General features: G+C 67.2%; 55 protein-coding genes, 1 pseudogene and 1 riboswitch (1 of these 57 only partly in view). Of the genes and pseudogenes, 37 read left to right on the forward strand and 19 right to left on the reverse strand.

The features are described 5' to 3' along the window. Window positions 1-592: pseudogene (locus PY310_RS12755) on the reverse strand (HNH endonuclease signature motif containing protein); the annotation flags it as partial. Between the two features lie 294 nt (window positions 593-886). Here PY310_RS12755 and PY310_RS12760 point away from each other — a divergent pair. After that, on the forward strand, window positions 887-1,636 hold the full coding sequence (locus PY310_RS12760) for an HNH endonuclease family protein (RefSeq protein ID WP_275214784.1): 750 nt from the start codon (window positions 887-889) through the stop codon (window positions 1,634-1,636). A 36-nt stretch (window positions 1,637-1,672) separates the two neighbouring features. On the opposite strand, the gene PY310_RS12765 is transcribed toward PY310_RS12760, so the two are convergent. After that, complete coding sequence (locus PY310_RS12765; protein WP_275214942.1) at window positions 1,673-5,161, reverse strand: DEAD/DEAH box helicase; 3,489 nt, start codon at window positions 5,159-5,161, stop codon at window positions 1,673-1,675. Between the two features lie 195 nt (window positions 5,162-5,356). Between PY310_RS12765 and PY310_RS12770 the strand changes: the two genes are divergently transcribed. From PY310_RS12770 to PY310_RS12785, 4 genes are all read left to right on the forward strand, one after another. Continuing rightward, on the forward strand, window positions 5,357-6,208 hold the full coding sequence (locus PY310_RS12770) for a DMP19 family protein (protein ID WP_275214785.1): 852 nt from the start codon (window positions 5,357-5,359) through the stop codon (window positions 6,206-6,208). A 449-nt stretch (window positions 6,209-6,657) separates the two neighbouring features. After that, window positions 6,658-7,350 carry a protein tyrosine phosphatase gene (locus PY310_RS12775; protein ID WP_275214786.1) on the forward strand — a complete coding sequence of 231 codons (693 nt, stop codon included), beginning with the start codon at window positions 6,658-6,660 and terminating at the stop codon, window positions 7,348-7,350. A 73-nt stretch (window positions 7,351-7,423) separates the two neighbouring features. Continuing rightward, window positions 7,424-8,017 (forward strand): RNA polymerase sigma factor, encoded by a 594-nt coding sequence (locus tag PY310_RS12780; RefSeq protein ID WP_414004242.1) that lies wholly within the window; start codon window positions 7,424-7,426, stop codon window positions 8,015-8,017. Then, on the forward strand, window positions 8,010-8,756 hold the full coding sequence (locus PY310_RS12785; RefSeq protein ID WP_275214788.1) for a hypothetical protein: 747 nt from the start codon (window positions 8,010-8,012) through the stop codon (window positions 8,754-8,756). The genes PY310_RS12780 and PY310_RS12785 overlap by 8 nt, the downstream gene beginning before the upstream one ends. Before the next feature lie 70 nt (window positions 8,757-8,826). Here PY310_RS12785 and PY310_RS12790 read toward each other — a convergent pair whose 3' ends face one another. Beyond that, window positions 8,827-9,375, reverse strand: a complete 549-nt coding sequence (locus PY310_RS12790) for a COG4315 family predicted lipoprotein (protein WP_275214789.1) — start codon at window positions 9,373-9,375, stop codon at window positions 8,827-8,829. 245 nt (window positions 9,376-9,620) lie between these two features. Here PY310_RS12790 and PY310_RS12795 point away from each other — a divergent pair, with 245 nt between their 5' ends. Both PY310_RS12795 and PY310_RS12800 read left to right on the forward strand, forming a co-directional pair. After that, window positions 9,621-10,121, forward strand: coding sequence for a sigma-70 family RNA polymerase sigma factor (locus PY310_RS12795; protein WP_275214790.1), 501 nt, complete (start codon window positions 9,621-9,623; stop codon window positions 10,119-10,121). Beyond that, window positions 10,118-10,783, forward strand: coding sequence for an anti-sigma factor family protein (locus tag PY310_RS12800; RefSeq protein WP_275214791.1), 666 nt, complete (start codon window positions 10,118-10,120; stop codon window positions 10,781-10,783). The genes PY310_RS12795 and PY310_RS12800 overlap by 4 nt, the downstream gene beginning before the upstream one ends. Window positions 10,784-10,828: 45 nt before the next feature. On the opposite strand, the gene PY310_RS12805 is transcribed toward PY310_RS12800, so the two are convergent. Then, a complete protein-coding gene (locus tag PY310_RS12805) occupies window positions 10,829-11,728 on the reverse strand; it encodes a DUF1206 domain-containing protein (protein ID WP_275214792.1) in 900 nt (299 codons plus the stop codon). A 132-nt stretch (window positions 11,729-11,860) separates the two neighbouring features. On the opposite strand from PY310_RS12805, the gene PY310_RS12810 reads away from it, so the two are divergent. Both PY310_RS12810 and PY310_RS12815 read left to right on the forward strand, forming a co-directional pair. Then, window positions 11,861-13,453 (forward strand): hypothetical protein, encoded by a 1,593-nt coding sequence (locus tag PY310_RS12810; RefSeq protein WP_275214793.1) that lies wholly within the window; start codon window positions 11,861-11,863, stop codon window positions 13,451-13,453. A gap of 43 nt (window positions 13,454-13,496) precedes the next feature. After that, on the forward strand, window positions 13,497-13,943 hold the full coding sequence (locus tag PY310_RS12815; RefSeq protein ID WP_275214795.1) for a hypothetical protein: 447 nt from the start codon (window positions 13,497-13,499) through the stop codon (window positions 13,941-13,943). 78 nt (window positions 13,944-14,021) lie between these two features. On the opposite strand, the gene trmB is transcribed toward PY310_RS12815, so the two are convergent. Then, window positions 14,022-14,945: a tRNA (guanosine(46)-N7)-methyltransferase TrmB gene (gene trmB, locus PY310_RS12820; protein ID WP_275214796.1), complete on the reverse strand. Its 924-nt coding sequence runs from the start codon at window positions 14,943-14,945 to the stop codon at window positions 14,022-14,024. Between the two features lie 77 nt (window positions 14,946-15,022). On the opposite strand from trmB, the gene PY310_RS12825 reads away from it, so the two are divergent. From PY310_RS12825 to PY310_RS12870, 10 genes are all read left to right on the forward strand, one after another. Beyond that, the gene (locus tag PY310_RS12825) at window positions 15,023-16,321 is read left to right on the forward strand and encodes an MFS transporter (protein ID WP_419095483.1); all 1,299 of its coding nucleotides are present in this window, start codon (window positions 15,023-15,025) and stop codon (window positions 16,319-16,321) included. Between the two features lie 177 nt (window positions 16,322-16,498). Beyond that, a complete protein-coding gene (locus PY310_RS12830) occupies window positions 16,499-17,695 on the forward strand; it encodes a substrate-binding domain-containing protein (RefSeq protein ID WP_275214798.1) in 1,197 nt (398 codons plus the stop codon). Between the two features lie 92 nt (window positions 17,696-17,787). Continuing rightward, entirely contained in the window at window positions 17,788-18,558 is a 771-nt protein-coding gene (locus tag PY310_RS12835; protein WP_275214799.1) for an ABC transporter ATP-binding protein, read from the forward strand. Continuing rightward, window positions 18,555-19,316, forward strand: a complete 762-nt coding sequence (locus PY310_RS12840; protein ID WP_275214800.1) for an ABC transporter ATP-binding protein — start codon at window positions 18,555-18,557, stop codon at window positions 19,314-19,316. Before PY310_RS12835 ends, PY310_RS12840 begins: the two co-directional genes overlap by 4 nt. Then, the gene (locus tag PY310_RS12845) at window positions 19,313-20,188 is read left to right on the forward strand and encodes a branched-chain amino acid ABC transporter permease (RefSeq protein ID WP_275214801.1); all 876 of its coding nucleotides are present in this window, start codon (window positions 19,313-19,315) and stop codon (window positions 20,186-20,188) included. Before PY310_RS12840 ends, PY310_RS12845 begins: the two co-directional genes overlap by 4 nt. Beyond that, a complete protein-coding gene (locus PY310_RS12850; protein WP_275214802.1) occupies window positions 20,185-21,378 on the forward strand; it encodes a branched-chain amino acid ABC transporter permease in 1,194 nt (397 codons plus the stop codon). The genes PY310_RS12845 and PY310_RS12850 overlap by 4 nt, the downstream gene beginning before the upstream one ends. Then, on the forward strand, window positions 21,375-22,973 hold the full coding sequence (locus PY310_RS12855; protein WP_275214803.1) for a class I adenylate-forming enzyme family protein: 1,599 nt from the start codon (window positions 21,375-21,377) through the stop codon (window positions 22,971-22,973). Before PY310_RS12850 ends, PY310_RS12855 begins: the two co-directional genes overlap by 4 nt. Then, window positions 22,970-23,623 (forward strand): TetR/AcrR family transcriptional regulator, encoded by a 654-nt coding sequence (locus PY310_RS12860; protein WP_275214804.1) that lies wholly within the window; start codon window positions 22,970-22,972, stop codon window positions 23,621-23,623. The genes PY310_RS12855 and PY310_RS12860 overlap by 4 nt, the downstream gene beginning before the upstream one ends. After that, window positions 23,620-24,525 (forward strand): alpha/beta hydrolase, encoded by a 906-nt coding sequence (locus PY310_RS12865; protein WP_275214805.1) that lies wholly within the window; start codon window positions 23,620-23,622, stop codon window positions 24,523-24,525. Before PY310_RS12860 ends, PY310_RS12865 begins: the two co-directional genes overlap by 4 nt. Before the next feature lie 3 nt (window positions 24,526-24,528). Further along, window positions 24,529-25,932, forward strand: coding sequence for an MFS transporter (locus PY310_RS12870; protein ID WP_275214806.1), 1,404 nt, complete (start codon window positions 24,529-24,531; stop codon window positions 25,930-25,932). On the opposite strand, the gene PY310_RS12875 is transcribed toward PY310_RS12870, so the two are convergent. After that, window positions 25,933-26,655, reverse strand: coding sequence for a class I SAM-dependent methyltransferase (locus PY310_RS12875; RefSeq protein WP_275214807.1), 723 nt, complete (start codon window positions 26,653-26,655; stop codon window positions 25,933-25,935). A gap of 436 nt (window positions 26,656-27,091) precedes the next feature. Between PY310_RS12875 and PY310_RS12880 the strand changes: the two genes are divergently transcribed. Beyond that, window positions 27,092-29,035, forward strand: coding sequence for a DEAD/DEAH box helicase (locus tag PY310_RS12880; protein WP_275214809.1), 1,944 nt, complete (start codon window positions 27,092-27,094; stop codon window positions 29,033-29,035). A 104-nt stretch (window positions 29,036-29,139) separates the two neighbouring features. Here PY310_RS12880 and PY310_RS12885 read toward each other — a convergent pair whose 3' ends face one another. The 6 genes from PY310_RS12885 to PY310_RS12910 all read right to left on the reverse strand — a co-directional run bounded on the left by PY310_RS12885 (window position 29,140) and on the right by PY310_RS12910 (window position 33,217). Further along, window positions 29,140-29,790, reverse strand: a complete 651-nt coding sequence (locus PY310_RS12885; RefSeq protein ID WP_275214810.1) for an MBL fold metallo-hydrolase — start codon at window positions 29,788-29,790, stop codon at window positions 29,140-29,142. A gap of 10 nt (window positions 29,791-29,800) precedes the next feature. Then, complete coding sequence (locus tag PY310_RS12890; RefSeq protein ID WP_275214811.1) at window positions 29,801-30,796, reverse strand: aldo/keto reductase; 996 nt, start codon at window positions 30,794-30,796, stop codon at window positions 29,801-29,803. Window positions 30,797-30,961: 165 nt separating this feature from the next. Next, window positions 30,962-31,588, reverse strand: a complete 627-nt coding sequence (locus PY310_RS12895) for a nucleoside/nucleotide kinase family protein (RefSeq protein WP_275214812.1) — start codon at window positions 31,586-31,588, stop codon at window positions 30,962-30,964. Between the two features lie 43 nt (window positions 31,589-31,631). After that, the gene (locus PY310_RS12900) at window positions 31,632-32,027 is read right to left on the reverse strand and encodes a DMT family transporter (RefSeq protein WP_275214814.1); all 396 of its coding nucleotides are present in this window, start codon (window positions 32,025-32,027) and stop codon (window positions 31,632-31,634) included. After that, the gene (locus tag PY310_RS12905; RefSeq protein WP_275214815.1) at window positions 32,027-32,350 is read right to left on the reverse strand and encodes a DMT family transporter; all 324 of its coding nucleotides are present in this window, start codon (window positions 32,348-32,350) and stop codon (window positions 32,027-32,029) included. The genes PY310_RS12900 and PY310_RS12905 overlap by 1 nt, the downstream gene beginning before the upstream one ends. A 9-nt stretch (window positions 32,351-32,359) precedes the next feature. After that, a riboswitch (guanidine-III (ykkC-III) riboswitch) is annotated at window positions 32,360-32,425 on the reverse strand. A gap of 117 nt (window positions 32,426-32,542) precedes the next feature. Further along, entirely contained in the window at window positions 32,543-33,217 is a 675-nt protein-coding gene (locus PY310_RS12910; RefSeq protein ID WP_275214816.1) for a HutD/Ves family protein, read from the reverse strand. A gap of 67 nt (window positions 33,218-33,284) precedes the next feature. On the opposite strand from PY310_RS12910, the gene PY310_RS12915 reads away from it, so the two are divergent. From PY310_RS12915 to PY310_RS12930, 4 genes are all read left to right on the forward strand, one after another. Further along, a complete protein-coding gene (locus tag PY310_RS12915) occupies window positions 33,285-34,169 on the forward strand; it encodes an aminoglycoside phosphotransferase family protein (protein ID WP_275214817.1) in 885 nt (294 codons plus the stop codon). A gap of 45 nt (window positions 34,170-34,214) precedes the next feature. Beyond that, entirely contained in the window at window positions 34,215-34,814 is a 600-nt protein-coding gene (locus PY310_RS12920) for a phosphoribosylanthranilate isomerase (protein WP_275214818.1), read from the forward strand. A 95-nt stretch (window positions 34,815-34,909) separates the two neighbouring features. After that, a complete protein-coding gene (locus PY310_RS12925) occupies window positions 34,910-35,311 on the forward strand; it encodes a YccF domain-containing protein (protein ID WP_275214820.1) in 402 nt (133 codons plus the stop codon). A 312-nt stretch (window positions 35,312-35,623) separates the two neighbouring features. Continuing rightward, window positions 35,624-36,589 (forward strand): cupredoxin domain-containing protein, encoded by a 966-nt coding sequence (locus tag PY310_RS12930; protein WP_275214821.1) that lies wholly within the window; start codon window positions 35,624-35,626, stop codon window positions 36,587-36,589. Window positions 36,590-36,670: 81 nt separating this feature from the next. On the opposite strand, the gene PY310_RS12935 is transcribed toward PY310_RS12930, so the two are convergent. Then, window positions 36,671-37,546 (reverse strand): DUF4031 domain-containing protein, encoded by an 876-nt coding sequence (locus PY310_RS12935; RefSeq protein ID WP_275214822.1) that lies wholly within the window; start codon window positions 37,544-37,546, stop codon window positions 36,671-36,673. Between the two features lie 113 nt (window positions 37,547-37,659). Further along, a complete protein-coding gene (locus PY310_RS12940; RefSeq protein ID WP_275214824.1) occupies window positions 37,660-38,361 on the reverse strand; it encodes an SMI1/KNR4 family protein in 702 nt (233 codons plus the stop codon). Between the two features lie 262 nt (window positions 38,362-38,623). Between PY310_RS12940 and PY310_RS12945 the strand changes: the two genes are divergently transcribed. From PY310_RS12945 to PY310_RS12975, 7 genes are all read left to right on the forward strand, one after another. Next, complete coding sequence (locus tag PY310_RS12945; RefSeq protein ID WP_275214944.1) at window positions 38,624-40,174, forward strand: FAD-dependent oxidoreductase; 1,551 nt, start codon at window positions 38,624-38,626, stop codon at window positions 40,172-40,174. Between the two features lie 35 nt (window positions 40,175-40,209). Beyond that, window positions 40,210-40,620, forward strand: a complete 411-nt coding sequence (locus PY310_RS12950) for a TOBE domain-containing protein (RefSeq protein ID WP_275214826.1) — start codon at window positions 40,210-40,212, stop codon at window positions 40,618-40,620. Next, window positions 40,617-41,426 (forward strand): molybdate ABC transporter substrate-binding protein, encoded by an 810-nt coding sequence (gene modA, locus PY310_RS12955; RefSeq protein ID WP_275214828.1) that lies wholly within the window; start codon window positions 40,617-40,619, stop codon window positions 41,424-41,426. The genes PY310_RS12950 and modA overlap by 4 nt, the downstream gene beginning before the upstream one ends. Further along, on the forward strand, window positions 41,423-42,289 hold the full coding sequence (locus tag PY310_RS12960) for an ABC transporter permease (protein ID WP_275214829.1): 867 nt from the start codon (window positions 41,423-41,425) through the stop codon (window positions 42,287-42,289). Before modA ends, PY310_RS12960 begins: the two co-directional genes overlap by 4 nt. Then, window positions 42,286-43,350, forward strand: coding sequence for a sulfate/molybdate ABC transporter ATP-binding protein (locus PY310_RS12965; RefSeq protein ID WP_275214830.1), 1,065 nt, complete (start codon window positions 42,286-42,288; stop codon window positions 43,348-43,350). The genes PY310_RS12960 and PY310_RS12965 overlap by 4 nt, the downstream gene beginning before the upstream one ends. A 150-nt stretch (window positions 43,351-43,500) precedes the next feature. Then, a complete protein-coding gene (locus tag PY310_RS12970) occupies window positions 43,501-44,190 on the forward strand; it encodes a hypothetical protein (RefSeq protein ID WP_275214831.1) in 690 nt (229 codons plus the stop codon). An 80-nt stretch (window positions 44,191-44,270) separates the two neighbouring features. Next, a complete protein-coding gene (locus PY310_RS12975) occupies window positions 44,271-44,696 on the forward strand; it encodes a ChaB family protein (RefSeq protein ID WP_275214832.1) in 426 nt (141 codons plus the stop codon). 63 nt (window positions 44,697-44,759) lie between these two features. Here the strand turns inward: PY310_RS12975 and PY310_RS12980 are convergent, their stop codons facing one another. Then, window positions 44,760-45,101, reverse strand: coding sequence for a YciI family protein (locus tag PY310_RS12980; protein ID WP_275214833.1), 342 nt, complete (start codon window positions 45,099-45,101; stop codon window positions 44,760-44,762). 232 nt (window positions 45,102-45,333) lie between these two features. Between PY310_RS12980 and clpB the strand changes: the two genes are divergently transcribed. Beyond that, window positions 45,334-47,991 (forward strand): ATP-dependent chaperone ClpB, encoded by a 2,658-nt coding sequence (clpB, locus tag PY310_RS12985; protein WP_275214834.1) that lies wholly within the window; start codon window positions 45,334-45,336, stop codon window positions 47,989-47,991. A 68-nt stretch (window positions 47,992-48,059) separates the two neighbouring features. Here clpB and PY310_RS12990 read toward each other — a convergent pair whose 3' ends face one another. Then, window positions 48,060-48,779 (reverse strand): SDR family NAD(P)-dependent oxidoreductase, encoded by a 720-nt coding sequence (locus PY310_RS12990; RefSeq protein WP_275214835.1) that lies wholly within the window; start codon window positions 48,777-48,779, stop codon window positions 48,060-48,062. Window positions 48,780-48,955: 176 nt separating this feature from the next. Here PY310_RS12990 and PY310_RS12995 point away from each other — a divergent pair, with 176 nt between their 5' ends. After that, window positions 48,956-50,029 carry a DNA polymerase IV gene (locus tag PY310_RS12995; RefSeq protein ID WP_472925634.1) on the forward strand — a complete coding sequence of 358 codons (1,074 nt, stop codon included), beginning with the start codon at window positions 48,956-48,958 and terminating at the stop codon, window positions 50,027-50,029. Between the two features lie 25 nt (window positions 50,030-50,054). Here PY310_RS12995 and PY310_RS13000 read toward each other — a convergent pair whose 3' ends face one another. Further along, the gene (locus PY310_RS13000; protein WP_275214837.1) at window positions 50,055-50,546 is read right to left on the reverse strand and encodes an Lrp/AsnC family transcriptional regulator; all 492 of its coding nucleotides are present in this window, start codon (window positions 50,544-50,546) and stop codon (window positions 50,055-50,057) included. A gap of 140 nt (window positions 50,547-50,686) precedes the next feature. Between PY310_RS13000 and PY310_RS13005 the strand changes: the two genes are divergently transcribed. Beyond that, window positions 50,687-51,934 (forward strand): NAD(P)/FAD-dependent oxidoreductase, encoded by a 1,248-nt coding sequence (locus PY310_RS13005; protein ID WP_275214839.1) that lies wholly within the window; start codon window positions 50,687-50,689, stop codon window positions 51,932-51,934. 42 nt (window positions 51,935-51,976) lie between these two features. Here the strand turns inward: PY310_RS13005 and PY310_RS13010 are convergent, their stop codons facing one another. Continuing rightward, window positions 51,977-52,810 carry a hypothetical protein gene (locus PY310_RS13010; protein WP_275214840.1) on the reverse strand — a complete coding sequence of 278 codons (834 nt, stop codon included), beginning with the start codon at window positions 52,808-52,810 and terminating at the stop codon, window positions 51,977-51,979. A 33-nt stretch (window positions 52,811-52,843) separates the two neighbouring features. On the opposite strand from PY310_RS13010, the gene PY310_RS13015 reads away from it, so the two are divergent. After that, on the forward strand, window positions 52,844-52,912 hold the full coding sequence (locus PY310_RS13015) for a muconolactone Delta-isomerase family protein (protein WP_275214946.1): 69 nt from the start codon (window positions 52,844-52,846) through the stop codon (window positions 52,910-52,912). Between the two features lie 39 nt (window positions 52,913-52,951). Here PY310_RS13015 and PY310_RS13020 read toward each other — a convergent pair whose 3' ends face one another. Further along, window positions 52,952-53,641 (reverse strand): septum formation family protein, encoded by a 690-nt coding sequence (locus PY310_RS13020; RefSeq protein WP_275214841.1) that lies wholly within the window; start codon window positions 53,639-53,641, stop codon window positions 52,952-52,954. Window positions 53,642-53,910: 269 nt separating this feature from the next. Between PY310_RS13020 and PY310_RS13025 the strand changes: the two genes are divergently transcribed. Then, a complete protein-coding gene (locus tag PY310_RS13025) occupies window positions 53,911-54,144 on the forward strand; it encodes a DUF3073 domain-containing protein (RefSeq protein WP_190991276.1) in 234 nt (77 codons plus the stop codon). A 233-nt stretch (window positions 54,145-54,377) separates the two neighbouring features. Then, window positions 54,378-55,077, forward strand: partial view of a VOC family protein gene (locus PY310_RS13030; protein ID WP_275214842.1) — the 5' portion only. Its footprint extends 80 nt past the window's final position; 700 of the gene's 780 nt are visible here — the first part of the coding sequence; the start codon lies at window positions 54,378-54,380; the stop codon falls past the right edge of the window.

Here is a 55,077-nt window from a genome sequence, read left to right on the forward strand (position 1 = left end):
GGTTGGGTGCGGCGGGATCCAGGAAGTGGGCTTCCAGGGCGGCGGCGCCGGCGTGATCGAGGTTGAGGGTTTCGTCCGCCATGACCCGGGCGTGCTGCCAGGACATGGTTCCTGCCTGCAGGGCGGCCAGGGTCAGGGGCAGGGTGGTGGTGAGCCGGTGGGAGGTGGAGAGAAGTGATGCGGCGTTTGGTTCGCTGACGGTCAGGACGCAGGCGAGTTCGGCGATCGCGGCCATTTCGTGGGCGGTATTCTCCTGCGGGGACGCGGCAGGGGGTGTGAGTGCCGTGGTCCCGTCGAGGTATTCGGTGGTGGTGAAAACTTTCAAAGCGGCCGTGCTTGCTTCGAGCCGGGAGATGACGGCCAGGCGGTCCAGGGAGCCGTCCACACCCCGGCGCAGCGGATCCGGCCCGGCGGGGTCCTCACGCTGGCGACGGCGGAGTTCGGCCAGCACGGCAACGGCAGCCACTACCTCATCAAACGCCGCGTCCGACGACACCGCGTCAGCCGACGCCGCGTCGATTGGCACGGCTGCTGCTGGGCCGGCGTCCGCCGACACCGCCTCTGGCCGATCGTCCGCTGCTGTGCTTTCCATACCTCCATCATGTCGAGGGGGTACGACATTTAAGGCTGTCAGCGTGATCGCTCGAAAAAGAATTTTGAGGTATTTCAGCAGCGGAGTTCCCGCATCGCCGCGGTCGTCGCATCGCCGCGGTCGTCGCATCGTCGCGGTCCTCGCCTGCCGCGCAGCCTGACCGATTGTGTGACCGACTCCACCAACAGGCCTGACAGCTCAGGACGGCGTGCACTAGTAGCCTGTTCACCTCCGCCGCACGCCGGCCTCCCCCGCACGGCTGCCCTCTCCCGCACGCCTGCCTCCGCCGCACTCTTGAAGGACATACCGATCAACCGTTCCGCCGCCACCAAGGCATTGACCCTGTTCACCAGTCTGCTTCTCGTAGGCGCCCTCGCCGGTTGTGACGCCGCAGCCCAAGCCGCAGGGCAGGCAGCAACCTCGATGGCCGAAGGGGTCAGAGGAGCGCCGTCGGCCAACTCCGGCGAATCCCTGAGCCCGGCCGAAGCAGCGACGGCCCGTGCACAACTGGAATCGATCCCCGTGAAGGGGCGTGCGCCCAAGACCGGCTACAGCCGCGAGGAATTCGGCCCGGCCTGGGCCGACGTGGACCGCAACGGCTGCGACACCCGGAACGATATCCTCGCCAGGGATCTCGAAGGCGAGACGTTCAAGCCCGGCACCCAGGACTGCGTGGTTGCCACCGGCGTGCTCAGGGACAAGTACACCGGCACAACCATCAACTTTGTCCGCGGCAACGCCACCAGCACGGCCATCCAGATTGATCACCTCGTAGCACTCAGCGATGCCTGGCAGAAGGGCGCACAACAGCTCAGTGCCGAACAGCGAAGGCAACTGGCGAACGATCCCTTGAACCTGATGGCTGCCGACGGCCCCACGAACAGCGCCAAGGGTGACAAGGACGCGGCCACCTGGCTCCCGCTCAACAAGGCGTTCCGCTGCGAATATGTGGTCCGTCAGACCGCCGTCAAGGTCAAGTACCAGCTGTGGACCACTCAGGCCGAGCACGATGCGATCGCAGGGATTCTGACTTCCTGCAGCTAGAGCCGTGGGGGAGGGGCCCGGGACGAGAAGGACAGATCAGTCCTTGAACAGTCCCGCCAGGTCTTCGGCGGTGATGGCGCCGCCGGAGAGGGCATCGCCTTCCATGACGTCCGCGAACAGCTGGGATTTCCGCGCCTTCAGGGCCATCACTTTTTCCTCGATGGTGTCCTTGGCGACCAGCCGGTAGACCATGACATTGCGCGCCTGCCCGATCCGGTGGGTCCGGTCCACGGCCTGCGCCTCGGACGCGGGGTTCCACCAGGGGTCCAGCAGGAAGACGTAGTCGGCCTCGGTCAGGTTCAGCCCAAAGCCGCCGGCCTTGAGCGAAATGAGGAACACGGGCGCACTGCCGTTCTTGAATTCATTGACGACGTCGGTACGGTTCCGGGTGCCGCCGTCGAGATAGCAGAACTCGATCTTCTCCTCCACAAGCCGCTCGCGGACCTTCCCGAGGAAACCCGTGAACTGGCTGAAGATCAGGGCGCGGTGACCTTCGGCCACCAGGTCCTCCAACTGCTCAAACAGCACGTCCAGCTTCGAGGACCGGACGGCGGTCAGCGACGGATCCACCAGCGACGCGTCCAGGCTGAGCTGCCGCAGCAGGGTGAGCGACTGGAAGATGGTGAAGCGGTTCTTGTTGACGTCCTCGATCAGTCCCAGGATCTTCTGCCGTTCCCGCTGCAGGTGCGTCTGGTAGACCTTCTGGTGGCGCGGATTCAGCACCACCTCCAGGATCTGCTCCTGCTTGGGCGGCAGGTCCTTGATGACCTGGTCTTTGGTGCGGCGCATCATGAGCGGACGGACCCGACGGCGGAGCTTTTCCAGCTGCCCCTTGTCGCCGTTCTTTTCCACCGGCTTTTGGTAGTACTCGGCAAACCGCTTGGGGCTCGAGAACAGGCCCGGCGCCACGATGGACGTCAGCGCCCAGAACTCCATGAGGTTGTTTTCCAGCGGCGTGCCGGTGATGGCCAGCTTGAAGGCTGCCGGCAGCTTGCGGGCGCACTGGTAGGCCTTGGACTGGTGGTTCTTGACGAACTGCGCCTCATCCAAAACCAGCCCGGCCCAGGTCCGGGTGGCGTAGGACTCGTAGTCGATCCGAAACAGGGCGTAGGAGGTGATGACGATGTCCGCGCCGCCCAGTTCCACGGCGACGTCCTGGCCGTTCTTGGCGAAGGTTTCACTGACGGTGCGGACTTTCAGGCCCGGCGCGAACCGCGCGGCCTCCGCCGCCCAGTTGCCCACCACACTGGTGGGTGCCACCACCAAAAAGGGAGTCCCGCCGTCGCGCGCTGCTGTTTGGGCGGTGGGTTCCGCGGCCGAAGAATCGGCCGCCGTTCGTCCCGCAACCTGAGCAACCTGCGCAGCCTGCTCCTTCGCCGCGCACATCAGCGCGAGGGCCTGCACGGTTTTGCCCAGGCCCATGTCGTCCGCGAGGACCCCGCCCAGGCTGTGCTTGTAAAGGAAGCTCAGCCAGTTGAAACCCTCAAGCTGATAGGGCCGCAGTTCGGCATTCAGTGAGGCAGGCAGCGGCAGCCCCTCGATCCCGCCCTCAAGCAGGCCGCCCACGGCGGAGCGCCACGCGGCAGCCTGTTCGTCCACGATGCCCAGCTGGGCCAGCTCGTCCCACAGCCCGGCCTGGAAGCGGCTGATCTGCAGCGGCGCGTCCTTGTTGTCCTGCAGCGAGCGGGCTTCCTCGATGAGGGCCCGCAGCTGGTGCAGTTCCGGCAGGTCCAGCGAGAAGTAGGCGCCGCTGGGCAGGAGCATCTTGGTCTGGCCGGCCGCAAGGGCGGAGAACACGGCGGCGAACGAGACGGGCTGGCCTTCCAGGGAAATCTGGATGCCAAGATCGAACCAGTCGCGCTGTTCGGTGGCCTTGGTGGAGATGGAAACCACCGGGGCTTCCTCGGCCTCACGGTAGTCCGCGATTTCGCCCGCGGTGTCCACCGAAACATCCGGTGCCTGCCGCAGCATGGGCAGGACGTCCTCGGTGAACGCGAGGGTGTCCAGGCCGCTCAGTTCCGCCGAAGCGGAGAGCCGCGGCGTGCCCCAACCACCGGTGGCCGATTCGCCTAGCGCCGGGACAACGTCCCACGGCTGGCCGATGCCCTCAAGGATGCGTGCTTCCGCGGTGTCGTCGCGGTAGCCGTGGTCGCCGGGGTGCCGCCAAAGGGGCTGGGCGGTGACCAGGGTCCCGGACTTGTAGTGCCATTCCCAATGCAGCCGCACGCGGTGGTCCGCCCCGTAGTTGGCCAGCAGCGAGAGCGTGGGGACAGCCAGGGCGGGCAGTTCCACCGAGTCATCCTTGGCGGTCACCCGTGCGGTCTGCTTGAGTTTCGGGTAGAAACCGGTGAGGAAGCGGGTTTCATCCTTCGCGGGAATATGCAGGGTGCTGCCCGCGGTCACGAACGCCAGGAGCTCCTCGCTCAGCCCGCTTTCCAGCGGGGCAACCGTGATCACACTGTCCGCAGACACACCCGGCAGCGCGTCCCCGCCGGTGGTCAGGAAGATGCCGTGCGCGGGGCGGCCGATGGTGCCCACCGACGCCGGATCAACGTCTTCCCCCTCCACGGTGATGGTGGGCGCGAGCTCCAGACCGCCGTCGTCGGCCGTTTTGTCTGCTGACTGCCCCGACGCAGTTTCCGTGGCAGATTCGTTGCCGTAACGGCTCAAATTAAGCCCGACGGCGGCGGGAGACTCCGCGAGCCGCACCGGCTCAGTGCCGCGGCTGTGGACGAGGGCGAGGCCGATCTTTTTGGCGTCAGCGAGCAGGCTCCACATGTTCTTGCCCGCGAAGGTGTTCAGGCCCAGCCAGAGCGCGGAGGAGTTGTGGACGCGGTTGGCGGCGGCGGTGTGGGCGGCGAGGAAGGCCTGCATCCACTCGATGTGCGCCTCGTTGCATTCGCGCCGGAAGTTCAGGTAGCTCAGGGTGTTCCAGGAGACGTCGCCCCGGATCCACTTGCCCTTGGCGCCCATGATCACGGGCCGGGCCTTGAGCTGGCGCACGCTGCGGAGCGGATCGCGGCGGCCTGTGTAGGAGAAGTGCGGGGCCGGTTCCTCGACCTCAAACTGGAGGGCCAGCGGGATGCCGTTACTCGACTGGGTGATCCCGGGCTGCGAAATGAGCGGGCTGAGGGCCTGCTCCCAGTCGGCCAGCTCCAGGCTGGCGGGCTGCCGGGACAGCCGGGAAACCTCGGCCGGGGCAAGTAGCTGGACGCGGATGGCGGGGTTGTCCTCGGCAGCGAAGAGCAGCGCCGCCACGTGCTTGCAGTCCTTGCGGACGGGGCAGCTGCAGACCCCGACAGTGCAGCTCCAGCCGCCCGTTTTCCGGACCAGCTTGGCCGTGGTGGAGTAAGGCACGTCCGCGCCGCCCCTGACCTTGCCCAGCATGAGCCCGGTGGTGGCATCGAACGAGATACCGGAGACGCGGCTTCCCATGGCATACGCCAGGCCGGCCGCGAGGGAACGGTCGGTGATGGCGGGAGTCTGTATTGCCAGTGCCGCACTCTCGTCCGGTTGGGATGGCATGGTGCGCGCTACTTTCAGTGGCCACGGCAGGGCCGTGTCCGATTCGATGGTTATCTGATTCATCTTAGTTCGCCCGGCGGGGGCCTGAAACTTCGTCTGACGTTCACTTCCGCCTCAACCGCCCGCTGTCCAAGCCCCCGTAGCGTGAAAGTGTCCCGAGCTTCATCGAAGCTTTCAGCAGCAGTGAGGAATCCCATGACCATGAGCCAGAACCCTGTCGTCCTGACCAAGGCCAGCATCGAAGCCGGCAGTGAGGAGGTTGTCGATGCCAACGTTCACGTGGTGAATGCCATGTACGGCAGCCTGCTGGACTCCCGCGAGATCGCCCCCGCGGCACTTCGCAGCTACTACGTGGACTTCTATGTCACGCAGTCGCTGGAGGGCGGCTTTGCCCAGTACGTGTTCACTGCCGACCGCGACGAGGTGGATCCGCTGATCCGCGAGGGCCTGGAGAGCATGGGCGCAACGGCGCACCTGGAGCTCTTCAACCGGACCGTTGGTGTCTTTGATGCCCTGTCCGAGGAAGACGAGGAGCGCTACCTCGACGGCGACCTGGACGCCGAGGAAGAATCCAACGATGCCGTGCGCACCATGGAAGAACTCGACGGTGAGTTTGAGGAACTGTTCGAAACCGAGAACATCACCGCCCTCAACGCCGCCTGGCTGCTGGGCCAGGAAAGCCTGCTTGTGCTGGATGACGAGGAACTCAGCGCCTACATCGAACGCCAGGTTGCGCTCCTGCCCGATCTCGAAGAGCGCCGGGCGCGGGCCGAGGACGAGGCGCTGGACAACGCCCCGGACTTTGAAATCATCATCCGGGAACTGTGCGACGTCGCCGGGTACGAACTCGAAAAGATCACCTTGGGCGACCCCAACTACCTCCACAACGGCGAGAAGACGCTGGCCTGGCACTTCAGCACCGACCACGGCGACTTCCTCATGGTCGAGGAAGAGGACGAGGCCTTCATGATCAACCCGGAGACCCAGGAGATCGTGGCCGCCGTCGAGTTCGAGGAAGTGGACGACGACGAGATGATCGAGGCGTAGCGCGCCTCACCTTTAGAGTGGCTCAGCTGGAGCGCGCCGCGCCCCAGCTCGCCGGGCCTGGCGGGGCCGCCGGTGCTGGCGCAGCACGGCGTGCCAGAAGAGTGCGGGGCCGCCGGGACGTTCCGGCGGCCCCGCTGCTTTCCGGCGCGGGCTGTGCAATGAGACGTATCCCTTCCGCATCTGGATTTCCACCCCCTCCGTGGCCGATGCCGACGTCGTTCTTTACGCCCGTACTGCGCGCGAGCTCCACCCAGTAGGCCACGTCCCGGCCGGTCTCCCGCAGCAGCAGTTGTTGGTTGTGATCCACCATGGTCTGCCAGGTCCTCCGCACGGTGCCAAAAGAAATTTCGGACAGGCCGTAACTTTCCCGGCCCGGCCGGCGATGTAAGGCGTGATGGGTTCCCCACGGAGCCGGATCTGAAATGTTCTCTAGTTTTTGGAGTGTCTCTATGTCGCTGTTCACTGTTCTCGCCACCAGCAAAGTTGCAGCCGGAGTTCTCGCTGCAGGCACCTTGGCCGTCGGCGGGACCGGCGTAGCCGCTGTCTCCGGCGTCCTCCCGGCCGACGCGCAGCAGACCGCGCACGAACTGCTGGGCGCCCCGGCCCCGAAGCTGGCAGGCGAAGCAGCCGCCGACGCCGCCGGTTCCGCAAAAGCCAATTCTGCAGTAACGTCCGCCGACGCCACCGCCAAGGGTTCCGCTGACACCTCAGCCAAGGTGACGGTTTCTGACCACGACGCCGCCGCCAAGGCAAATGTCGCTGCCGCTGCCGGCACGGCCGTGGACGCCGCCGGTGCCGCGGCCATCGGCCTTTGCACCGCCTTCACGAACGGCGGACTCAACGCGTCCTCCGAAGGTTTCTCCTCGCTGGCCATCGCGGCCAAGGGCGAAGCAAACGTCGAAGCTTTCTGCGCCGACGTGGCCGCCAAAGGCACTGCCGCCACTGAGGCCAAGGCTGCTGTAACGGGCTCTGCGGCTGTCCAGGCAGAGCGCCCCGAAGTGCCGGCAGTCCCCGCCATCCCGGCGGTACCCGGCATCGACGGCGCCCCGGCCGTGCCCGCCGTCCCTGCCGTTCCGGCAGTTCCTGCAGTGCCCGCCGTCGCCGGTCATCACGTAGACGTTCCGGCCGTTTCGGGCCGCTAGGACCCTCGCGGCTAGGCTGGACTGCGGGAAAACGGCCCCTTAGGGGTCCCCCGCGGTCCAGCACGCCGGGACGATGCAGCAGCCCGGGACGAAGGAGCCACTGGTGCCAGGTACTTTGGCCGAAGAAGACATCGACATATTTGAAGACACAGCCGGCGCTGATCCGGCCGTGCTCTTCGGCGTTGTCTACCGGACCTTTGCCGGCGCAGTCCTGGGTTACCTGAGGGCCCGCGGCGTCGACGATCCCGAAGCGGTCACCCAGGACGTCTTCCTGGCGTTCTTCCCCAAAATCGGCGAACTGACCGGCGGCCTGCAGGGCGCCAAGTCGTTGGTGTTCTCTATCGCCCACGCCCGGATGGTGGACTACTACCGCCGCGTTGAGCGCAGGCCGGCCTTCACCCCGTATGACCCCCTGCAGGACGCGCGCAGCACGCCTTCAGCAGAGGACCTCGCCCTCGGGCACGCCGGCGGCGCAGCGGGCATGCTCGAAGGCCTGGCCGACGACCACCGTGAAGTGCTGGCACTGAGGGTGGTGGCTGACCTGTCCATCGAACAGGTGGCAGGCATCATGGGCAAGTCCCAGGGCGCCATCAAACAGCTCCAACGCCGGGCGCTGCAAAACCTCAAGGACCGGACCCTCAGAAGAAACCAGGCAGATCATGAGTGACATTGCAGGCTCCAGCAGCGAGGGGACCGTCGACCAGCTGCTCCATGACGCCGGGTTCGACGGCGACGCTGCCCTCCGTTCCGCCCTGCAGGACCTCCGCGGCCTGGCCGCCGGGGAACAGCCGGAAGCCTCCGCCGCCGTGGCCGCGTTGATGGTCCCTGCGCCCACACGCCATCTCGCGGCCGTCCCGGCTCCGGCCACCGAACCGGCTCCAGCCCCTGAACCGGCTCCAGCCGCCGACGAACTGGCCGCCCGCCGTCGCGCCAAGCGCCGGATCACCCTAACCACACTGTCAGTGGCCGTTTCACTGGCAGCCGGCGGCGCGGTGGCCGTCGCTTCCGACCACGGCTTCCGCGATTCCATCGGCCATGCGAATCAGGCGGTCACTTCTTTCGTGGCCACGATGGCTGGCGGCAACGAAGCTGCCCCGCCCGCCCCGCTGCCTGCCCGGCCGGTCACCCCGTCCACTGTGCCCGCCGCCCCCGCTACCCCTTCCACCCCTGCCGTCACCCAGCCGGTTCCGGTGGCTCCGCATGCGAACTCCGGCCACACCCCGCCACCTTCGCCCGGCCAGCCGTCCCCGGCGAAGGACGCGCCGCTCCCGGGCCTGCCCGTCCCGCAGAATCTCACGCCAGGCCTCCCGAAGGTCCCGGACCGGCTGCCGGTCGGGGAGGGACAGCCCCCAGCCCTGCCCCTGCCGCCGACCCCTCCAGTCCATGTGCCCGGCGTCCAGCCCTAGCTACGGGTAGCCGCCTCTCCTTGGCAGCCCGCGCCGTCAGCCGCCCGTTCCTCAGCAACGCGGCGCTTCCTCAGTAACCCGGTGCCGCCGTCCTGATCATTTCGCCGGCCGGGTCTGCCAGGTACCAGACACCGCCAACGCCCTGGCCCATGACGTCACCCGGCTCCTTGTCCTTCGCGTAGTAGTACAGCGGCAGTCCATTCAAGGTCAGCTGCTTTGCACCTTCCGGCGTCGTGATGGTTCCCAGCACTCCGGTGACCCCGTCAGCGGAGGGTTTGGCTGCGACGGTGAGCGCTCGTGGCCACGATGCCAGGCATGCGCCGGTGCAGGCGCTGGTGCCCGAATCCTTGGTGTCTTTGGCGAAGAAGTAGAGACTCATGCCCTTCGCGTCCACCACAATCCTGCCGGCGCTTGATGCCGCGGTCATGAGGTCGACGGCGGGTGCTTTGGTTGCAGCGGTGGGCGCCGCGGACGTGGCGGCGGGTCCGGTCACTGCCGGAGCGGCGGAGGACCCGCCGGGGGCAGCCGTTGTGGTGCTGGTTCCCGGGCTGCCGGCGCATCCTGCCAGTCCGGCCATGAGGGCCATGGCCGCAAGGCTGGTGGCCAGATGCTTTTTCATGGAATGCTCCCTCGAACTGATGGCCCGGCGTCGGATCGCCGGACGCTAACCGGTATGACGCCCCACGGTAAAGAATGGTTCAAAGCGGTGGCCGCCTGGTCCGCCGCCGTGCGGGCCCTAGCCGCGGGTGAACCGTTTGCCCGTGGCGGACGTCGTATCAGCGGAACCAACGGAGCCCGGCCGGGACCCGGGCGGGCGACGCTGAGGGGCGGGCGCCGCTGAGGCAGGGACGGGAGGAGGCAGGCATGCCGCTGGACGAGGATGTGGTGGCCGCGATTTACCGCGAACACGGCCCCGCCCTGCGCCGGTTTGTGCTGAGTGCCTCCCGGGACCCGCAGGTTGCCGAAGACGTGGTCCAGGAGACGGTGCTGCGCGTGTGGCAGCAGGCGCCGGACATCACGGGCAGCCTGCGCAGCTACCTGTTCCGGACGGCGCGCAACATCATGATTGACAACTACCGGAAAGCACAGCGCAGGCCTGCCGAGGTGGCTGAACGCGAAATCGCGGATCCCGCCGAGGCCGTTGAGCGGGTGGATGAACTGCTCAACCGGGTGCTCATGGAGGAGGCCCTGCTCCGGCTCAGCAGCGAACACCGGGACGTCCTGGTGGCGCTCCACTACCGCCGTTTCACAGTCAACGAGGCCGCCCTGCAACTGAATATTCCCAGCGGAACGGTGAAGTCGCGGGCGTACTACGCGGTCCGGGCATTACGGACCATCCTGGATGAGATGGGGGTGGAACGGTGAACGCCGAGGAATTGCACCACTTGCTGGGCGCCTACGTGCTTGGGGGGCTTGATTCCGCAGACGCGCAACGCTTCGAAGCCCATCTCCGGGGGTGTGCGCAGTGCAGCGCGGACCTCGCTGAACTGGAAAGCCTGCCGGCCCTGCTGGACGCGCTTCCGGTGCCGGACGCGGTGGCACTCACCGGTCCGTCCCGCGGCGCCGCCGCGGCAGACCCGGCCACCTCCGTGCCCAAGGCGGTCCTCGGTGAACTGGCCGCCCGGCGTCGTAAATCACGACGCCGGTGGGCAGCGCTGGTGGGCGCCGTCGCCGCCGCGTGCCTCGCATTGGGCGTGGCCGCAGGCCCACTCCTGAACCGGCCGCCGCAGCCGGACGCCAGCTACTCCGTCCAGGCCGATAACGGCCTGCGTTTCAGCGTTGACCTGGCCCGGAAGAACTGGGGTACCGAGCTGGCGGTTAACGGCAGCAGCATGCCGCTGACCGGAACGTACTCACTGTGGGTGCGGGACCGCGCCGGCGGGGAGGACCGCGCCTGCGCCTGGACCGCCACACCGAGCGGGCGGGTCAAGGTCACCGGCGCCACCCCGGTGCAGCTGGCCAGCATCGCCACCGTGGAGCTGCGGGACGATGATGCGAAGACCGTCGCCGTGATCACCGTCCCCTGAGTCCCGCCGCACCGGCCGTTCCCCAAGGCCGGAGTGGACGTCAGATTATCGCGACATCTTGGCCAGCTTGGCCCGGACCACCATGTACACGCCGTAGCAAATCAGGCCGGCACCCACGGCGGCGAGCAGATACACACCGAAGGGCTGGTCCCGGAGTGCTTTCAGGCCGCCGTCCAGGCCCGTGGAGTTCTCCGGATGGGCACTCAGGGTGGCGATCACGATCAGCAGGCCCGTCAGCAGCAGCACCGCGCCTTTGGCAACGTAGCCGGCAACGCCCAGGACCGTGACCGCCGTGCGTGCCTGCGGTGAGGAAGGCATGACCAGGTGTTTTTCGAAGGATTTCTTGATTCCCCTGATGGCATACACGGCCCCGGTGATGGCGATGCCTGCACCCACCAGGACCAACAGGGCCACGCCGCCGGGGGCCTTCATGACGGTCAGGGTGAGGTCGCTCGCCTTTTGCCGGTTGTCGTTTCCGGAGCCTGTTCCCATGGCGAAGGCAGCGAGCGTCAGGGCAAAACCGGCGAACACCAGGCACTGCGCTGCTGCCTTGCCCTTTTCCGCCGCTTTCTTCTTGGTCGGAAGCCGGTTGTAATCGAAGATCGCATCGCTGGCCTGCCAGATCGCCAGTGCGGCGCACGCGGCGAAGCTTGCCCAGAGAAGGAAGGGGCCGGCAGGCTGGCTGGCGAGCTCGGCCACAGCACCGCTGAAGTCCGCGTTCCCTGCTCCGCCCATGGCCAGGCGGATGGCGATAGCGCCGATCAGAAAGTGCAGGACGCCGCTCGCGGCAAACCCCGCCCGTGCCAGCAACTCCAAAGCACGCGAGTTGGTGACGTCCTCCGCCGCGTCTGCGGCCTGCTTTAATTCTCTTTTGATGACGGTTCCTTTGGCCGGCGCCAGGGAGGCGCAAATTGTGTGCCCCCCACACAATCCCCATCGTGCCATGCAACGACTGCCATCAACAGTCCCGCCATCCGCCGCGCCCATGGGGAGTGATCCCCATCGCGGGGCACTGGCCGCCGTGCAACCATATGTTCAGCGATATACCCACACGTATCACTTCCCGGGGGAGAAACCATGACCTTTTACGGCGCGGACGTCAGTCAGCTGCGTGAGCTGGCGAAGGCCGTCGACAAGGCGGCCACCCTGTTGAGCAGCCGGGCCAGCTCCCTGCAGGGTCAGATTCAGTCCGCGCCATGGAAGGGCCGTGACGGTGAGATGTTCCGGCAGGATTGGGCGTCAAGCCACCGCCCTGCCCTGGAACGCGTAGCGTCCAGCCTGCGCCATAACTCCAAGCTGCTGTTGCAGCACGCGAACGAGCAGGAACAAGCGTCTGATGCGGCCGGCGCCGGGAGCAGCGGCACTGGCGGGGGAAGCGTTCTGGACAAACTCAAGGGTTGGGGCGGCCGCGCTCAGACATGGCTCGAGGAGCAGATACAGAAGGCTGCCGAGGCGAAGGCCCACCAGCAGGAGCTCGAACGTGGACTCAACGAGGCGGCCAAGGACAGCCCGGAAGAGCAGGCGAAGTGGTGGGCGGGGCTGTCCGAGGCGGACCGGCAGTACCTGATCGAAGGCGAAGGTGAGCACGGCCCCCTTGCCGCTGAGCTGATGAAGATGGACGGCGGCATCCCGGAAGCTGCCCAGGCCCAGGCCACTGACCATCTCCAGCAACTTGCCCTGGCGGACACCGCAATCTACACCGAGGCCGGCAAAGCCTCCATTGACGGCCGGGTGGCCTGGTTCCACGCCGGCGCCGAAGTGGGCACCGTGGTGGTCGAAAACGCTGACGGTTCAGCCACGCTCAAGGTCTACGGAAACATCGGCCTGGGCGTCAATGACCACACCGGATCGGGAAACATCACCCTTAACGGGGAAACCTCCCGCGAGTTCAAGTTCGGCAGTGCTGAGGAGGCCATGGCCGCCCGGAACCAGCTGTACCGTGAGCTTCCGCCGGACAGCGCCGGCAAGATCAAGGACGTGGCCACCAACGCGCCGGTCTACCTCGCAGCAACCATCCAGGAGGCTGCGCAGGACAACGGTACGTCCAGCTGGGACGACAAGGTCAAGGGAACGTTCTCTCTTGAGGCCAAGGGTGACGCCGGCGCCGCGTCCGGCTCCGCAAAGCTGGATCTCGCTTACGAGCGGAACCTGACGGACGGCACCGCGAAGGCCAGCGGCGAAGTGTCCGCCCAGGGCAAGCTGGACCTGGACGGCCAACTGTTCACGGCCTCCGGCAAGGGTGGCCTGGAAGTCAGCCTGGACAAGGACAGCAACATCGATTCGATCGCGGTATCAATGGAGGGCAACGTAGCGCAGGGAGTCAGCGCGGGACCTGACATTGAGGGCGCCAAGCTCGAGTCCAACGTGACCGTTGGTTCGCAGAGCACCGTCAAGATCGATGTGGACTACACGCCGGACAATGCCGCCGTGATCGACAGCTACATGCGCAACGTGGCGCTGGGTGACAACCAGGCGGCAGCCGCTGACGCGGCCAAACTGTACGAGGCAGGTTCCGCCACCGTCCAGGTGAACAACGTGGTGACGGTGTCCAACGAGGCCGGCGTGGACTTCAAGGCGGGCGAGGTGGAGCTGAAGACGGAGAACAAGGCAACCACCAACGTGTCCACGTACTATAAGGTCGCGAACGACACCAAGCTCGAGCGGCTCTGACCTGGCCGTGCCTGATCCCAAGACTTACCGCCAAGGAGCAACCATGTCAGTGCACATCGAATCCCCGTTGGGCTTTACCGCGGACTTTCCCGAGCACACCCAGGTCCTCGAGGATTCCGCCGCCGGACCCAACACCGAGCAGTACGGCCTGCTCGGCGGCGTCCTCGTCACCGTGATCAAGGACGATAACTCCGTCACGGATGCGCCCGCTGCCAACGGCTGGGCACACCTGATGTCGGACTTCTACCGGGATGAACACGCCGGTGTTGTATTGACTGAAGGTGAGCTGAACCTTCCCGGAAAAGCGGCGTATGCCGTCCTGGTGGGCTACTCGGATTCTGCCGGAGCGGCGAGGGTGGCCGCGACGGTCGGGGTGTGGGAAAACAACCGGTTCATCGGCGTTGTGGTGATCTGGCCGTATGTCAACCCGGAAATCGAACCGCGCGTGGACATGCTCAAGGAGATCGTCGCCTCAATCAGCGTGGCCTGACCCAACTAGGTAGCAGTAAGTGTCGTTTTGAGCGCTCAAAACGACAGATAGCGCTACCTACATTCTGGGTTGGCGGGTTCAGCGGCGCCGGTAGCAGAGGTCGAAGATCAACCGGCCGGCCTCATGGGCTTTGGCTTCGAAGCTGGTCCGGATGCGGCCCTCGAAGCGGGGAGCCCAGCCTCCGGTCTCATCCACGCCCTCGTTGGGGCCGGTGTGTTCGGTACTGACCGGGGCCCTGCCCTCCCGGACCGGCGCGCCGCCCACCAAGGACTCGACGCCGGACTGCCACACCTGGGTGAGGGGGCTTTCGGGCCCGTGGCGCTCGCCGGTGTGCAGGTTTTCAAAGTCCGCGGAGTCCGCCAGGACGTCGCGGACGTGCACGGCGTAGTTGGACCAGTCGGTCGCGATCCGCCACAGGCCGCCCGGCGTGAGCGCCCGCGCCGCAAGCGCTGCGAACTCCGGCTGGATGAGGCGCCGCTTGTGGTGCCGTGACTTGTGCCAAGGGTCGGGGAAAAACACCCAGAGCTCGCTGACGGAGCCTGCCGGCAGCATGGTGGCCAGTACCTCGGGCGCGTTGGCCTCCACCACCCGGACATTGCTTAGCCCTCTGCTGTTGATCTTGATGATGGTGTTGGCCAGGCCCGGCGTGTAGACCTCCACGGCGAGGAAATCCGTGTCCGGGTTCTGTTCGGCGGCATGGCAGATGGCATCGCCCAGCCCGGAGCCGATCTCCACAATCAGCGGCGCCTTCCGGCCGAATTCCGCCTCGGCGTCGAACGTGTAGTCCGGGTGGACCGAGGTGTTCGCAATGTGCCGGGGCACGTTCACAGCCCAGCGGTCTGAATGCTCTTCCCAGGCTGTCTGGCGGCGGCCCTGCAGGCGGGTTCCGCGGCGCACGAAGCTGACGGGCCTGCCGCCGTACGTGCCGAACGACGCCTGGGTTCCGGGGGTCACCGGCCGCGGGACATGCGGAGGCTGGGGGGTTTCTGGGGATTCGCTCATCCTCTTCAGGATACCCGCGCCGTGCGGTCGGCCCCTGGCGCTTAACCTGCCGGAGCGCAGGAACAGGCAGTGGCACAATGGGTGCCGTGACCCGAGCTGACAACGTTGACGTACCCGGACTCCTTGTCGACGCCGAGATCGATGATGTCCCGCCGGCGCCCCCCACCGCCCTCCCGGGCGGCCCCCGCAGCCGCCGCGCCCTGGCCTACCTGGGCCTTTGCCTGGTGCTCATCGGCCTGAACCTCCGGACGGTTTTCTCGAGTTTCGCGGCGGTACTTCCGGAAATAACGTCCGACGCCGGCCTGCCGGGCTGGGCGGTGGTGGTGCTCACCACAGTGCCGGTCACCCTCCTGGGCGTTTTCGCGCCGCTTGCCCCGGTTTTGGCGCGCCGGTTCGGCGCGGAACGGGTGCTGCTGGGTGCAATGGCGGTGCTCACGGCAGGGCTGTTGCTGCGGCCCGCGGACCTTGGCGGGCTGGTGCCTGGCGCCGGTCATCTGCCCACGCTGCTGCTGGGGACCGCGTCCTGCGGTGCGGCCATCGCCCTGTGCAACGTCCTGCTCCCCGGGTTGGTGAAACGCGATTTCCCGCACCGGCTGGGCCTCATGGGCGGCCTGTACACCACTGCGATCTGTGCCTCGGCTGCCCTCGGCGCCGGCTTTACGTACCCGGTGTTCACGGCAACGGGGGAGTGGACGGCGGGGCTCTGGTTCTGGGCGCTGCCCGCCGCCGTCGTTCTTCTACTGTTCCTTCCGGTGGCGCTCCGGCAGCACCCCGTCCGGCACCAGGCCGCCGGGGACGGTGTCAACGTGTGGCGTTCGGCGGTGGCCTGGCAGGTGACCATCTTTATGGTGCTGCAGGCCATGATGTCCTTCAGCGTGTTCGCGTGGCTGGCTCCGATCCTGCGGGAACGGGGCGTGGACGGCGGCACCGCCGGCCTGATGGTGTCCGCCTCGATCCTGATGCAAATGCTGGGCTCGCTGTTCGCCCCTGCCCTCGCGGCACGGTTCAAAGACCAACGCGCCATCAACGTGGTGGTGGCCCTTATGACCGGCGGCGGCTTCGCGCTGAGCATCTTCGGGCCGCTGGATCTCATTTGGGTGTGGGCCGGGCTGCTGGGGCTGGGGCAGGGGAGCCTGACCGCGGTGGCCCTGACCATGATCATGCTGCGGACCCGCGACGGGCACACCGCCGCGCACCTGTCCGGGATGATGCAGGGCGTGGGCTACGGGGTGGGTTCCACCGGCACGCTGATGGTGGGCCAGCTGCACCAGGCCACCGGATCCTTCACGGCCGCCGGACTGCTCTTCCTGCTGGTGGGCCTGCTGGCCGCAGTGTTCGGCTACCGTGCCGGACGGAGCAGGTACATCGGCGCCTAGCCGTTCCTCGACCCGCACCATCTTCGTTGCCGGAACGTTGCAAAGCCGGGCCGGAAATCCATTGACAGGCCATGAGCCGCGCCTTAGATTTGCCGTAACGTGAATCACCTTTCAGGTTCACTCCGGATTTCGCTCGCACCACGTTCAGATTTTGCGGTATTCAACGAAAGGCATCCCGTGAAGGATACAAAGAAGTTCCTGCTCGCCGCCGTTATGGCCACGGGCCTGGCCCTCACTTCCTGCGCCCCCACACCCGGCACCAGCGCCCCTGCAGGCTCCGGCAAGGCCGAGGCCCAGCCGGTGGACGTGGGGATCATCTACTCCAAAACCGGCCCCCTCGCCGCCTACGGCGAAACCTACTACCAGGGCCTGCAGGCGGGAATCGACTACGCAACCGGCGGCACCGGTGAAGTCAACGGCGCCCAGATCAACCTGACCTACGCGGACGACGGCGGCGATCCGGACAAAGCGGTCACGGCAGCCAAGGATTTGATCGGCAAGGGCTACAAGATCATCGGCGGCACGGTGGTCTCCGGCATCGCGCTGAAGCTGGCCGAACAGGCCGCGCAGAACAATGTCCTCTACATCTCCGGCCCCGCAGCCACCGACGCCATTCAGGGCATCAACAAATACACCTTCCGTTCGGGACGCCAGAGCCTCCAGGACGTAGCAACTGCAGGTTCCTTCCTCGATGCCAATGCCAAGAAGGTGGTGGTTTTCGCGCAGGACAACGCCTTCGGCCAGGGCAACGTCGCGGCCGTCAAAGCCGTCCTCGGCGCCAAGGGCGCCACGGTTGACGCTGTCCTGGTTCCTGAAGGGCAGGAACTGACCCCCTTCGCCCGCCAGCTCATCGACGCCAAACCGGACATGATCTTTGTGGCCTGGGCGGGGGCAACCTCCGGCACCATGTGGCAGACCCTCAGCCAGCAGGGCGCCTTCGATGTGGCTCCGGTGGTAACCGGACTCGGCGACGCTTCAACGTTCGGCGCGTACGGCGAGGCGACCTCCAAGATCAGCTTCCTGAGCCATTACTTCCCCGGCGCTTCCGGCACGGAGGTGGAAAAGAAGATGATCGCCGCCGTCGAAAAGGCCGGCCACAAGGCGGATCTCTTCACCCCGGACGGCTTCGTCGCCGGTCAGATGATTGTCCAGGCCATCAAGGAGGGCGGTGCGGATTCCACTGAGCTGATGGTCAAGGCGCTGGAAGGCTTCACCTTCGACGGCCCCAAGGGCAAGGAAACCGTCAGGGCCACGGACCACGTTCTTGAACAGAACATGTACCAGGCCAAGCTGGTGCAGAAGGCCGGCGTCTGGACCCCCGAGCTCGTCGCCGTGGTTCCCGCAGACGACGTGACACCGCCGGAAAAGCAGTAGCGCCGCCCGACTGCCGCCGGCGCGGTGCAGCTCACAACCCGCGCTGCTCAGGAAAGCCCGCCGCTCCGGCGGACACAACGAAGGGTCCAACCATGGATGCCCCAGCCTTAGCCCTGCCTGCCCTCGCGGTGGACAGCCTCGGCCTGCAGATCGGCGGTGCCCGCATCCTCCAGGATGTGAGCTTCGCCGTAGGCGCCGGCGAAATGATCGGCGTGATCGGCCCCAACGGCGCCGGCAAAACCACCCTGTTCAACCTGATCTCGGGGGTGCTGCGGCCTACCCAGGGCAGCATCAGCCTCAACGGCAGGGAGATCACGGCGGCGCCTATCCACCGCAGGGCAAAGGCAGGGCTGGGGCGGACCTTCCAGACCTCCAACCTGTTTCCCCGGCTCAGCGTCCTGGAGAACGTCCGCCTCGCCGCGCAGGCCAAGATGGGCGGCAGCTTCAACCTCCTGCGCTTTCCCTCCGCGTCGGACGAAGCCACCCGGATCGCCCGCGGCACCATCAGCGAAGTGGGGCTAACCGGCCAGCTCACGACGGCGGCGGGGGACCTTTCGCACGGCGAGAAACGCAAGGTGGAAATCGCCGTGCTCCTCGCGACAAATCCTGCCGTGGTCCTTCTCGACGAGCCGATGGCGGGCGTCGCCTCGGGCGATGTCCCGTCGCTGAGCGCGATCATCCGCAGCATGCACCGCGACCGCGGCTGCACCGTGATGATGGTGGAGCACCACATGGATGTGGTCCTGGGCCTGGTGGACCGGGTGGCCGTGATGCACCACGGCAGCCTCCTTGCCCTGGACAGCCCCGACGCCGTGATGGCCGATCCCACCGTTCAAAGTGCCTACCTTGGAGAACCCGTATGACCGCCCCCATCCTCCGGATCCAGGGACTCAACGCCCACATCGCGGGCCAGCAGGTGGTGGAGGATGTGTCCTTCACGGTTCCGGCCACCGGCATCACGGCCCTCCTGGGCCGCAACGGAGTCGGAAAAACCAGCACCATCAAAGCCATCATCGGCCTGATCGACCGCAGCGGCCTGGTGGAACTCGACGGCGTCCGGCTGGAGAAGGAGCCAACCTACAAAATCATCCGCAGCGGCGTGGGCTACGTCCCGGAGGACCGCGAAGTGTTCTCCAAGCTGACGGTCGCCGAGAACCTCCGGCTGGCCGAACGCGACGCCGCGCCGCGGCGGCAGCTCGTGGAGGACCTCTTCCCGGACCTGCTGGCCCGCTCCGGCCAGATGGCCGGCACGCTGTCCGGCGGCCAGCAGCAGATGGTGTCGCTGGCCAGGGCCCTGCTGAACACCAACAAAATCCTCCTTGTGGATGAACCCACCAAGGGTTTGGCCCCGAAGATCGTTGCCGAAGTGGCCGAAACCCTCGCCGAGGCGGCCAAGACCGTCCCCATCCTGCTGGTGGAACAGAACCTGCAGGTGGTCCGCCGGCTCGCCGAAGGTGCCGTGGTCCTCTCCGGCGGCCGCGTGGTCCACACCGGAAATGCGCTGGAGTTCCTCAACGATGACGCGCTGACGCACCGGCTCTTGGGCGTCTCCACCGAGACGGCACCCCCGGCACCCCCGGCACCCCCCGCCGCGCCGGCAGAGAAGGGAGCAGCCCTGTGAGCACCGTGGTCCTCCTGCTGTTCACCGGGCTCGGCCTTGGAGCCCTCTATTTCCTGGTGGCCGCCGGCCTGTCCCTGATCTACGGACTGATGGGCGTGCTGAACTTTGCCCACGGCGCGTTCCTCACCCTCGGCGCCTTCACCGGCTGGGAAATCGCCCGCCGCACCGGCGCCGACAACTGGTGGACGTTCCTGCTGTCCCTGCTGGCGGGGGCGGTGGCCGGAGCCGTGTTCGCCGCGTTCACCGAGTTCGTCCTCATCCGCCGGCTCTACCAGCGGCACATCGAGCAGGTCCTGATCACGGTGGGCCTCTCGCTCGCCGCGGTGGCCCTCTTTGACGGCATCTGGGGCACCGACCCCGTGTTCATCCAGGGACCGGCCTGGTTCAAGGAAACCACCGAAATCCTGGGTGCCCGCATTCCCAACGACCGGTTCATCTGCATCATCGCCGCCGTCCTGGTGCTGTTGGCCCTGGTGTTTTTCCTGAAGAACACCCGCTACGGCATGATCATCCGGGCCGGCGTGGAGAACCGGTCCATGGTCACCGCGCTCGGCATCGACGTCCGTAAAGCCTTCACCCTCGTGTTCACCATCGGCGGCGCCGCGGCGGGCCTGGGCGGGGTCCTGGCGTCCCACTACTTCGGCTACGTGTCCCCGCTGCTGGGCGGCTCGCTGCTGATCTTCGCCTTCATCGTCACCGTCATCGGCGGACTCGGCTCCCTGACCGGCGCGGCCATCGCCGCCGTAGCTGTCGCGGTGCTGCAGCAGTTCGCCAACTTCTACCTCGGCGGCACCGGCGACTTCGTTGTGGTGCTGGCCCTGGCGCTTGTGCTGCTGTTCCGTCCCTCCGGCCTGCTCGGGAGAACCTCATGACCACCGAAACCGACGCCACCGAAACCCAGGACACCAGCGGCAATCCCGCGGGGCCGGCTACGTCCCGCCGCAACGCAGCCGACGGCGGCGGCCCGCGCCCGCGCCTCACCCGCGGCAGGGTGGTGGGCGCCGCCGTCGGAATTGCGGGAATTGTCCTGCTGGTCCTGCTGCCGCTGCTCAATCTGTCCCTGCCCGGCGTGCTGCCGGGCCCCACCTACACTCCGGGGTCGCTGCAGCTGCTGGCCATGTGCATGCTGATGGCCGCTGCCGCCCTCACGTACCATCTGCTGCTGGGCGTCGCCGGGCTGCTCTCCTTCGGCCATGCCCTGTACTTCGGCGCCGGCGTCTACGGGCTGGCCATCATCCTGCAGAACCTGGACATCCCGCTGCTGCCGGCCATGGGTCTGACGCTGCTGGTGGTGATTGTGCTGGCCCATGTGGTGGGCAGCATCAGCCTGCGGGTCAGCGGCATCCCGTTCGCCATGGTCACCCTGGCCTTCGCGCAGGCCGGGTCGGTGGTGGTCGGGAGGAATCCGGAAGGCGTCACCGGTGGCGATGAAGGCCTCACACTGCGCACGGACAACCTGCCGGCGTTCCTGGTGGGAGTGGTCAACACCCGCAACCTTTACTGGCTGGCGCTGGCTGTCCTGGTGGCCGTGTTCATCATTGTCACGTGGGTCCAGTCCTCGCGCGCCGGCCATGTTGCGGCGGCCGTCCGGGAGAACGAGCTCCGCGTCCGCGTACTCGGCCTGCAGCCGTATCTGGTCAAACTGCTGATCTTTGTGGTCTCCGCCGTTCTGGTCTGCATCATCGGCATGGTCTTCCTGTTGCTGCAAAGCGGCGCCGTGCCCCGGGCCGTGTCCGCCGACCTCACCATCACCCTGCTGGTCATGGTGGTCCTGGGCGGGGTGGGCTCACGCTGGGGCGCGGTGATCGGCGGCGTCTTTTACACCATCCTGGATCAGCGGCTCACGGCGCTGGCGAACTCTGACGCGATCGATGCGCTCCCGGACATCCTGCGGGTGCCGTTGTCAGAACCGCTGTTTATCCTCGGTACCCTGTTCGTTCTGGTGGTGCTTTTCCTCCCCGGCGGCCTGACGGGAACCGCCCAGCGGCTGGCACAGCGCCGCAGCCGTCGCGGCGGGGACCGGGTACAGAAGTCCCGGGAAATCCTGGAGGAGGCCGCATGACCGGCACCAGCGGGCCGGGCCACGCGGACGGGCTGCACACCCTGGGCCGCTGGACCACGGACCGCAGCCTCGCCACGCCGCACCGGATCGCCATCGACGACCGCGGCCTCACCCTGACCTACGCCGAGCTGGAACGGCGGGCGGCCAACCTCGCGGCCGCATTCCGGGCCGCCGGTTACGTTACTGGCGACAGGATCGCCACCCTGACCGGCAACAGCTCGGACCACGTGGTGGCCTTCTTCGCCTGCGCCAAGGCCGGGCTGGTGCTGGTGCCGCTCTCGTGGCGGCTCTCGCCCCGCGAACTCTCCGCCCAGCTTGGCCTGGCGGATCCGCAGCTGCTGCTGGTGGAAGATGACCTGGACGCCCTGGCCGCCGCGGCGTGCTCGCTGCTGCCCCAACCGCCACGGACCGCGGCGCCCGGCCCCGGCGGCGTCGAAAAGTCCGTGCCCGCACCGACGCGCCTGCTCCGCCCGGAGATGGTTCCAGCGGAACCCGTCAGGGCAGTGCGCGACGACGACGCCCTCCTGATGATCTTCACTTCCGGCACCGAGGGGGCCAGCAAGGCCGCCGTGCTGACCCACGCGAACTGCTTCTGGACGAACCTCTCGCTCTCCCGGACCCTGGACATGGCCAGCACCGACGTTGTCCTGGCCGTCCTGCCCCAGTTCCATGTGGGCGGCTGGAACATCCAGCCGCTGCTGGCCTGGTGGGCCGGTGCCACAGTGGTCCTGGAACGGGGTTTCGAACCGGGCCGGGTGCTCCAACTCATCGCCGAGCGCCGGGTGACCATGCTGATGGGCGTCCCTACCCAGTACCGGATGCTGGCCGAGCACCCGGACTTCGCACAGAGCGACCTCAGCAACCTGCGCCATGCCGTGGTGGGCGGCGCGCCCATGCCGGCGCCGCTGCTGCGGATCTGGCACCGCCGGGGCGTGGCCCTTAGCCAGGGTTACGGGCTCACGGAGGCCTCGCCCAACGTGCTGTGCCTGGCCAACGAGGACGCCGAACGAATGGTGGGCTACTCCGGCAAGGCGTACCCGCACGTGGCCGTCGCGGTTGCCGATCCGGTCACCGGCGAAGTGCTCGACGGCGCCGCCACCGGCGAGTTGCTGGTGGCAGGACCCGGCGTGTTCGCCGGATATTTCCGCGACCCTGCCGCGACGGCGGCCGTGCTCGCCGGCGGCTGGCTGCACACCGGTGACCTGGTGGAACGCGACGCCGACGGGTACATCCGGGTGGTGGACCGGCTCAAGGACATCTACATTTCCGGCGGCGAAAACGTTGCCCCGGCCGAGGTTGAGGCGGTCCTGCTGGCCCACCCCGCCGTGGCACAGGCCGCCGTCGTGGGTGTCCAGGATGAGCGCTGGGGCGAAACCGGAGCGGCCTTTGTGGTGGTGCGCGCCGGTATGGCCACGGATGAGCAGGAACTGCTCGAGCACTGTGCCGCCCAGCTGTCCGCCGTCAAGGTCCCCGCCACCATCTCGATGGTCGGGACCCTGCCCCGCACGGCGCTGAACAAGGTGCTGCGCGCCAGGCTGCGGCAGGAACTCGCCGGCCGCGCACCGGCTGCGCACGCGGAAGGCGGCCGGCCATGAGCGCCCAGCCACGCACCGCCAGGGGCACCCGGACCAAAGCCAAACTGCTGGAAGCCGCCGAAGCGGTGTTTGCCTCCGTGGGCTATCACGAAGCCTCGATCGTCAAGATCACTGAAGAGGCCGGCGTCGGGCTCGGAACCTTTTACCTGTACTTCGACGGCAAGCAGGCCATTTTTGACGAGGTGGTGGAGGACCTCAACCGGCGGGTCCGGCATGCCATGACCGACGCCGCCCGCAACGCCGGTACCCGGATTGAGGCCGAACGTGCCGGCTTCCGGGCGTTCTTCCGGTTCACGGCGCAGCACCCGGCGCTGTACCGGATCATCCGCCAGGCCGAGTTCGTTTCCCCCGGCGCCCTGCGGCTGCACTACACGCGCATTGTGGACGGCTACATTGCCGGACTTAAGGCTGCCCAGCTCACCGGCGAGGTCCGGGACATGGATCCCACTGTTGCCGCCTGGGCGCTGATGGGCATCGGTGAACTGATCGGCATGCGCTGGGTGCTCTGGGATGAAGAAGGCACCGATCCGGTCCCGGGCGCCCGTCCGGACGTTCCGGAGGACGTGTTCGAGGAAATGATGCAGTTCATCGAACGGGCCCTCGCGCCCACCCCAGATTCCACCCCGCTCCAGGAAGGGAAAGCCCCATGACGCAAGCAGCCAACGGCACCGGCTACCGGACCACCGACGTCGAGGTCCGCGGCGGCACCCTGCACACCGCACTGTGGGGCCCGGACGATCCCGTGGCGCCCACCATCCTGGCCGTCCACGGCGTTACGGCCTCGCATAAGGCATGGCCGTACCTGGCCGAGGCCCTGCCCGGGGTCCGGATCATCGCTCCCGACCTGCGGGGCCGCGGCCGCAGCAACATGCTGCCCGGGCCTTACGGGATGCCCACACATGCGCAGGACCTGGCCGCCGTCCTGGCCGCGCTCACCACGGGGCCGGTGGTGGTTGTGGGGCATTCCATGGGCGCCTTTGCCGCGCTGGTCCTCGCGAACCTGTTCCCCGAGCGGGTTCGTTCGCTGGTCCTGGTGGACGGCGGGCTGCCGCTGCAGGTGCCCGCCGGAATCTCGGACGAGGACGTGGTGGCCGCAGTACTGGGGCCGGCCGCCGAACGCCTGAACTCCACGTTCCCCAGCCGTGAGGTCTACCGGTCTTTCTGGCGGCAGCACCCGGCGTTCAGCGCGGACTGGACCCCGCTGGTGGAGGACTATGTGGACTACGACCTGACGGGGGAGGAGCCGGACCTGAAGCCGGCCACCCGCTACGAGGCCATGGCGGAGGACACCGCCGAGCTCCACCGGGGCGCATCGCTCCTTAAGGCGCTGGATGAGCTGGCCGTCGACGTCCAGGTGCTCCGGGCACCGCGCGGCCTCCTCAACGAGCCCGCCGCCCTGTACTCGCCCGGCTATCTTGAGGACTGGGCGGAGAAGCTGCCGACCCTCCGCGTCCGGGAGGTGCCGGACGTCAACCATTACACGATTGTCATGGGCAAGGCGGGGGCCCGGGCCGTGGCGGAGAGTGTGCAGGAGGCCCTGGCGGTACGCTGAAACGTGCGAGACTCCACCCTCCCCTCAACGGGGACCACCGCCGGGATCCTGCAGCGGCCGTACCTGTGGGTGACCATCGGCGCGTGCTCCCTGGTGTTCCTGGCGGCGTTCGAATCGCTGGCGGTGACCACCATCATGCCCGTGGTCAGCCGCGAGCTGAACGGCGCCAGCCTGTACGCGCTGGCCTTTGCCGGGCCCATGGCCACCGGGGTTATCGGGATGGTGGCGGCCGGCAACTGGTCCGACCGCCGGGGACCCACCCTGCCGCTTTACGCCTCCGTGGCCCTGTTCATGCTGGGCCTGATCATCGCCGGCACCGCCGTGTCCATGCCAGTGCTGGTGGCGGGCCGGCTGGTGCAGGGGCTGGGCGGCGGGGCCCTGACCGTGGCGCTCTATGTGGTGGTGGCCCGGGTCTACCCTGCAACCCTGCACCCGGGCATCTTCGCCGCCTTCTCCGCCGCGTGGGTCATTCCGTCGCTGGTGGGGCCCTTCGCGGCAGGCATCGTGGCGCAGGTCCTGAGCTGGCACTGGGTGTTCCTCGGCGTGGTGGGGCTGGTGGTGCCTGCGCTGGTCATGATCGTCCCGGTGCTCCGCGGCATGGACGGCCAGCCCGAACAGGCAACCCTCCCGCCCTGGGCCGTGGGCCGGATCGCCTGGGCTGCGCTCGCCGCGCTCGCCGTCCTGGGCCTGAACCTCTCCGCGGACGTGACCGTTGCGGGCTTCCCCGCAACCCCGGCGCTCCTGGCCGCGGCCGCCGTCGTCATTGCCTTGATTGCCGTGCGCCCGCTGGTGCCCCGGGGAACGCTGCTCGCCCAACGCGGCCTGCCGAGTGTGATCCTGACGCGCGGGCTGGCCGCCGCAGCGTTTTTCGGTGCCGAGGTTTACCTGCCCTACCTGCTGATCGACCAATACGCATTTGCGCCGACGTTCGCCGGACTGGCCCTGACCGCAGGTGCGGTGGCGTGGGCCGGTGCCGCCGCCATGCAGGGCAGGCTCGGCGGCCGGCTGCAGCACCGAGCCGCCGTGCGCATCGGCTCACTGCTGGTGCTGGCCGCCATCACGCTCACGCTGGCGACGGCGGCACTCCACTGGCCTGCCGCCGTCGCGATTGCCGGCTGGACCTTCGCCGGCGGCGGCATGGGGCTGCTCTATCCGCGGCTGAGCGTCATGACACTGGCCCTGTCCACGAAGGAGAACGAGGGCTTCAACAGTTCGGCCATGTCCATCGGGGATTCGCTGGGCGGCGCACTCTCCCTGGCTACCACCGGAATCGTCTTCGCGGCATTTACGACGACGGCGGAATCGTTCGCGGGAGTGTTCGTCCTGACGGCCGTGCTCGCCGTCGCCGCGGTGGCCGTGGCGCCGCGGGTGGGGAGCGCCGGGAAGGCGGCGCGGCCGCCTCAGTAGTCAGGCGAGGCGGGTGGCGCGGAGCACGGTATCGGCGATGACGGCCTCCTGGCCGTCCGGGCCCGTGGCAGGCCGGTCCCGCGTTGTGCTGACCTCCACCTGCCAGTCAGGGGACTTGATGCCAAGCTCCTGCACGAGCTGCTCCGGGGTGTAGAACATGTCCGGGTGGGTGTGGTTTCCCCACGGCGGCAGGCGGTGGGGGTGGTGACCCACAATCAGCAGCGTGCCGCCCGGCTTGACCGCGGCAGCCGCGGTCAGCAGTGCCGTCGGCCACACCAGCTGGGGACCGTGCAGGAAATGGGAGGACACCAGATCGTACTTCTCGGTGGGGTGCCACGCTTCCAGGTCGCACTGTTCCCAGTGGATGCGGCTGGCAATGGCGCCGGGGCCGGCATGCACGCTCTCGCGGTCCAGGGCGTCCTGTTCGTGCCTCGCCGCGCGTTCCAGGGCCACGGCGGAAACGTCGACGGCGGTGACGGTCCAGCCCCGCTGCGCGAGCCAGATGGCGTCGGCACCTTCGCCGCATCCCAGGTCCAGCGCCTTGCCCGGCCGCAGCCCGTCGCCTTCGCGGACCAGCTGGGCGTTGGGTTTGCCGCTCCAGATCTGCGGCTTGCTGCCGTATCTTTCGTCCCAGGCCTCAGCGGCGCTTTGCTGCCGCTGGTCGCCTTGGCGAGTGTCGCCGTCGTGCGTTCCGTGGTGATGGCCCTCGCCCTGTTCAGTCATGCCCCAAGCCTGCCCCGGCCCGGCGTGGAAGGCAACGGTCCGGTCGGCGCTTCCCCCCCAACTGAGTAGCGCTATGTGTCGTTTTGAGGGGTCAAAACGACACATAGCGCGACCTACATGGGCGGGTGTGCAGGGCAGGAATCGGGGCTCCGGCCGACGGGATGCTATGCTTAGGGAACTTGATGTGCAGTGATGCCCGCTTGCTCCCGGATCTGTGGATTCCCTGATGGGTGGAGTCCCAATTGTTTGGGAAGCGGGTTTTTTCATGTGAGAGGCACATCCTGCGTCGATGAACGCGTTCCATTTGGTCCCGTCAGCCGCCCCGATATGGGCAGCAGCCCGGTTGATCACCTGAATTTTCTTCGGCGAAACCCTTGAGCCAACCGGCATCGGGGGCCGATATCCACCTGGATACCGCCTGAAAGACCTTGAATCTATGACTACTTTTGCTGCCCTCGGCACGCCCAAAGAACTTGCCGAGACCCTCACAGCCCAGGGAATCGTTGAGCCATTCCCCATCCAGGTCAAGACCCTCCCGGACACCCTGGCCGGACGCGACGTCCTAGGCCGCGGCCGCACCGGCTCCGGAAAGACCATCGCTTTCGCCATCCCGCTTGTAGCAAGACTCGCTGAGCGGGAAGCAAAGCACTTCCGGAAGCCCGGCCGCCCCATGGGCCTGGTCCTTGCACCGACCCGCGAACTGGCCACCCAGATCAACGCCACCATCGAGCCGATGGCCAAGGCCATGGGCCTGAACACCACCGTGATCTACGGCGGCATCTCCCAGGCCCGCCAGGAAAAGGCCCTGCGCGCCGGCGTCGACATCGTCATCGCCTGCCCGGGCCGCCTGGAGGACCTCATCCGCCAGCGCATCCTGACCCTCGAAGCCGTTGAGGTCACCGTCCTGGACGAGGCCGACCACATGGCCGACCTCGGCTTTCTGCCCGTGGTCAAGAAGCTCATGGACATGACCCCCAGCCAGGGCCAGCGCCTGCTGTTCTCCGCCACCCTGGACAACGGCGTGGACAAGATCGTCCAGCGCTACCTGTCCAACCCGCTGACCCACTCGGTGGATGACCCGCAGGCAGCGGTGACCACCATGGAGCACCACGTGCTGGTGGTCAACGATCAGACCGTCAAGAAGCAGGTTCTTGTCGAGCTCGCCTCCGGTGCCGGCCGCCGCGTACTTTTCATGCGGACCAAGCACCACGCCCGCAAGCTTGCCAAGACCCTGACCGACGCCGGGATCCCCGCCGTCGACCTGCACGGCAACCTTTCGCAGAACGCCCGTGACCGCAACCTGGCTGAGTTCTCCTCCGGTGACGTTCGCGTCCTGGTGGCCACCGACGTCGCCGCCCGCGGCGTCCACGTGGACGACGTCGAGCTGGTCATCCACGTCGATCCGCCCACAGAGCACAAGGCATACCTGCACCGCTCAGGCCGTACCGCCCGCGCAGGTTCGGACGGCACCGTGGTTACGCTGACCCTCCCGGAGCAGCAGTCCGACGTCAAGAAGCTCATGAAGGCTGCCGGCGTCGAGGTCAACTTCGAGCGCGTCACCGCCAACTCCCCGCTGGTTGCTGAACTCGTGGGCGAAATGGCCGACAAGATCGATCCCCGCACCCGTGCGGCACTGCTGGCCACCAAGGCCAAGCAGCAGGGCGGCGGCGCCTCCACCGGTGCCAACGCCGAGCGCAAGCGCGCCCGCCGCAGTGGCCAGGCCGCTCCGACGGCCGGCGGCCGCGGTGGACGTGGCGGCCGCGGACGTGTCTCCACCGAGGCTCCCCGCACCGTCCTGCCCCGTGCCGAGCGCCGCGCGGTGGCCTACGAAGGACGGACCGAGGCACGCGCCGCGTTTGATCGCGTAGCCGAGCAGAATGAGGACCGCGCCATTGCGGCCGCAGCTGCACGCCGCAACGCCCGTGGCACCACTGCGTCGACGCACCGCAACGACGTCCCCGGGGCAGGTGGCCGTGCATCGGCTGGCCGCGGTTCAGACGGACGCAGCACTGAGGGTCGCACCGATTCCCGCATCACCCGCAGCGACGCTCCCCGCGGCGGAACCGGCCGTCCGGCTTCCTCCGGCCGCCCGGCGTCGTCCGGCGGACAGCGCAACGGCCGTCCGGCAACGGGCCAGCGCGCAGCCGGCGCCCGCACAGCCGGCGCAGGCGCAGGTGCCCGGACCGGCGGGTCAGGCCAGCGCTCCGCAGGCGCGGGCGCAGCCGGCGGCAACAAGGCTGTCTGGTCCTCCAACACCGGTGGCACGTCGGGTGGCTCCTACGCAGGCGGCGGCAACGGCCGTTCCGGCGAAGGCCGTCCGGCCCGCAGCGGCCCCCGCCGCGCATCGGCTCCGGCTTCAAACGAACGCCGCAGCCGCTAGGTCCCCAACCCACGCCTTAAAACACCATCGAGTGCTCCGTAACCGCCGTTTAGAAGGTTCATAACGGCAGGTACGCAGCACTCGATGCGTGGTTTAACGCTGTTTTACCAGCCTCGGGCGCGCCACTCTTCCAAGTGCGGGCGTTCCGCGCCGAGGGTGGTGGGGTTGCCGTGGCCGGGGTGCACCACGGTGTCGTCCGGGTAAACATCGAACAGCCGCTCGCTGACGTCGCTGATCAGCTGGTTAAACCGTTCCGGATCCTTCTGGGTGTTGCCCACGCCGCCGGGAAAGAGTGAATCCCCGGAGAAGATGTGGGCGGGCCCGGCCGGATCCTGGTAGACCAGGGCCACTGAGCCGGGGGTGTGTCCTCGCAGGTGCACGGCAGTCACGTCGAAACCCTCGAAGTTGCCCACGCTCCCGTGGTCCAGCAGGACATCCACCTTCACCGGCAGCTCCGGGGCGTCGTCTGTCCCGGCCGCTGTCCGCACACCGGTCGCTTCCACCAGGGCAGGCAACGCGCGGACGTGGTCCCAGTGCTGGTGCGTGGTGACAATCAGTTTCAGTGTGGGCGTTGCGGCGGTGTCCGCGGCAGCGTCCCGCAGCAGCGCCTGGATGGCCGGAAGGTCATCCGCGGCATCAATCAGCAGCTGCGCCCCGGACTCCTTGGCGGTCAGCAGGTAAACATTGTTATCCATCTCGCTGACCGATATCCGGCGGATGGTGATGTCCCGTAAGTCGTGAATGAGCGTGTCCATGGGCACCAGTTTATTCACGCCCCTCGGACACCCAGCCCGGATCCGCCGAGCGGGAACCGACGACGGCGTCCGCGGCCTGATCCAGCGCGTTCAGTTGCGTCGGGGTCAGGTCGAGGGCGAGGGCACCCAGGTTTTCATCGATCCGGTGCGTTTTGCGCGTGCCGGGGATGGGGACCACCGGCAGCCCCAACCGCTTTCCCTGGGCCAGCAGCCATGCGAGCGCTACCTGCGCCGGGGTAGCGGACAGTTCCGTGGCCACGGCCTGGACCGCCGCCACCACGGCCTGGTTCGCGTCCGCGGCATCCGCTGCGAAACGGGGGATCCGGCGTCGGAAGTCCTTTGCTCCGAGGCTGGAAGCGTCCACGGTGCCGGTGAGGAATCCCCGGCCCAGGGGCGAATACGGCACAAAACCCACGCCCAGTCCGGCGGCGGCAGGAACAACGTTGCGTTCCACGTCGCGGCTCCAGATGGACCATTCGCTTTGGACTGCGGCGATCGGATGGACCGCGTGGGCTTCAGCCAGCTCCTGTGCGGTCACCTCAGACAGGCCAAGGTGTTTGACCTTGCCTTGCTGCACAAGCCCCGCCATGGCCTCCACGGTTTCCACTATCGGAACGCGGAGGTCACGGCGGTGCATGTAGTAGAGGTCGATCACGTCCGTGCCGAGGCGCTTCAGGCTGGCGTCCACGGCCTGCCGGACGTAGGCGGCGTCGCCCCGGATGTCCGTGTAGCCGTCCGTGGGGGTGCCCACGAGGCCGAACTTGGTGGCGAGCTGAACCTCCTGACGCCTTTCCTTGAGCAATTTCGCGATGAGTTCCTCATTACCGCCCCCGCCATAGATGTCCGCGGTGTCAATGAAGCTGACCCCGGCGTCCACGGCGTGGTGCAGGGTCCTGAGGGCCTCGTCCTGGTCAACATCGCCGTACACGGGCGTGAGGGCCATCCCGCCGAAGCCCAGGGGGCTGACGTTGAGGCCGTCGCCAAGGTGAACTGATGGTGCGGTCATGCGCGTGCTCCGTTCCTTGAGGAATCCTGCAGTGTGCTGGTGCGTGTGTCAGCCAAGAACCCCGTGTGTGGCGTGAGTATTCCGGGGTGCCGCTCATCGAGGGGCGGGATCTCGCCGCTCCGGCGCCGTCTTAGCGCCGGGATCTCGCCGTTCGACGCCGGGAAATCAGGCCCACGGGATGATCCGGTCCGCCGCGGGGCGGGTGGCTTCGATAAGCCGTGCGTTTGCCTCATCCGGACCCGAGGCCCAGGCTTCCGCGGCGCCGCGTTCCATGCCGAACTCCACATGCCGGCCCACCAGCCGGGCCAGCCTGACCGCGGGTGGCGTGTCCATGAACCAGACCTCGTCCAACTGTGCCCGGACGTCCTTCCACTCAGGCGTGTCCGCGAGCAGGTAGTTCCCCTCGGTGATCACCAGGGAAGCTGAGGCGGGGACGGCGATGGACGCGGCCACGGGTTCGTCCAGGGTGCGTCGGAACTCCGGCGCGTAGACCACTTCCTCGTCCCGCCGCACCAGGCGTCGCAACAGGGACAGGTACCCGCCGACGTCGAACGTGTCCATGGCCCCCTTGCGTTGCCGCAGCGGTGTCCCGTCGATGATGGCGTTGCCCAGATGGAAGCCGTCCATCGGGACCACCACGGCAACCTCAGGGCCAAACTCCTGCTGCAGGCGGGCGGCGAACGTGGACTTGCCCGAGCCGGGCGCCCCGGTGATGCCCAGCAGGGTGCGGTGGCCGCCATCGAGCCTGTGCCGCAGGGCGCCGATCGCCGCAAAGATTTCGGGGGAATCCATGGCAAAAGCCTAGCCCGGGCGCCGGGCCTCCCGACGTCCGGCGTCAAGAACGGGAAGACTCAGCAGGGGGCCTGGGGGCGGCCGCCAGGTCAGCGCCGCCCTTCGCATCGGCGGGCAACGACTTCAGCCCCGCGGCGCAGCCCACAATCCCGGCGATGAACAGCACTTTCAGGAAGCTGAAGGGCTCGACGCCGGTGGCCATCGCCCAGCCAACCGTCAAGGCCGCCCCGATACCCACCCAGACGGCGTACGCGGTGCCGAGTGGAATGCTGCGGATGGCCAGGCCCAGCCCGATCATGCTCAGCGTGGACGCCACCGCGAAAACCACGGTGGGCAGGGGAACCGTGAAACCGTTGGACAGCCCCAGCGCGGTGGCCCAGACAGCCTCAAGAAGGGCAGAGCCAAGCAGCAGCAGCCAGGCAACGGAACGCGTGCTCATCACGCCACCACCTTCAGGCCAACCACGCACGCGGCGATGCCGGTGAGCAGCAGGAGGCGCGCCGTCGTCGGACGTTCTGCCTTGGTGACCATGGCGTAAGCGGAGGTCAGCACCACGCCCACACCCACCCAGACGGCGTACGCGGTGCCGGTGGGGATGGACTGCATGGCGAGGGCGAGGCCGGCCATGCTGGCGAGGACCGAGGCCAGGAAGAGGACGGCGGGGGCGATGCGGCGCCGGCCTGTTGATTCGAAGGTGCGGTGCAGGGCCGCTGCCCAGACGGCCTCCAGCGACCCGGAAAGAATGAGGATTAACCACGACATGACAGATCCTTTGGCCAGTCTTGTCGCGTGCCGGGTACTGAACCGTCGTCCGGAGGCCCGTTTGCAGGGCCTTGCTTTTCAGGGTAGCAAACCGCGACGGCGGGTGCCCGGGCAAGTAGGTAGCACTATGTGTCGTTTTGGGCCCTCAAAACGACACATAGTGCTACCCAGTTGGGGTGGCGGGACCCACCTTTAGCCCGCCACGCGGTCGATCGACACCACGGCCAGGAAGCCGCGTCCCAGGATCTCGGGGGAGCGGATATCGGAACCGACGACGGCGTCATAACGGTTGAGTGCCTCGGGTGCGGCGGGTGCGGACGCTTCCGCAGTACCGGAACCGTCGGAAGCCCCCGCAGCGTCGGAAGCATCCGCAGCGTCGGCATCTTCCGCAGCGCCGGAAGCCCCCGCAGCGCCCGGGCTGACCGTGGCCTGCCCCTGCAACAGCACGGCGAGCTGGCCCGCGAAGACCGGATGCGCGCGCTTCTTGGACAGTTCGATGATGGACGTGAAGCCCTTGAAGGAACCGGTGCGGGTGATGACGTTGAGGTCCCGGATATCGCCGGTTGGCAGGGCACCGTGCGCAGCCGCGTCACCGGAGAATCTGAAGGGCCGGTACTTCTCCAGGGGATGCTCGGCGCCGTCAAGGGTGAGCAGGAGCAGTTCGCCGTCCACCACGGTCAGCACCCGCTCCATGCCGGGGAATGCCGAGAAATCCCCGGCCCTGGTGACATCGGCGATGCTGACGCGCCAGTCCCAGGCGCCGTCCTGCGCCGAAGCTGCCTTGGGATGGCTGGCCAGTTCGCGGGATACCCCGCCGCCGTTGCGCCACGGTTCGGACCTGAGTTCTGCGAAGCGGATGATCTCCATTCGTCCAGCCTAGTTCGTTGGGCAGGTTCGCCCGGCAGGCTGCCCGGGTGCGTGGCATGCTGGGTGGATGCGCAAGCGGATCACGGAAGAACAAGCCCGGCTCCTGGCGGCCTGGCTTGGTTCCTTCAGCGTGGTGCGGGATTACAGCTGGCCCCTGCAGGACACCACCGTCCTCCACGTCCGGACGGTCTCCGGCGAGGAACTCATCGTCAAGGCGAGCACCACCAGCCACCACATCCGCCGCGAAATTGCGGCCCACGGCGCCACGCCTGCAGCCGCCGGCGGCACACACCTGACCGGCCGGGTCCCTGACCTGCGGCACGCTTCGGCCGAGGCCGGGATCCTGGTGACGGGGTTCCTGCCGGGGACGCTGGTGGAAGGAACTCCCGCCGAGGATGACCCAGAAACGTACCGGCAGGCTGGATCGCTGCTGGCACGGATCCACCGGCCGGCTGGCGAGTCCAGGCACTATGCCATGGCCCTGACCGCCAAGACCTGGTCGTGGCTGGACCGTGCACGCGGGCTCGTGCCAGAGGGGCAGCTCACCAGTCTCGCGCAGGAGCTTGCCGCGTTGCGGCCGGGGGCGGTGCAGCTGGTCTCCACGCACGGCGATTATCAGCCGCGCAACTGGCTGTACGACCATGGGCAGATCAAAGTCATCGATTTTGGCCGGGCCGACGCGCGTCCGTGGGTGCACGACCTCGTCCGGCTCAGCCATCAGCAGTTTGTTGGCAGGCCCGGGCTCGAAGCCGCGTTTTATGACGGACTGGGAAAGACCATGGGGCCTGAGGATGCCGCCCTGTGGCGTCTGGAGAACCTGAACCAGGCCATCGGCACGGTGGTCTGGGCGAACCAGGTTGGGGACGGCGCCTTTGAGCAGTCCGGACGGACCATGGTGGCGCGCGTGCTGGCCGCCACCCGAGGAATCCGTCCCGCGGGCAATCCCTGCTAGTGTCCTCCCGGGGGACATCGCGAAGACTGCCTGAAGGAGCCGGGAATGTTCGTTAAAGTGTGTGGGCTCAGTACGCCTGAAGCTGTCCACGAAGCAGTTAATGCCGGGGCGGACGCCGTCGGGTTTGTCCTCACCGCGAGCCCCCGGGTCGTGTCGCCGCCGCAGGCTGCTGCCCTGCTGGGCGGCGTTCCTGAAGGCGTCGCCGCCGTCGGAGTGTTCCGGGATGAACCCGCCGCGGACGCCGTGGCCATTGCCCGCGCCGCCGGACTTGAGTGGGTGCAGCTGCACGGGGAGCGTACGGCGGAGGACGTCAAAACAGTGCACGACGCCGGGATGAAGCTGATCCGCGCCGTCACCATGAGTGCCGCGCCGGAAGCGTTCGGCAACTGGGGTGAGGAACTCCTCCTCATCGATGCCGCCGTGCCGGGATCCGGGGAAGCCTGGGACTACGGTTCCGTGGCGGCCATTCCGGCTTTGACGGGGCGCCGTTGGCTGCTGGCCGGCGGCCTTGATCCGGAGAACGTCAGCCAGGCCGCCACAGCGGCAGTCGCCTGGGGCGTCGATGTCTCCTCAGGAGTGGAATTGTCGCGCGGGGTCAAGGACCTGGATAAGATCCGGGCTTTTGTGAAGGCAGCCAAGGCCTGACCGAACGCTCCGGTTGCCCCTTACCGGTAGAACTCAGGGGACAATCAGGGCATACCCCGATCTCTTTGTCAGACCCTGCAGGGCACAATGGACAGATGAAGACACTGCTCAACATCATCTGGCTCGTTTTCGGCGGATTCTGGCTGGCCCTGGGCTACTTCGCGGCGGGCGTTATCTGCTGCCTGCTCATCGTGACCATCCCCTGGGGCATCGCCTCGTTCCGGATCGCGGCGTACACCCTGTGGCCCTTCGGCCGGATGGTGGTGGACAAGCCGGGCGGGACAGGCGTGTTCTCACTGCTGGGCAATGTCATCTGGCTTGTGGTTGCCGGCATCTGGATCGCGATCGGCCACGTGGTGACGGCCTTCGCCATGGCGGTCACCATCATCGGCATCCCGCTGGCCATCGCCAACCTGAAGCTCATCCCGGTGAGCCTGATGCCGCTGGGCAAGCAGATCGTGCCCACCGACAGGCCGTTCATCACGGCCTACCGCTAACGGGCGGAATAACCTCGACAAATTGGGGCCGCAGGAGCAATCTAATAGTTGCGCCTTAGCTTCCGTTTGTCGGATGTCACGCCTGCCAGCCGAGGCGCCTGGATCAAAATCGAAAATCTGCGCTGCACCACAGCGGTGGTGCTTTTCCGGCGTGTGAATTTTGCTGGTTGCCCGCCCCCATGCGTGAGCGCCCAAAGATCTGCCCGCCGAGAAACAGTGACCAGTTTGGGATGTGTCCCGGCTGGGGTTGAACCGGTCACGGTGATCCATCGGCCAGTCATGGCCGGACACGGTTTACAAGAGAGCATTGCGATGAAGCACATCAAGGGCATTCGCACCAGGTTCCACAAACTACCGTATATTTTGGCTGCCGCCGCTGCCCTGGCGACGTCACTGGCCGTCGCCGGTCCGGCAGGTGCATCCGGTTGGGGGACGCATTCCTGGACAGTCCAAGTCGGGTCCGAATCCTGGGACCAGGCAATCCAGGGCATGGCTTTCCTCCCTTCGGACATCACAGTCAACGCAGGGGACACCGTCAACTGGGAGGCCAACGGGGCCGAAATACACACGGTGACGTTCCTTGCCAAGGGCCAGTCATTAAAGCCGTTTGATCCGTTTGACCCTAAGCATCTGGGTCCGGTAGGTACGGACAGCTACGACGGCACGTCTTATTACAACTCGGGGCTCATGTCCAACGTCGATGTCCCTGGGTTCAAGGTCGTAGAAAGCTACAGCCTGACGTTCCCGAAGGAGGGTGACTTCACGTATTACTGCCTGGTTCACGGGACGGCCATGAAGGGGACGGTCCATGTCCAGGAGGAAGGGTCGGAGTACCCGTACACCCAGCGGGACTACGACCGCTCGTCCTATGAACAGGAACGGTTCATCCTTCGCGACGGACACCGGCTAACTGATTCCTTGGCCGACGATGCCACTGACCACCTGGTGATGGCTGGTGGAGACGACGGCGTTGCGATGGTCATGCGCTTCGTCCAGCCGACCGTTACGGTGCATGTGGGCGACAAAGTGGTGTTCAGTAACCCCGGAATGGATGCGCCTCACACAGTCACCTTCGGCACTGAGCCGGCGAACATCTTCGCCCCTGCAGGTGACCCCACCCATTTCAGCGGGGGCAACCTCAGTTCGGGGATCATTCCCGCGAATGCCGGCAAGGCGTCAGCCTTCGAGGTCACGTTCACGAAAGCGGGCACATTCAAGTACATCTGCGCCCTGCACGACTACATGGGGATGGTAGGCGAGGTCACGGTCGAAGACTGAGTACTTTTCCCAAACGGTGCGGCTGGACCAACCGTCCGGCCGCACCGTGCCGGTCGCCACTCCAGCCCCGAGGGAGTGGAATCAGGCGAGCTCGCCCCGGAGGTTCCGGCGCGCGGCGTCCAGCCACAGCTCCCGTGCCCGCTGGCTATGGAAGAGCGGGTCCAGTTCCAGCAGGTGACGGACGACGGCGGCGCGTCCGGCCGCGAAGTCGGCGTCGCCCACGTGCGCGTAGTCTTCCCGGACGGCGGCCACGTACCGGGCGTATGCCTCCGGTTCGCCGCCGAGGACTGAAAGGTCCGCGTCGCAGAGGAGGGCGCCGTCGTCGTCCCCTGGTTCCGGACGGTGGTCCGACGTCAGCAGCACCAGCCGCGCCACCTCCGCCACCTCGGCCGGCGGCAGCCCCGTCCCGGACAGCCGGACCTCGGCCAGCCGGGCGGATTCCTCCTCGTCCTGGCCCGCGACCCCGCGGTACACGGCGTCATGGAACCACGCCGCCAGCAGCACGGTCCGCGGCGGATCGGCGGGGTCGGTGAGCAGGTCCAAGGCCTCAAGGACAGCCAGCAGGTGGGTGCGCCCGTGGTACCTGCGGTGCTCCTCGCCCCACCGGTCCAGAAGGTCCAGGAAGAGGGCATCGTGGCCGGGCATGATGCTTTCCCAGCGGTTCAGGAGCGGCACTTTCAGGGACTTGCTCCGCTGCCGGGCAGGGATTCGCAGGCCGCTGGCGATGAGCTTGCGGACCAGGATCCGGGCTTCCACCGGTACGGCGCCCGCGGCCACCAGGTCATCAAACCTGCGCTCCGGCACATCGTAGTGGTCGCCGTCGAACGCGCGGTCCGGGATGCCGGCCGCGGCAGCGAAGGCGTGCAGTTCCGCCAGTGAGCTGTCCGAGACCAGATGCGAAAAGTGCGTATCGTGAGCCGGCCACAGCGGCGGATCGATGTATATCAAGTTCTCCATTCTGAGCCCCGGAACCGTTCGGACGCCTGAAAAGATCCTAGCGCCGCTCGGGTGCCTCGTCCCATCATTCGGAACTCCAGACCTTGTGCCGACAACACGCGGCCGGGAGAACCTCAACGTCCCGGAGATATTCCCCACCGGAGCTCTCCCTCTGCAACTGTGGGTGTGAAGGACAGCGCAGGTTGGCCAGTCCGCAGGCTCAACAGAGTGTCAGCCAAAAGAGCTTCAAGAGATGGCCAAATCGCCGGGCGCCAATCGGCTTCCTCCTTGAAATATTCACTTATGCAGCCGTGCCGCCGTCCCTTTCTGAGGTCGATAAACAGGAAGTCGCCGGAACCGTCGTCTGCGACCGGGAGGAAGGATGAAATGAACATAGAAACCCTGGTACCGGCCTCTTCGGCTGCAGCACGTGCCGGGTCGTACGGTTGATGGGGCGTGGGCGCAAGAGTACCGCTGTAAGCTTCGTGGGCGGCGCGCAGATTCAAGTAAAGAGGCGACCTCTTCTCGCGTTCGTCCAAGGCATTTGCTTCCTCTCCAACCCGCGCCCAGATGTCGAGCAACATTTGTTGTGTCTTCCCCGCTTCTTTCAGTGGGAGCGGCCGATAGTTCGGGAAGATGTACCCTGCGGTTGACGGCTCGGCGCCGTCGAAGAGCAGGTAGAGAGTCGACAGGTCTTTGTGCCATCCGTTGGGTGCTGCCTGTTCAAATGAGCGAATAAGCGCTTCGGGCGCGGGGGCTCGTATGGTCCGGGCTGTTTCTGGTGCGTTAACGCTCAGCCACTCAACAATTTCAGTCCACACTTTCTGAATCCCCATGCCGCGAATCTACCCGCCATTCCTGAGCATGGACGCGGAAAAGCTTCAGCAATTCTTTCCAGGAAGAAACACGGGCCCAGGGAGGGAGCCAGGGCCGCACCTCGGCCAGTGAACTACGGCGGATCCAGGTAAATCACCATGGAGAAAGTCTAGTTCCGGCCCCTCTGCCGGCTCCGGAAGAAGCCCCACCGTTGATATTCGCCAGGGGAAGGCGGATGATCAGGGCACATGCCGCCTGTTCAAAGGGGAGGTTCCAGTGGAGATGCCAGAGGACGCCCGGTTGCAGGGCCAACCAGTGTCCCTGTGGCTCGACTCCGCCGGGGAAACCGACTATCCCAAACTTGACCGGGATATCGAGGTGGACGTGGCAGTCATCGGGGCCGGCGTCGCCGGGCTGACGGCCGCGTTGGCCCTCAAACGGGCCGGGCGCAGTGTCGCGGTGATCGAAGCTGCCAGGGTGGGAACCGGCGTAACCGGCCACACCACCGGCAAGGTCACCTCGTTGCACCGGATCGCCTACACCGAGCTCGCCCGCAACCACGGAGCCGACACCGCGCGCAGCTACGGCCAGGCCAACCAGGGCGCAATCGAACACATCCGGCGGCTGGTGGCGGAGGAGAGCATCGACTGCGGCTTCCGCCAGGTTGACAACTACACCTACGCCGAATCCGAGGACGCCCTGGCGGAAGTCCGCGCCGAAGCGGATCTCGCTGCGGGCCTCGGCCTTCCCTCGACGTTCACCACGGATGTGCCGCTGCCGTTCCCCGTCAAGGGCGCGGTCCGCTTCGACGGGCAGGCACAGTTCCATGCAGTGGAGTACCTCCAGGGCCTGGCACGCGCGGTTGACGGGGAGGGCAGCTTCGTGTTCGAACAGACCCGGGCTTTGCAGGTCCACGACGGCGCCCCGGGTGTGGTGGAATCCGAAGGCGGCACGGTCCGGGCCCGGGACATCATCGTGGCCACGAATGTGCCGTTCGCTGACATGGGCAGCTTCAAGGACCGGTGTCAGCCGCACCGTTCCTACATCGTGGCCGGCCGTGTGGACAGCCCGCCGGCTGAGGCCACGTTCATCAGCGTGGATGAGCCGATGCGTTCCATCCTGACCGTCAGCATCGGCGGCCAGACGTACGTCCTGGTCGGCGGCGAAGGCCATCCCGCGTCCGAATCCGGCGACACCGCCCGGCGGTACGGCAGGCTTGCGGCATTCGCACGCGACAGGCTCGGCGTCCGTGAGGTCTCCCACCGCTGGTCCACGCAGGACAACCTGCCGGCGGACGGTCTGCCCTATGTTGGGCTGATGTCCGCGGAGGCCAAGCATCTGTATGTCATCACCGGACTGCGCAAGTGGGGCCTGACGAACGGAACAGCCGCCGCCCTCATCCTCACCGACCTCATCAGCGGCCGGGACAACCCCTGGGCCGCGGTGTTCGACAGCAACCGAACCACCGGGACGGCCAGTGCCGGCGCGCGGGGCGACGGGAAAGCGACCGCGGAGCCGGCCGGCGAGGCCACGCCCGCGCCCGGGAAGCTCGGCCGGGCACCGGAACAGATTACGCTGGCTCCCGGGGAAGGAACCGTCATTGACGTCGGCGGCCAGAGCACGGCGGTCTACAAGGACACCGGCGGCCGGATCCATTCCCTGTCCGCCATCTGTACCCACCTTGGCTGCACCGTGGAGTTCAATCCTGCCGACACTACCTGGGACTGCCCCTGCCACGGCTCCCGCTTCGCCGCGGACGGCGCGGTCATCCACGGACCCGCCACCACTAACCTCCCGCCCGGACCGGAGCACTTACCGGAAAGCCTGACGTAGGCCCAGAAACCGCAAATGCGGACTATTATGGCCAAATGCCCACGATTCGCGTTTCCGAAGCGGCCAGGTTCCTCGGCGTCAGCGATGACACCATCCGCCGCTGGACGGACAACGGCACCCTGACCGCCATCAAAGACGACGCCGGCCGGCTGGCAGTGGACGGGCTGGAACTGGCCACGCATGCCCAGAAACTCGCTCAGCTTCCCGATGATCCGCACCGCGCCGGCAGCTCGGCACGCAACCGCTTTGTCGGCCTGGTCACCGGCATCACGGCGGATAAGGTCATGGCGCAGGTTGAGCTGCAGTGCGGCCCGTTCCGGGTGGTCTCGCTCATGAGCAGCGAAGCCGTCCGCGACCTCGGCCTGGAACTCGGTTCGGTGGCCACCGCCGTGGTCAAGGCCACCACGGTCATCATCGAGACCCCGCACGGCAAGGGCTCCGCATGAGGCGCGCCGTGATGGCGCTGGTCCTCGCACTGGCACTCGCCGGCTGTTCCCCGGCAGGGCAGGGCGGCACGGCAGGGCAGGGCGGCACGGCAGGCCAGGAAGGAACGGGCGACGGCGGCACGTCCGGCGCTGCGGGCAGCGTCACCGTCTTCGCCGCGGCGTCACTCAAAACGGCCTTCACGGGCATCGCCAAAAAGTTCGAGGCGGCCAACCCGGGAACAGGCGTCACCCTCAGTTTCGCCGGCTCCGCGGACCTGGTCACCCAGATCACCCAGGGCGCTCCGGCCGACGTCTTTGCCTCCGCGGACACGCGCAACATGGACAAACTCAAAGCCGCCGATCTAGTGGCGGGCACGCCCGGCAACTTCGCCACCAACACCCTGACCATCGTGGTTCCCCCCGGCAACCCGGCCCGCATCACCGGCTTCAGCGATCTCGCCAGATCCGGCGTGAAGGTGGTGGCCTGCGCCAGCCAGGTGCCCTGCGGTGCCGCCGCCACAGCCATCGAGCAGGAAACCCGCACCGCCCTCAGCCCGGTCAGCGAGGAATCCTCGGTCACCGATGTCCTGGGCAAGGTCACGTCCGGGGAAGCCGACGCGGGGCTCGTCTACGTCACCGACGCCAAAGGCGCGGGTCCAAAGGTGCAGGAGATCCCCTTTCAAGAAGCGGCCAAAGCCATCAACACCTATCCCATTGCCGTAGTGCGGGGCGCGCGAAACAAGCCGCTGGCTGACCGGTTCGTGGACTTCGTCCGCGGCCCGGAAGGCCAGGCCGTACTGGCCGCTGCCGGCTTCGGCGCGCCGTGAGCGGGCGCGTCAGTGCCCGCAGAGGCGCCACGTACACCGGCATTCCCGGCTGGATCTACGCTGTGGCGGCGGCCGGCGCACTGCTCGTGGTCCTCCCGGTCGTCGCCATGGTGGCCAAGGTCAACTGGGCCAACTTCATTCCCCTGGTCACCTCGGAGCCCTCCCTCACCGCGCTGGGGCTGAGCCTTCGCACGTCGGCCGCGAGTACTGTCCTGTGCATTATTCTGGGGGTCCCGCTCGCCCTGGTGCTGGCCCGCGGGAGCTTCCCGGGCCAGCGGGTGCTGCGCTCACTGGTCCTGCTGCCGCTGGTGCTGCCGCCGGTGGTGGGCGGCATTGCGCTGCTGTATACGTTTGGCCGGATGGGCCTGCTGGGCCGGGCGCTGGAGGTGGCGGGGCTGCAGATTGCGTTCTCCACCACTGCGGTGGTGCTGGCCCAGACGTTTGTTGCCCTGCCGTTCCTGGTGGTCAGCCTGGAGGGCGCGCTGCGCATCGCCGGGCCCAAATACGAAGCCGTGGCCGCCACCCTCGGCGCCAGCCCCGCCACTGTGCTGCGGCGGGTCACGCTGCCACTGGTGCTGCCGGGCCTGGCGTCCGGCGCGGTGCTCTCCTTCGCGCGCAGCCTGGGTGAATTCGGCGCCACCCTCACGTTCGCGGGCAGCCTGCAGGGGGTGACCCGGACCCTGCCGCTGGAGATTTACCTGCAGCGCGAAACGGACGCGGACGCCGCCGTCGCGCTTTCCCTGGTCCTCGTGGCAGTGGCACTGGCCGTGGTGGCGCTCGCGTACCGGGGCCCGCGGGCGGGCCGGCCGGCAGGGGCCGGGAGCACGACGACGGCGCCCGCCCACAGCGGTGACGTCCGGTGACGTTCGTGGTTCAGGCAGCCGTGGAGCAGCGCGGATTCGACGTGTCCCTCCGGGTCGGGCCGGGCGAAACGGTGGCCGTGATGGGGGCCAACGGCGCGGGCAAATCCACCCTGCTCAACATCATTGCGGGCCTGCTGCACCCCGATTCGGGCAGGGCGGAGCTGGACGGCAGGATCCTCTTCGACCTCACCGCCGGGCGCGGTGCGTGGACGGCGCCGCACCGCCGCGGCACCGCCCTGCTGGCCCAGGAACCCCTGCTGTTTCCGCACCTGAGCGTGCTGGACAACGTGGCGTTCGGGCCGCGGAGTGCCGGCGCCCCGAAGGACGCCGCCAAGGCGGCCGCTTTGCGGTGGCTGGCCGAGGTGGAGGCCACCGACCTCCAGGCGCGCCGCCCGTCGGAGCTGTCCGGCGGCCAGGCGCAGCGCGTGGCTGTGGCCCGGGCGCTCGCGGCCGATCCGGGGCTGCTGCTGCTGGATGAGCCCATGGCCGCACTGGACATCCACGCCGCCCCGCTGCTCCGGCGTCTCCTGAAGCGCGTCCTGGCTGGCCGACGTGCCGTGATCATCACCCACGACGTCCTGGATGCCCTGATGCTCGCGGACCGTGTGGTGGTGCTGGAAGACGGCAGGATCAGCGAGGAGGGCCCCACCCGCGACGTCCTGCAGCGGCCGCGGAGCCGGTTCGCGGCCGGGCTCGCCGGGCTCAATTTCCTGTCCGGCGAGGTCACCGAACACGGCCTGCACTCCGGCGGCCTGAACCTCTACGGCCAGCACCACGACGTCCCCGGCCCCCTGCCCGCGGGGCAGCCGGGCGTGGCGGTCTTCCCGCCGTCGGCCGTTTCCGTTTTCCTGTCCGAAGCGCACGGCAGCCCGCGCAACGCCTTCCGGGTGACCATCACGGACCTGGAGCCGCACGGCGACCAGATCCGCGTCCGCGCGGGCGAAAGCGGCCGGCTGAGCGCAGACATCACCCCGGCCGCCGCCGCCGATCTGGGCCTCGCGCCGGGCATGGAGGTGTACTTCGTGATCAAGGCCGGCGCCGTGTCCGTCTACCCGGCCTGAACCCCGGCCGCCCCAGCCCGCCGCCAGCCGCCCCACCCGACGCTCTCTCAGTTAACGTGGCTTTTTGTCGAACGCTCTCTCACTTGATGCGCCCCCGGCGCGGGTAGGCTGGTCAGCGTCGTCCGGACGCGGCGGTATGGGGGGAGAATCATGAAGGTTCGGGTCAGCCGTTCGCGCGGCAGAAAATGGACGACGGCGGCTGCCGCCCTTGCGCTGCTGGCAGCCCTGAGCGGTTGCAGCCTGTTTCCGTCACCGGCGCCCCTCCCGGACATCGCACCGGCCACCCCCGTTTCAGCGCTGCCGCCGGAATGCCCGTTTGTTGGGAAAAACGACCTGACTCCCGTACGAATCCCCCTGGGTACCCCGCGCGAGACGATCGGCAGCGTCCTCAACGCCTACAGCGGCTGGCTTAATGCCGGTTCCGAGCTGGTCGCCGCCTGGAGCCCGGGCAGCGCAGTCCCGGAAACCTGTGTTGAGAGGCTCGCGTCCAGATACGCGGATGCCTACTCCACCACCTTATTCACGTCGCACAGTGATGTGGCCTGGCAGAACTACTTTGCCGCGGTGAAGGTGATGAACCAGCAGAACCTGGCCGCCATCCGCTCTGCGGCCGCGGAAAGCAGCGGGCGGGGGAAGTTTGAACTGCTCCAGGAGATCGATTCGAGCGCCACGGACAGCGGCACGTTCCTGAAGTTCGATGCCGTCTACCGCCCGGTGGTTGCCGGCCAGGGCAGCTGGGAGGACCTGGACAAGCCCACCCGCTGGTATGTGGAACTGGTCCCCGCGGGGGAGTTCCTGGTGATCAACTACATCGAGACCAAATCCGCGGCCGGCTATTAAAAGGCTGGCCACAAGCCGGCTGCGGGCACTTAAGCTGGATTTGTCTCAACGGTTAACCTGCGGACCAAGGAGTGAAGGACATGCCTAAAACCGGCAAGAACGATCACGCCCGCAAGGACGAGCTGCCCTCGACCCTGCAGCGTTCCGAGCAAAAAGCCCAGGACACTTTCGCCAAAACCTATGATTCCGCCCTCGAGTCCTACGACAACGACGAGAGCCGGGCGGCGCGTGCAGCGTACGCCTCGCTGAAACACAGCTACGAAAAGGTGGGTGACCACTGGGAGCCGAAGGAAAAGCGCGGGCCCTCGGACAAGCGGGCAGCGGAGGGGGTTGATTCGTCCCAACCCACGGCCGGGGGCGTCGATGCCAATGCGTCGAAGGAGCACCTCTACAGGCGTGCGCAGGAACTGGACATCGATGGCCGGTCAAAAATGACCAAGGATGAGCTCGTCAAAGCACTGCAGAAGGCGAATGACGCCGCTACCCGGAAGGCCCGGGGGGACTAAGGGCCGCGGGACTAAACCTGGGGGACTAGCGGGAAGCGGCCCACCCCGCATCCGCCCCCAGTGCTACATGCCGGGCATATCCAGGAACTCGTACACCTGGATGCTGGCCCCTGGCATCATCAGGTGCGGGTGCCCCTCAAGCAGGGCCTCGGCGCCGGCAAGGTCCTCGGCCTGCAGGATGCCGTAGCCGCCAATGTGGTTGCCGCTGCTGACCTCGGTAGCGCCCGTTGCGGTGATTTCCCGGCCCTCCCCCAGGGGGCTGCCCATGTCCACAATCCCGCTTCCGGCGCGGTCCGCCCACTCCATCCAGGCCTTCATGCCCTCCTGCGCGGCTTCCGGCGAACTCTGCGCCATCTGGGCCTGGGCTGACTGCGGTGCGACGTAAAGAACAGCAAACTTCTTCATGGCTTACCTCCGCTGGAGTGCGCCGGCGGAACGGTGGTCCCCGGTCACACATCGATCCTAGGTTGATCGCCCCGGCGGCGATACAGTGCAAGGACACCGCTTCCGGGCGACCGGGCGATGATGCCGAAGGTCGGGTTCGCTGTGGGCAAAATCTGCTCTCCGTCTGACGGGAATCAAAGTTGAGCGTAGTACACTCAACTTAGCGAAAACGCTCATTCGGAAGGAGCTCTCTTTGGATTTCAAACCCACCACCAAGAGCCAGGAGGCTCTTTCGGCGGCAGCCATGAATGCCTCCACCATCGGCAACCCCCAGGTTGAGCCTGCACACCTGCTCAAAGCCCTGATGGATCAGCGGGAGGGCGTGGCCGTGGCACTGCTGCGCGCAACAGGCGCTGACCCGGACGCCGTCAGCGTCCAGGCAAGCAGCGCCATCAAGGCGTTGCCCGCAACCTCGGGCGGCTCAGCCCAGCAGGCGCAGCTGTCCCGGCCTGCCCTGCAAGCCATCCAAAACGCCAAGAACGAGGCCGACCGCCTCGGTGACACCTTTGTGTCCACCGAAGTGCTGCTGCTGGGGCTCTCCGCCGGAAGTGACGCCGTCGGGCGGTTATTGCGCGACGCCGGCGCCTCCCATGAAGCGCTCCTCGCCGCCCTGCCGGGTGTCCGCGGTGACAGAAAAGTCACCAGCCCGGACCCCGAGAATACGTTCCAGTCTTTGGAGAAGTTCGGCACTGACCTCACCGCGATGGCGCGGTCGGGCAAGCTGGACCCGGTGATCGGCCGTGACACCGAGATCCGCCGCATCATCCAGGTGCTGAGCCGCCGGACCAAGAACAACCCCGTCATCATTGGCGAGCCCGGCGTTGGGAAGACGGCTGTGGTGGAAGGCCTGGCCCAGCGGATCGTGGCCAATGACGTCCCGGAAAGCCTGCGCGGCAAGACCCTGATCGCCCTGGATCTGGCCTCCATGGTCGCCGGCGCGAAGTACCGCGGCGAGTTCGAGGAGCGGCTTAAGGCCGTCCTGGAGGAAATCAAAAGCTCCGAAGGGCAGATTGTCACCTTTATTGACGAGATCCACACGGTGGTGGGTGCGGGCGCCACGGGGGAGTCGTCCATGGATGCCGGCAACATGCTCAAGCCCATGCTGGCCCGTGGCGAGCTGCGCCTGATCGGGGCCACCACGCTGGATGAGTACCGCGAGAATATCGAGAAGGACCCGGCCCTGGAGCGCCGGTTCCAGCAGGTCTACGTCGGTGAGCCGAGCGTCGAGGACACCATCGGCATCCTCCGCGGCCTGAAGGAACGCTACGAGGCGCACCACAAGGTGACCATTGCGGACGCTGCCCTGGTGGCCGCGGCCACCCTGTCCAACCGCTACATTGCCGGCCGCCAGCTGCCGGACAAGGCCATCGACCTGGTGGACGAGGCCGCCTCCCGGCTGCGGATGGAAATCGACTCCGCCCCCGAGGAAATCGACCAGCTGCGCCGTGCCGTGGACCGGCTCACCATGGAGGAGCTTGCCCTCGAGAATGAAAAGGACGCAGCCTCCGTTGAGCGGCTGGCTGCCCTCCGCGCGGACAAGGCCGACAAAACCGAAGAGCTGGATGCGCTCAACGCCCGCTGGGAAGCCGAAAAGGCCGGCCTGAACCGGGTGGGCGACCTGAAGGCGAAGCTGGACGAACTGCGTTCCACCTATGACAAGGCGGCGCGCGAAGGCGACCTGGAGACGGCCTCGCGGATCCTCTACGGCGAGATTCCCGCCGTCGAACGCGAACTCAGCGCAGCAGCAGCAGCCGAAGCAGCCGTCACCGACAAGCCGGCCCAGATGGTGGCCGAAGAGGTGACCGCGGACGACATCGCCGAGGTCATCTCGGCCTGGACCGGCATTCCCGCCGGCCGTATGCTGCAGGGCGAAAGCCAGAAGCTGCTGCACATGGAGGAGGAGCTGGGGAAGCGCCTGATCGGCCAGTCCAAGGCCGTGACCGCGGTGTCCGACGCCGTGCGGCGTGCCCGGGCAGGCATCAGTGACCCCAACCGGCCCACGGGTTCCTTCCTGTTCCTTGGCCCCACCGGCGTGGGCAAGACCGAACTCGCCAAGGCGCTCGCGGACTTCCTGTTCGACGACGAACACGCCATGGTGCGGATCGACATGTCCGAATACGGTGAGAAGCATTCGGTGGCCCGCCTTGTCGGCGCACCTCCGGGCTACGTCGGCTACGAGGAGGGTGGCCAGTTGACCGAAGCCGTCCGCCGCCGGCCGTATTCGGTGATCCTGCTCGACGAGGTGGAAAAGGCCCACCCGGAAGTCTTCGACATCCTGCTGCAGGTGCTCGACGACGGCCGCCTCACCGACGGCCAGGGCCGCACCGTGGACTTCCGCAACGTCATCCTGGTCCTGACCTCGAATCTGGGCAGCCAGTTCTTGGTGGACCCGACGCTCTCCGCCGATGCCAAGCGGAACGCCGTCATGGCCACCGTGAATGCTTCCTTCAAGCCGGAGTTCCTGAACCGGCTGGACGAAGTGGTCCTGTTCGATGCCCTGACCGTGGACGAGCTGTCCCACATCGTGGAACTGCAGGTGGCTGAACTCGGAAAGCGGCTGCATGACCGCAGGCTCACCCTGGAAGTGTCCGAGGCCGCCCGCGCCTGGCTGGCACTGTCCGGTTTCGATCCCGCATATGGTGCCCGGCCGCTCCGCCGGCTCGTGCAGCGCGAGATCGGCGACCGCCTGGCCAAGGCCATCCTGGCCGGAACGATCGCGGACGGCGACACCGTCCTCGTAGACACTGCTGCCGATGTCGACGAACTCACCATCGAGGGTCTTGAGGCGCCGGCAGGGCCCGACGGCGGCGCTCCCGCCGGCACCGGCCTGGTGGTCCGGCGCAAGGCGTAGGAAAGAACCGGGACGCGAAAATGCCCCCTCCGGATGGAGGGGGCATTTTGGCGTCCGGCCGGTTTTCGCTAGACGGCCGTGTAGCCGCCGTCGACCGGAATGGTCGCGCCGGTAATGAACTTGGCCTTGTCGCTCGCCAGGAAGGTGATGAGGTCCGCAACTTCCTGCGCCTCGCCCACGCGGCCGGCCGGGTGCAGTTTTGCGTACTGTTCGAGAGTGGGCTCGTCGATGAGCGGGGTGCGGATGACGCCCGGGGCCACCGCGTTCACGCGGATGCCCTCCTTCGCGTACATCGTCCCGGCAGCTCGGGTCATGTTCACAACGCCGCCCTTGGAGGCCGAGTACGCGATGTTGTTGGAGACAGCCACGAGGCCGAACATCGACGCGAGGTTAACCACAACGCCGCCCTGGCCCTGCTTGAGAAGCTGCTCGATGACGTACTTGTTGGTGTAGAAGACCCCCGAGTAGTCGATGCCGTTGGTGCGCTCCCAGTTTTCGACGGTCGAGGTGACGACGTCGCCCTCGCCGCCGACGCCCGCGGAGGCAACGGCAATGTCGACGCGGCCGAATTCCTCGACCGTCTTGGCGACGGCGGCCTCAACACTTTCCGCCTTCGCGACGTCGCCCTGGACAAACCTTGCGCCGATCTCGTCGGCCACTTCCTGCGACTTGGGGTTGAAATCGAAGATCATAACCTTCGCGCCTTCGGCGATGAAGGTCTTTGCGGTCGCGAGGCCGAGCCCCGATCCGCCGCCGGTAATGAATGCCACTTTGTTCTCGAGTTGCATGGTCAGTCCAATCTCTAAAGCGATGTCGCGGTCACGGCCCTCAGGGTGTTCCCGCGGAACGAATCTTCATGCGTATGCATCTATCATCCCACTAATACTTGAAAAGTCAACTTTCGTCGCGGGCTGGTTGAGCAGTGTGACGCGCTGCGCGGGGGTGTTTAGGGCAGACTGGTGGAGTGAGCGGAATCCAGTGGGTGCTGCACGTCGATCTCGACCAGTTCATTGCCGCAGTCGAAGTGCTCAGGCGGCCGGAGCTTGCGGGCAGGCCGATCATTGTCGGCGGCCGGGGCGACCCCTCTGAAAGGGCCGTGGTGTCCACCGCCTCATACGAGGCCAGGGTGTTCGGTGTCAGTTCCGGAATGCCCCTGCGGATCGCCGCCCGAAAAGTGCCCGACGCCGTGATCCTGCCGGTCGATCACGAGGCCTACCTCGCAGCGTCTGAAACGGTCATGGCCACCTTGCGCGCTCAACCCGGCGCCACGGTGCAGGTGCTTGGTTGGGATGAGGCCTTTATTGGCACGGCCACGGCGGATCCTGAAGCCTACGCACGGCAGGTGCAGGCTGCTGTCCTGGACCGGACGCAGCTGCACTGCAGCGTTGGCATTGGCGATACCCTGGTCCGCGCCAAGGTGGCCACCGGTTTTGGCAAGCCGGCCGGCATCTTCCGCCTTACTGTGGGGAACTGGCTTGAGGTCATGGGTCCCCGGCCCACCAGGGACCTCTGGGGCGTCGGCGCCAAGGTCTCCGGGAGGCTGGCAAAACTCGGCATCCACACTGTCGCCGAGCTCGCCGCGGCCGACCCCCTGGACCTGGTCCCCGAGTTCGGCCCCAGGATGGGTCCCTGGTATGCGGAGCTGGGGCGCGGAGACGGTGCCACCGTGGTGGACGACACGCCGTGGGTGGCGCGGGGGCACAGCCGGGAGACCACGTTCCAGCAGGACCTGACCGATCCCCTGCAGGTGGACGGTGCAGTCAGGGAGCTGGCGGCGCGTGTCCTCGAGGATGTTGTGGCCGAAGGGCGTCCCGTGGTGGGGCTGACCCTCAAGGTCCGTTATGCGCCGTTCGCCACCACCACCCATGCCCGGAAAATCCCCGAGACCTACGACCGGAACGACATCCTGGCCCGCGCCCTGGACCTCGCGGCCGCGATCGAACCGGGCCGCCCCATCCGCCTCCTGGGGCTGCGGGCGGAGATGGCCATGCCGGAGGATGCCCGAAAGGGGCACACGCCTACGCGCGGCGGCTGGTGACGGCCAGGGCCACGCGGTGATGCGGTCAGGCGGAGAGTGGTGTATCCGTCGGCCGCACAAAGTCAAAGATCACGGTGGTATTCGTCCCGGCCACCTCGGGCCTGACGCTGAGGTTGGCGGCCACCAGGTCACGGAGCGCGGCCGAGTCAGCCACGGCAACGTGGATGAGGAAGTCCCGGTCCCCGGTGACAAAGAAGATGCTCTCGACGGCGGCCAGGCCGGCCAGGTATTTTTCGAACTTGGTCAGGTTGGACCGGGCGTGGGCATGCAGCCTGATGGCGATCAGGGCCTGCAGTCCGCGGCCCACGGCCGCCGGGTCCACCTCAGCGTGAAAGCCCCGGATGATGCCGCTTTCCTGGAGGGCGCGGATCCGACCGTGGCAGGTGGAGGGGGCGATGCCAGCGGCTGCGGCAATGGCATTGTTCGGCATTCGCGCGTCAGCCTGCAGCAACCGGAGGATGAGGCGATCGGTCTCGTCCAGCCGCGGGTGCCGAGCGTTGTTCGGTTCTGTGGCCAAAGTCCCACTATTTTCTGAATAAGTTGGCATAAGCCCACCTTGCTCCAGAATGATTGTCGAATCAATTGAGGTCCTCTTTTACATTCTTCAGACTGGAGCCAATGCCATGTGGCATCCGTCATGGTTGAAGGAGAGTGGAAATGTACTCACGTGCACAGTCGCCGCGCACCGCCGTCGTTGTCGGTGCTGGAATGGTTGGCCTGGCTACGGCCTGGCATCTTCAGGAACGCGGCGTTGAGGTGACCGTCCTCGATCGTTCCGGCGTCGCCGCCGGCGCCTCATGGGGCAACGCCGGCTGGCTCACGCCGGGGATGGCCATGCCGCTGGCCGATCCGACCCTGTGGTCCTACGCCCCGAAGGCCCTGCTCGATGCCACGGCGCCGCTGCACATCCCGGCCCGGCTGGATCCGAAGCTGTGGGCCTTCCTGGCACGCTTCGGCCTGCACGCCACTGGCAAGGCCTGGGCCAAGGCCATGGCAGCGCTGACGCCGATCGACCGGATGGCGCTGGACGCCTTCGATGAGCTGACTTCCGGCGGCGTGGATGCCTGGACGCGGAAGGGGCCCTTTGTCATCGGGTTCGAACGCGAACAGGAAAGCACGCCGTTCATCCACGAAATCCAGCAGGTGGAAAAGGCCGGGCAAAAGGTCCCGCTCACGCGCCTGGACAATCCGCAGCTCAAGGTGCCGCAGCTCTCCGCCGGCGTGTCAACCGTCTATGAAATGGAAGACCAGCGCTTCATCGAACCCGGACCGTTCGTTCAGGCGCTGGCCGACGCCGTGCAGGCCCGCGGCGGAAAAATTCTGAGCGGCCGGGAAGTCCGGTCGCTGCGCCACGGCCCGCAGGGGATCTCCGTCGAGAGCTACGGACAGGAACCGGTCAACGCCGACGTCGTGGTGCTGGCCACCGGAGCGTGGCTGCCGGCGCTGGCCAAGCCGCTTGGGGTCAGGACCCAGGTCCAGGCCGGCCGCGGCTATTCCTTCAGCGTGGCCACGGATGATCCGGCCGAGTTCCCCATTTACTTCCCGGCCCGGCGCGTGGCGTGCACACCGTACCAGGGGCGGCTTCGGATTGCCGGCACCATGGAGTTCCGCGGACCGGACGAGCCGTTGCAGACGGGGCGCATCGATGCCATCCTCGCCTCGGTGCGGCCGTTGTTCACCCACATGGACCTGGAGAACCTTGAAGATATCTGGGTGGGTGCCCGCCCGGTCACGCCTGACGGGCTGCCGGTGGTAGGTGCCACCCGCTCCCCGGGGGTCTACGTTGCCGGCGGTCACGGCATGTGGGGCATTGTGCTTGGACCGGCCACCGGCAAGCTGCTGGCCGAGCAGATCACCACCGGGAACGTTCCGGAGGAGATCCGCCCCTTCGATCCGCTCCGGTAACACTGCTCCAGTGTGTGGCTGCCTGAGCCTGCGCCGGCCTGATCAGGCCGGCGCGGTGGGCAGCACCAACAGGTACCCGGTGGGCAGGTCACTGCTCCAGCGCCGCGGCTCGCGCACCACGAACTGCGTGGCCAGCTCCTCCGGGGTAAGCAGGCTGTTCGGCGCGGGCGAAGGTCCCCACTGCGGGCTGCCATACGGGTAGAGCGGGTCCAGGACGCGGACGCCGGTGACCGCCACGGCCGGGACTTGGCGGGGATCGCCGAGTGACTCAAACCCGCTCATCACCCAGGCGTGCCGGCCGCTCCACATGACCAGCCCCACCGGCCGGCCCGTGACGGCGATGGCGCGCGCGGCGGTTTGGAGGGCTTGCCGGTAGTCGGCGATGCTGACGACCCTGTAGGGCCCCATGCCGGCCTCGGTCAGCACCTGGGCCCAGCCGAACGGGTTGGCGCCGTTGAATGAGTTGGACGAGCGCGCCCGGGCCATCTCCCACAGTTCGTTCTGTTGGGTGCGGTCGCTCCAGGTGCCGCCGCCGGTGTCGTCAATGAGGTTGTGCGCCATCTGAATGCTCGCGGCAACGCACCAGTCAAAGGTGTACTGCGGCACGAAGTCGCCCTCCCGGTAGAGGCTCAGGGCGAAAGGCTGGGGTACCGGAACCGGAACCGGTGCCGGAGCGGGGACGGGGCTCGGTGCGGTGGTGGACGCCGGCGGTGCGGGGGTGGTGGCGCCAGCACCCGGCGTGGACGGCGCGGAGAAGATGGCGGCGGTGGGTTGGCCGGTTGCTACGGCATCCAGGCGGCCGGCGGGCGTGCAGGCGCCCAAGAGGGCGGCCAGGGCAAGGAGCCAAGCCAGGAGTCGGGCACGGGCACCGATCATGATCCAGTTTAGCGCGACGCCGGATCCTCCGGCCTGCCGCTGTTCCCGTACATGGACATCTCGGTCACACCCCTGGCGAAGCACCCCTCCGACGTCAACTGACGGCGGCACTGCAGCAACGCCGTCGTGTTCCCCGGAGACTTAGGGGAGCACGCTGGTGTTGATAACGTTCCCGGCGTCCGCCGTGACGTAGCAGTCCACGCGGCGGTCGCCCGAGTCCCAACTCGTGCCGCTGGGGTAGGCGCGTTGGAAGTTCAATGCGTAGTCATAGGCCGCCGGCGCGAGCTTGGCCGCATGGCAGGCCTCCAGCGCCTTCGCGGCGAGAGCCTCCCGGCCCGGATAAAGATCGTTGCCTGGGTAACGGAACACGGCCACCAATTGGGCCGAATGCGGGGAATCGCAGGCCACCACGGTTGACCGGAGGGCCGCGGGGTCAAAGTCCTTGAAGCAGTCTCCCAGCCGGTAGTCCTGCGGCGTCACGCCTTCCTGTGGCAGGGCGCGCGGGCTCGCCGGGGGAGTGGGGGAGATCTCCACGACGCCGGAGCCGGGATCTCCGGCCGGGGCGGTTGGCTGGGTATCGAGGCGGTTGGCCAGCCACACCAGGGCGAGCACCACGCCAACCAGTACCACCGCGAACAAGGCCTTCAGCAGAAGGGATGCACGCCGGCGGCGCTTCAGCAGGGACGGGTCCGGGACCGCGCCCGGGGGAGCGGCAGGAGGTGCCATCCGGGGCGTGGGCGGAGCCGCTGCGGGACTCGTAATCTGCGGCCCGCCAACCGTGGGCGGGCCCGCAGGTTTGGGAGGGAAGGGACGCTGTTCCTGGTTGTCCATCCGGGACCCTCCTGGGTTTTGCCTCGTCCGGGTGGCCTTCCGCGCACCCGGAAACGCGGCTGTTGAAGAAACTCTATCCAACAAAAAGGCCGCGAACCCGGCGTTCGTCGCGGCAAGGCTACCCGAGATGGCGTCCGGACGCACAGGCTGCAAGCACCTGCCGCCGAAAGCATGTAATCTAGGTGTACGACAAATTGACCAAACATTCCGGGGCCTCACCGATAGCCAAGGTGACCACCTCCGGTCCGAGTACAAAAGGGGGTCACGCCATGGGGCGCGGCCGTCAAAAGGCAAAAGCTACCAAGCAGGCTCGGGACATTAAGTACTACTCCCCGAACACTGATTATTCGGCACTTCAGCGTGAGCTCAAGGGTCGTGAAGGTCTTGCCACGAGCCATTTCGCGAATGACCCGGTTGAACCGGACTATTCGGCTTACGTGGATAAGTACGCGGAAGATTTGGAAGAAGACGACGACGAGGTGCACACCCGTCGGATCGGCTAGCTGTCGCAGCCCGTTCGCCGCGGCGGCCGGTCCCGTGACACCGCAGTACGAAGAGGACGCCACAGCGGCCAGGCCGTACGGCGCTTCTTTTTCAGCACCTTGGTTGAAGCAGACCCCCGGTGTTGGCCTCAGTTATCAGGCCCGTTGCCTGTACCGGAATCCGGTGCAGGTGGCGGGCTTTTTGGTGTTGACTGGAGTCTGGATGCGACGTACCTCCCGCGAAAGGACCCCCGATGCCAGAGACTTCCCCCGCACCGCGATACCGTCACGGCGAACCCTGCTGGGCTGACGTCCAGACCCGGGACGTCGAGGCGGCCAAAGCTTTCTACGCCGCTGTCTTCGGCTGGACCTTCAAGGACCTGCCCACGCCCGACGGCCGCAGCTACGCCCAGGCCTTCATGGGAGAGGACCTGGTGGCCAGCGTTGCTCCGCAAAACCCGCACCAGGAAGCCTTGGGTACCGCCGCCCAGTGGAACGTCTACTTCGCAGCCGAGGACGCTGGCGCGCTTGCCGGGGAGGTCCCCCACGCCGGTGGCGCCGTGGTGTTCGGGCCTGAGGAGATCGGGGATACGGGTGTGATGGTGTTCATGGATCCTCCCGGCGGCGGGACCACCGGGGTGTGGCAGCCCGGAACGCACACCGGTACCGGCCGGTACAACGAGCCGGGTGCGCTTTCCTGGACGGAACTGCTCACGCCCGAGCCGCAGGCCGCCGTCGGCTTCTTCCAGCAGCTGTTCGGCCACGAGGTGACCGAGTATCCCCAGGACGACGGCGGAACATACTCAACGCTGATGGTGAACGGCGCCGAGGTGGCCGGGATCGTCGCTGCTGAGGCGCCTGCGCGCTGGCAGATCTACTTCGGCGTGGCTGATGTGGCGGACGCGGTCCGGAAGGCGGTGGCAGCGGGTGGTGAGGTGCTGGTCGCCCCCGAGG

The sequence above is a fragment of the Pseudarthrobacter naphthalenicus genome, assembly GCF_029076445.1.
In the GTDB taxonomy this organism is placed as follows: Bacteria; Actinomycetota; Actinomycetes; order Actinomycetales; family Micrococcaceae; genus Arthrobacter; species Arthrobacter naphthalenicus.

What these genes read in the sequence shown, in the direction of transcription:
- PY310_RS13010 (WP_275214840.1), bottom strand. Translation starts at nt 52,810, where the DNA reads ATGATCGGTGCCCGTGCCCGACTCCTGGCTTGGCTCCTTGCCCTGGCC.
- PY310_RS12990 (WP_275214835.1), bottom strand. Translation starts at nt 48,779, where the DNA reads ATGCAACTCGAGAACAAAGTGGCATTCATTACCGGCGGCGGATCGGGG.
- PY310_RS12935 (WP_275214822.1), bottom strand. Translation starts at nt 37,546, where the DNA reads ATGGAGAACTTGATATACATCGATCCGCCGCTGTGGCCGGCTCACGAT.
- PY310_RS12880 (WP_275214809.1), top strand. Translation starts at nt 27,092, where the DNA reads ATGACTACTTTTGCTGCCCTCGGCACGCCCAAAGAACTTGCCGAGACC.
- PY310_RS13020 (WP_275214841.1), bottom strand. Translation starts at nt 53,641, where the DNA reads ATGGACAACCAGGAACAGCGTCCCTTCCCTCCCAAACCTGCGGGCCCG.
- PY310_RS12875 (WP_275214807.1), bottom strand. Translation starts at nt 26,655, where the DNA reads ATGACTGAACAGGGCGAGGGCCATCACCACGGAACGCACGACGGCGAC.
- PY310_RS12770 (WP_275214785.1), top strand. Translation starts at nt 5,357, where the DNA reads ATGACCATGAGCCAGAACCCTGTCGTCCTGACCAAGGCCAGCATCGAA.
- PY310_RS12840 (WP_275214800.1), top strand. Translation starts at nt 18,555, where the DNA reads ATGACCGCCCCCATCCTCCGGATCCAGGGACTCAACGCCCACATCGCG.
- PY310_RS12810 (WP_275214793.1), top strand. Translation starts at nt 11,861, where the DNA reads ATGACCTTTTACGGCGCGGACGTCAGTCAGCTGCGTGAGCTGGCGAAG.
- PY310_RS12950 (WP_275214826.1), top strand. Translation starts at nt 40,210, where the DNA reads ATGCCCACGATTCGCGTTTCCGAAGCGGCCAGGTTCCTCGGCGTCAGC.
- PY310_RS12780 (WP_414004242.1), top strand. Translation starts at nt 7,424, where the DNA reads ATGCAGCAGCCCGGGACGAAGGAGCCACTGGTGCCAGGTACTTTGGCC.
- PY310_RS12775 (WP_275214786.1), top strand. Translation starts at nt 6,658, where the DNA reads ATGTCGCTGTTCACTGTTCTCGCCACCAGCAAAGTTGCAGCCGGAGTT.
- PY310_RS13005 (WP_275214839.1), top strand. Translation starts at nt 50,687, where the DNA reads ATGTACTCACGTGCACAGTCGCCGCGCACCGCCGTCGTTGTCGGTGCT.
- PY310_RS12835 (WP_275214799.1), top strand. Translation starts at nt 17,788, where the DNA reads ATGGATGCCCCAGCCTTAGCCCTGCCTGCCCTCGCGGTGGACAGCCTC.
- PY310_RS12865 (WP_275214805.1), top strand. Translation starts at nt 23,620, where the DNA reads ATGACGCAAGCAGCCAACGGCACCGGCTACCGGACCACCGACGTCGAG.
- PY310_RS12920 (WP_275214818.1), top strand. Translation starts at nt 34,215, where the DNA reads ATGTTCGTTAAAGTGTGTGGGCTCAGTACGCCTGAAGCTGTCCACGAA.
- PY310_RS12910 (WP_275214816.1), bottom strand. Translation starts at nt 33,217, where the DNA reads ATGGAGATCATCCGCTTCGCAGAACTCAGGTCCGAACCGTGGCGCAAC.
- PY310_RS12970 (WP_275214831.1), top strand. Translation starts at nt 43,501, where the DNA reads ATGAAGGTTCGGGTCAGCCGTTCGCGCGGCAGAAAATGGACGACGGCG.
- PY310_RS12765 (WP_275214942.1), bottom strand. Translation starts at nt 5,161, where the DNA reads ATGCCATCCCAACCGGACGAGAGTGCGGCACTGGCAATACAGACTCCC.
- PY310_RS12905 (WP_275214815.1), bottom strand. Translation starts at nt 32,350, where the DNA reads ATGTCGTGGTTAATCCTCATTCTTTCCGGGTCGCTGGAGGCCGTCTGG.
- PY310_RS13025 (WP_190991276.1), top strand. Translation starts at nt 53,911, where the DNA reads ATGGGGCGCGGCCGTCAAAAGGCAAAAGCTACCAAGCAGGCTCGGGAC.
- PY310_RS12885 (WP_275214810.1), bottom strand. Translation starts at nt 29,790, where the DNA reads ATGGACACGCTCATTCACGACTTACGGGACATCACCATCCGCCGGATA.
- PY310_RS12785 (WP_275214788.1), top strand. Translation starts at nt 8,010, where the DNA reads ATGAGTGACATTGCAGGCTCCAGCAGCGAGGGGACCGTCGACCAGCTG.
- PY310_RS12930 (WP_275214821.1), top strand. Translation starts at nt 35,624, where the DNA reads ATGAAGCACATCAAGGGCATTCGCACCAGGTTCCACAAACTACCGTAT.
- PY310_RS12945 (WP_275214944.1), top strand. Translation starts at nt 38,624, where the DNA reads ATGCCAGAGGACGCCCGGTTGCAGGGCCAACCAGTGTCCCTGTGGCTC.
- PY310_RS12790 (WP_275214789.1), bottom strand. Translation starts at nt 9,375, where the DNA reads ATGAAAAAGCATCTGGCCACCAGCCTTGCGGCCATGGCCCTCATGGCC.
- PY310_RS12860 (WP_275214804.1), top strand. Translation starts at nt 22,970, where the DNA reads ATGAGCGCCCAGCCACGCACCGCCAGGGGCACCCGGACCAAAGCCAAA.
- PY310_RS12915 (WP_275214817.1), top strand. Translation starts at nt 33,285, where the DNA reads ATGCGCAAGCGGATCACGGAAGAACAAGCCCGGCTCCTGGCGGCCTGG.
- PY310_RS12925 (WP_275214820.1), top strand. Translation starts at nt 34,910, where the DNA reads ATGAAGACACTGCTCAACATCATCTGGCTCGTTTTCGGCGGATTCTGG.
- PY310_RS12900 (WP_275214814.1), bottom strand. Translation starts at nt 32,027, where the DNA reads ATGAGCACGCGTTCCGTTGCCTGGCTGCTGCTGCTTGGCTCTGCCCTT.
- PY310_RS12975 (WP_275214832.1), top strand. Translation starts at nt 44,271, where the DNA reads ATGCCTAAAACCGGCAAGAACGATCACGCCCGCAAGGACGAGCTGCCC.
- PY310_RS12855 (WP_275214803.1), top strand. Translation starts at nt 21,375, where the DNA reads ATGACCGGCACCAGCGGGCCGGGCCACGCGGACGGGCTGCACACCCTG.
- PY310_RS12795 (WP_275214790.1), top strand. Translation starts at nt 9,621, where the DNA reads ATGCCGCTGGACGAGGATGTGGTGGCCGCGATTTACCGCGAACACGGC.
- PY310_RS12890 (WP_275214811.1), bottom strand. Translation starts at nt 30,796, where the DNA reads ATGACCGCACCATCAGTTCACCTTGGCGACGGCCTCAACGTCAGCCCC.
- PY310_RS12895 (WP_275214812.1), bottom strand. Translation starts at nt 31,588, where the DNA reads ATGGATTCCCCCGAAATCTTTGCGGCGATCGGCGCCCTGCGGCACAGG.
- modA (WP_275214828.1), top strand. Translation starts at nt 40,617, where the DNA reads ATGAGGCGCGCCGTGATGGCGCTGGTCCTCGCACTGGCACTCGCCGGC.
- PY310_RS12940 (WP_275214824.1), bottom strand. Translation starts at nt 38,361, where the DNA reads ATGGGGATTCAGAAAGTGTGGACTGAAATTGTTGAGTGGCTGAGCGTT.
- PY310_RS12805 (WP_275214792.1), bottom strand. Translation starts at nt 11,728, where the DNA reads ATGGCACGATGGGGATTGTGTGGGGGGCACACAATTTGCGCCTCCCTG.
- PY310_RS12815 (WP_275214795.1), top strand. Translation starts at nt 13,497, where the DNA reads ATGTCAGTGCACATCGAATCCCCGTTGGGCTTTACCGCGGACTTTCCC.
- trmB (WP_275214796.1), bottom strand. Translation starts at nt 14,945, where the DNA reads ATGAGCGAATCCCCAGAAACCCCCCAGCCTCCGCATGTCCCGCGGCCG.
- PY310_RS12850 (WP_275214802.1), top strand. Translation starts at nt 20,185, where the DNA reads ATGACCACCGAAACCGACGCCACCGAAACCCAGGACACCAGCGGCAAT.
- PY310_RS12825 (WP_419095483.1), top strand. Translation starts at nt 15,023, where the DNA reads ATGGGTGCCGTGACCCGAGCTGACAACGTTGACGTACCCGGACTCCTT.
- PY310_RS12980 (WP_275214833.1), bottom strand. Translation starts at nt 45,101, where the DNA reads ATGAAGAAGTTTGCTGTTCTTTACGTCGCACCGCAGTCAGCCCAGGCC.